The 56,607-nt window shown below is 67.1% G+C and carries 51 protein-coding genes (2 of these 51 only partly in view); 26 read left to right on the forward strand and 25 right to left on the reverse strand.

Features of this window, described 5'->3' with window-relative positions; genetic code table 11:
• From tcuB to AAHB16_RS05640, 7 genes are all read left to right on the forward strand, one after another.
• Nucleotides 1-294: the 3' end of a tricarballylate utilization 4Fe-4S protein TcuB gene (gene tcuB, locus AAHB16_RS05610; protein ID WP_150376800.1), read on the forward strand. Its footprint begins 891 nt before the window's first position; the window shows 294 of its 1,185 coding nt (coding positions 892-1,185); its start codon lies beyond the left edge, outside the window; it ends in the stop codon at nt 292-294.
• A gap of 28 nt (nt 295-322) precedes the next feature.
• Nucleotides 323-1,111 (forward strand): class II aldolase/adducin family protein, encoded by a 789-nt coding sequence (locus AAHB16_RS05615; protein WP_150376801.1) that lies wholly within the window; start codon nt 323-325, stop codon nt 1,109-1,111.
• A 58-nt stretch (nt 1,112-1,169) separates the two neighbouring features.
• Entirely contained in the window at nt 1,170-2,147 is a 978-nt protein-coding gene (locus AAHB16_RS05620) for a Bug family tripartite tricarboxylate transporter substrate binding protein (RefSeq protein ID WP_342050318.1), read from the forward strand.
• Between the two features lie 25 nt (nt 2,148-2,172).
• Nucleotides 2,173-3,078, forward strand: coding sequence for an amidohydrolase family protein (locus AAHB16_RS05625; protein ID WP_150376802.1), 906 nt, complete (start codon nt 2,173-2,175; stop codon nt 3,076-3,078).
• A 34-nt stretch (nt 3,079-3,112) separates the two neighbouring features.
• A complete protein-coding gene (locus tag AAHB16_RS05630; protein ID WP_150376803.1) occupies nt 3,113-4,096 on the forward strand; it encodes a Bug family tripartite tricarboxylate transporter substrate binding protein in 984 nt (327 codons plus the stop codon).
• A gap of 12 nt (nt 4,097-4,108) precedes the next feature.
• On the forward strand, nt 4,109-5,116 hold the full coding sequence (locus AAHB16_RS05635) for a D-2-hydroxyacid dehydrogenase (RefSeq protein ID WP_150376804.1): 1,008 nt from the start codon (nt 4,109-4,111) through the stop codon (nt 5,114-5,116).
• 131 nt (nt 5,117-5,247) lie between these two features.
• A complete protein-coding gene (locus AAHB16_RS05640) occupies nt 5,248-5,658 on the forward strand; it encodes a response regulator (RefSeq protein WP_150376805.1) in 411 nt (136 codons plus the stop codon).
• Nucleotides 5,659-5,663: 5 nt separating this feature from the next.
• Here the strand turns inward: AAHB16_RS05640 and AAHB16_RS05645 are convergent, their stop codons facing one another.
• Nucleotides 5,664-6,317: an HD domain-containing protein gene (locus tag AAHB16_RS05645; protein WP_150376806.1), complete on the reverse strand. Its 654-nt coding sequence runs from the start codon at nt 6,315-6,317 to the stop codon at nt 5,664-5,666.
• A 130-nt stretch (nt 6,318-6,447) separates the two neighbouring features.
• Here AAHB16_RS05645 and AAHB16_RS05650 point away from each other — a divergent pair, with 130 nt between their 5' ends.
• Entirely contained in the window at nt 6,448-7,431 is a 984-nt protein-coding gene (locus AAHB16_RS05650; RefSeq protein WP_150376807.1) for a GlxA family transcriptional regulator, read from the forward strand.
• Between the two features lie 19 nt (nt 7,432-7,450).
• Here the strand turns inward: AAHB16_RS05650 and AAHB16_RS05655 are convergent, their stop codons facing one another.
• From AAHB16_RS05655 to AAHB16_RS05670, 4 genes are all read right to left on the reverse strand, one after another.
• Nucleotides 7,451-8,122, reverse strand: a complete 672-nt coding sequence (locus AAHB16_RS05655; protein WP_150376808.1) for a CGNR zinc finger domain-containing protein — start codon at nt 8,120-8,122, stop codon at nt 7,451-7,453.
• A 90-nt stretch (nt 8,123-8,212) separates the two neighbouring features.
• Nucleotides 8,213-9,862, reverse strand: a complete 1,650-nt coding sequence (locus AAHB16_RS05660) for a TolC family protein (RefSeq protein WP_342050319.1) — start codon at nt 9,860-9,862, stop codon at nt 8,213-8,215.
• Between the two features lies 1 nt (nt 9,863).
• A complete protein-coding gene (locus AAHB16_RS05665) occupies nt 9,864-11,129 on the reverse strand; it encodes an efflux RND transporter periplasmic adaptor subunit (protein ID WP_150376809.1) in 1,266 nt (421 codons plus the stop codon).
• On the reverse strand, nt 11,126-14,299 hold the full coding sequence (locus AAHB16_RS05670; RefSeq protein WP_342050320.1) for an efflux RND transporter permease subunit: 3,174 nt from the start codon (nt 14,297-14,299) through the stop codon (nt 11,126-11,128). The genes AAHB16_RS05665 and AAHB16_RS05670 overlap by 4 nt, the downstream gene beginning before the upstream one ends.
• A 167-nt stretch (nt 14,300-14,466) precedes the next feature.
• Between AAHB16_RS05670 and AAHB16_RS05675 the strand changes: the two genes are divergently transcribed.
• Both AAHB16_RS05675 and AAHB16_RS05680 read left to right on the forward strand, forming a co-directional pair.
• On the forward strand, nt 14,467-15,141 hold the full coding sequence (locus AAHB16_RS05675) for a heavy metal response regulator transcription factor (protein ID WP_109583381.1): 675 nt from the start codon (nt 14,467-14,469) through the stop codon (nt 15,139-15,141).
• Nucleotides 15,138-16,526 (forward strand): heavy metal sensor histidine kinase, encoded by a 1,389-nt coding sequence (locus tag AAHB16_RS05680; RefSeq protein WP_150376811.1) that lies wholly within the window; start codon nt 15,138-15,140, stop codon nt 16,524-16,526. Before AAHB16_RS05675 ends, AAHB16_RS05680 begins: the two co-directional genes overlap by 4 nt.
• Nucleotides 16,527-16,563: 37 nt before the next feature.
• Here the strand turns inward: AAHB16_RS05680 and AAHB16_RS05685 are convergent, their stop codons facing one another.
• Nucleotides 16,564-17,292: an SDR family oxidoreductase gene (locus AAHB16_RS05685; protein WP_150376812.1), complete on the reverse strand. Its 729-nt coding sequence runs from the start codon at nt 17,290-17,292 to the stop codon at nt 16,564-16,566.
• Between the two features lie 167 nt (nt 17,293-17,459).
• Between AAHB16_RS05685 and AAHB16_RS05690 the strand changes: the two genes are divergently transcribed.
• Both AAHB16_RS05690 and AAHB16_RS05695 read left to right on the forward strand, forming a co-directional pair.
• On the forward strand, nt 17,460-19,022 hold the full coding sequence (locus tag AAHB16_RS05690) for a class I adenylate-forming enzyme family protein (RefSeq protein ID WP_342050321.1): 1,563 nt from the start codon (nt 17,460-17,462) through the stop codon (nt 19,020-19,022).
• Nucleotides 19,023-19,056: 34 nt separating this feature from the next.
• Nucleotides 19,057-19,932, forward strand: coding sequence for an IclR family transcriptional regulator (locus AAHB16_RS05695; protein ID WP_342050322.1), 876 nt, complete (start codon nt 19,057-19,059; stop codon nt 19,930-19,932).
• A gap of 36 nt (nt 19,933-19,968) precedes the next feature.
• Here the strand turns inward: AAHB16_RS05695 and AAHB16_RS05700 are convergent, their stop codons facing one another.
• The 4 genes from AAHB16_RS05700 to AAHB16_RS05715 form a co-directional block, all read right to left on the reverse strand.
• Nucleotides 19,969-20,772 (reverse strand): IclR family transcriptional regulator domain-containing protein, encoded by an 804-nt coding sequence (locus AAHB16_RS05700; RefSeq protein ID WP_342050323.1) that lies wholly within the window; start codon nt 20,770-20,772, stop codon nt 19,969-19,971.
• A 69-nt stretch (nt 20,773-20,841) separates the two neighbouring features.
• Nucleotides 20,842-21,819, reverse strand: coding sequence for a Bug family tripartite tricarboxylate transporter substrate binding protein (locus AAHB16_RS05705; protein WP_223851640.1), 978 nt, complete (start codon nt 21,817-21,819; stop codon nt 20,842-20,844).
• A gap of 42 nt (nt 21,820-21,861) precedes the next feature.
• A complete protein-coding gene (locus tag AAHB16_RS05710; protein ID WP_150376816.1) occupies nt 21,862-22,254 on the reverse strand; it encodes a nuclear transport factor 2 family protein in 393 nt (130 codons plus the stop codon).
• A gap of 2 nt (nt 22,255-22,256) precedes the next feature.
• Nucleotides 22,257-23,081 (reverse strand): alpha/beta fold hydrolase, encoded by an 825-nt coding sequence (locus AAHB16_RS05715; RefSeq protein ID WP_150376817.1) that lies wholly within the window; start codon nt 23,079-23,081, stop codon nt 22,257-22,259.
• Nucleotides 23,082-23,298: 217 nt separating this feature from the next.
• Between AAHB16_RS05715 and AAHB16_RS05720 the strand changes: the two genes are divergently transcribed.
• The 3 genes from AAHB16_RS05720 to AAHB16_RS05730 all read left to right on the forward strand — a co-directional run bounded on the left by AAHB16_RS05720 (nt 23,299) and on the right by AAHB16_RS05730 (nt 26,209).
• Entirely contained in the window at nt 23,299-24,165 is an 867-nt protein-coding gene (locus tag AAHB16_RS05720) for a metal-dependent hydrolase (RefSeq protein ID WP_150376818.1), read from the forward strand.
• Nucleotides 24,166-24,296: 131 nt separating this feature from the next.
• Nucleotides 24,297-24,977 (forward strand): ABC transporter substrate-binding protein, encoded by a 681-nt coding sequence (locus AAHB16_RS05725; protein ID WP_223851823.1) that lies wholly within the window; start codon nt 24,297-24,299, stop codon nt 24,975-24,977.
• Nucleotides 24,978-25,093: 116 nt separating this feature from the next.
• Nucleotides 25,094-26,209: an alkene reductase gene (locus AAHB16_RS05730; RefSeq protein ID WP_342050324.1), complete on the forward strand. Its 1,116-nt coding sequence runs from the start codon at nt 25,094-25,096 to the stop codon at nt 26,207-26,209.
• Here the strand turns inward: AAHB16_RS05730 and AAHB16_RS05735 are convergent.
• Together AAHB16_RS05735 and AAHB16_RS05740 are read right to left on the reverse strand one after the other, a co-directional pair.
• Nucleotides 26,198-27,700, reverse strand: coding sequence for a glycosyltransferase family 2 protein (locus tag AAHB16_RS05735; protein WP_342050325.1), 1,503 nt, complete (start codon nt 27,698-27,700; stop codon nt 26,198-26,200). The two genes, AAHB16_RS05730 and AAHB16_RS05735, sit on opposite strands and share 12 nt — an antisense overlap.
• A 14-nt stretch (nt 27,701-27,714) precedes the next feature.
• Nucleotides 27,715-28,344 carry a cytochrome b gene (locus tag AAHB16_RS05740; RefSeq protein ID WP_342050326.1) on the reverse strand — a complete coding sequence of 210 codons (630 nt, stop codon included), beginning with the start codon at nt 28,342-28,344 and terminating at the stop codon, nt 27,715-27,717.
• 279 nt (nt 28,345-28,623) lie between these two features.
• Between AAHB16_RS05740 and AAHB16_RS05745 the strand changes: the two genes are divergently transcribed.
• The 4 genes from AAHB16_RS05745 to AAHB16_RS05760 all read left to right on the forward strand — a co-directional run bounded on the left by AAHB16_RS05745 (nt 28,624) and on the right by AAHB16_RS05760 (nt 32,346).
• Nucleotides 28,624-29,175: an RNA polymerase sigma factor gene (locus AAHB16_RS05745; RefSeq protein WP_150376822.1), complete on the forward strand. Its 552-nt coding sequence runs from the start codon at nt 28,624-28,626 to the stop codon at nt 29,173-29,175.
• Entirely contained in the window at nt 29,172-30,080 is a 909-nt protein-coding gene (locus AAHB16_RS05750; protein ID WP_150376823.1) for a zf-HC2 domain-containing protein, read from the forward strand. Before AAHB16_RS05745 ends, AAHB16_RS05750 begins: the two co-directional genes overlap by 4 nt.
• A 194-nt stretch (nt 30,081-30,274) precedes the next feature.
• Entirely contained in the window at nt 30,275-30,796 is a 522-nt protein-coding gene (locus tag AAHB16_RS05755) for a tripartite tricarboxylate transporter TctB family protein (protein ID WP_342050327.1), read from the forward strand.
• 5 nt (nt 30,797-30,801) lie between these two features.
• Nucleotides 30,802-32,346, forward strand: a complete 1,545-nt coding sequence (locus AAHB16_RS05760; RefSeq protein WP_150376824.1) for a tripartite tricarboxylate transporter permease — start codon at nt 30,802-30,804, stop codon at nt 32,344-32,346.
• Between the two features lie 12 nt (nt 32,347-32,358).
• Here AAHB16_RS05760 and AAHB16_RS05765 read toward each other — a convergent pair whose 3' ends face one another.
• From AAHB16_RS05765 to AAHB16_RS05800, 8 genes are all read right to left on the reverse strand, one after another.
• Entirely contained in the window at nt 32,359-33,411 is a 1,053-nt protein-coding gene (locus AAHB16_RS05765; RefSeq protein WP_342050328.1) for a sensor domain-containing diguanylate cyclase, read from the reverse strand.
• Nucleotides 33,412-33,518: 107 nt separating this feature from the next.
• Nucleotides 33,519-36,182 (reverse strand): autotransporter family protein, encoded by a 2,664-nt coding sequence (locus tag AAHB16_RS05770; RefSeq protein WP_150376826.1) that lies wholly within the window; start codon nt 36,180-36,182, stop codon nt 33,519-33,521.
• A gap of 107 nt (nt 36,183-36,289) precedes the next feature.
• On the reverse strand, nt 36,290-37,933 hold the full coding sequence (locus AAHB16_RS05775; RefSeq protein WP_150376827.1) for a methyl-accepting chemotaxis protein: 1,644 nt from the start codon (nt 37,931-37,933) through the stop codon (nt 36,290-36,292).
• Nucleotides 37,934-38,130: 197 nt separating this feature from the next.
• A complete protein-coding gene (locus AAHB16_RS05780; protein WP_342050329.1) occupies nt 38,131-39,282 on the reverse strand; it encodes an ABC transporter substrate-binding protein in 1,152 nt (383 codons plus the stop codon).
• Nucleotides 39,283-39,318: 36 nt separating this feature from the next.
• Nucleotides 39,319-40,026 carry an ABC transporter ATP-binding protein gene (locus tag AAHB16_RS05785; protein ID WP_150376829.1) on the reverse strand — a complete coding sequence of 236 codons (708 nt, stop codon included), beginning with the start codon at nt 40,024-40,026 and terminating at the stop codon, nt 39,319-39,321.
• Complete coding sequence (locus tag AAHB16_RS05790) at nt 40,013-40,777, reverse strand: ABC transporter ATP-binding protein (protein WP_342050330.1); 765 nt, start codon at nt 40,775-40,777, stop codon at nt 40,013-40,015. Before AAHB16_RS05790 ends, AAHB16_RS05785 begins: the two co-directional genes overlap by 14 nt.
• Nucleotides 40,770-41,816: a branched-chain amino acid ABC transporter permease gene (locus AAHB16_RS05795; protein ID WP_342050331.1), complete on the reverse strand. Its 1,047-nt coding sequence runs from the start codon at nt 41,814-41,816 to the stop codon at nt 40,770-40,772. Before AAHB16_RS05795 ends, AAHB16_RS05790 begins: the two co-directional genes overlap by 8 nt.
• Before the next feature lie 10 nt (nt 41,817-41,826).
• Nucleotides 41,827-42,690, reverse strand: a complete 864-nt coding sequence (locus AAHB16_RS05800) for a branched-chain amino acid ABC transporter permease (protein ID WP_150376832.1) — start codon at nt 42,688-42,690, stop codon at nt 41,827-41,829.
• Nucleotides 42,691-43,023: 333 nt separating this feature from the next.
• On the opposite strand from AAHB16_RS05800, the gene AAHB16_RS05805 reads away from it, so the two are divergent.
• The 3 genes from AAHB16_RS05805 (at nt 43,024) to AAHB16_RS05815 (ending at nt 45,810) form a co-directional block, all read left to right on the forward strand.
• Nucleotides 43,024-43,869 (forward strand): IclR family transcriptional regulator, encoded by an 846-nt coding sequence (locus tag AAHB16_RS05805; RefSeq protein WP_150376833.1) that lies wholly within the window; start codon nt 43,024-43,026, stop codon nt 43,867-43,869.
• Nucleotides 43,870-43,915: 46 nt separating this feature from the next.
• Entirely contained in the window at nt 43,916-44,725 is an 810-nt protein-coding gene (locus tag AAHB16_RS05810) for an SDR family oxidoreductase (RefSeq protein ID WP_342050332.1), read from the forward strand.
• 77 nt (nt 44,726-44,802) lie between these two features.
• On the forward strand, nt 44,803-45,810 hold the full coding sequence (locus tag AAHB16_RS05815; RefSeq protein WP_150376835.1) for a Bug family tripartite tricarboxylate transporter substrate binding protein: 1,008 nt from the start codon (nt 44,803-44,805) through the stop codon (nt 45,808-45,810).
• A 57-nt stretch (nt 45,811-45,867) separates the two neighbouring features.
• Here AAHB16_RS05815 and AAHB16_RS05820 read toward each other — a convergent pair whose 3' ends face one another.
• Nucleotides 45,868-46,725 carry a LysR family transcriptional regulator gene (locus tag AAHB16_RS05820; protein ID WP_150376836.1) on the reverse strand — a complete coding sequence of 286 codons (858 nt, stop codon included), beginning with the start codon at nt 46,723-46,725 and terminating at the stop codon, nt 45,868-45,870.
• A gap of 143 nt (nt 46,726-46,868) precedes the next feature.
• On the opposite strand from AAHB16_RS05820, the gene AAHB16_RS05825 reads away from it, so the two are divergent.
• From AAHB16_RS05825 to AAHB16_RS05835, 3 genes are all read left to right on the forward strand, one after another.
• Complete coding sequence (locus AAHB16_RS05825) at nt 46,869-47,858, forward strand: Bug family tripartite tricarboxylate transporter substrate binding protein (protein WP_150376837.1); 990 nt, start codon at nt 46,869-46,871, stop codon at nt 47,856-47,858.
• A gap of 8 nt (nt 47,859-47,866) precedes the next feature.
• Nucleotides 47,867-49,432 (forward strand): UxaA family hydrolase, encoded by a 1,566-nt coding sequence (locus tag AAHB16_RS05830; RefSeq protein ID WP_342050333.1) that lies wholly within the window; start codon nt 47,867-47,869, stop codon nt 49,430-49,432.
• A gap of 231 nt (nt 49,433-49,663) precedes the next feature.
• A complete protein-coding gene (locus AAHB16_RS05835; protein WP_342050334.1) occupies nt 49,664-51,784 on the forward strand; it encodes a TonB-dependent receptor family protein in 2,121 nt (706 codons plus the stop codon).
• A gap of 3 nt (nt 51,785-51,787) precedes the next feature.
• Here the strand turns inward: AAHB16_RS05835 and AAHB16_RS05840 are convergent, their stop codons facing one another.
• The 4 genes from AAHB16_RS05840 to AAHB16_RS05855 form a co-directional block, all read right to left on the reverse strand.
• A complete protein-coding gene (locus AAHB16_RS05840) occupies nt 51,788-52,687 on the reverse strand; it encodes a LysR family transcriptional regulator (protein WP_150376840.1) in 900 nt (299 codons plus the stop codon).
• 117 nt (nt 52,688-52,804) lie between these two features.
• Entirely contained in the window at nt 52,805-53,872 is a 1,068-nt protein-coding gene (locus AAHB16_RS05845; protein ID WP_342050335.1) for a carbon-nitrogen hydrolase family protein, read from the reverse strand.
• Between the two features lie 27 nt (nt 53,873-53,899).
• Entirely contained in the window at nt 53,900-55,630 is a 1,731-nt protein-coding gene (locus AAHB16_RS05850; RefSeq protein WP_342050336.1) for a solute symporter family protein, read from the reverse strand.
• An 11-nt stretch (nt 55,631-55,641) separates the two neighbouring features.
• A complete protein-coding gene (locus AAHB16_RS05855) occupies nt 55,642-55,986 on the reverse strand; it encodes a DUF485 domain-containing protein (protein WP_150376843.1) in 345 nt (114 codons plus the stop codon).
• Between the two features lie 252 nt (nt 55,987-56,238).
• Between AAHB16_RS05855 and AAHB16_RS05860 the strand changes: the two genes are divergently transcribed.
• Nucleotides 56,239-56,607: the start of an MOSC domain-containing protein gene (locus AAHB16_RS05860; RefSeq protein ID WP_150376844.1), read on the forward strand. Its footprint extends 405 nt past the window's final position; the window shows 369 of its 774 coding nt (coding positions 1-369); it begins with the start codon at nt 56,239-56,241; the stop codon falls past the right edge of the window.

The following is a 56,607-nucleotide window of genomic DNA, read 5'->3' on the forward strand; positions in this document are numbered from 1 at the left end:
CTGTGGCTGAACCTGCGCCGCGACCCGCGTACGATGGATCTGGCGCAGCGTCCGATGGACCGTGGCTTTATCGCGCTGCTGCTGCTGACCAGCGCGAGCGGCCTGGCATTGCTCGCTTTCCGCGATACGTCGGCGATGGCCGCGCTGCTCGCGATCCACCTTGGCATCGTGATGGCGCTGTTCCTGACGTTGCCTTATGGCAAGTTCGCGCACGGAATCTTCCGCAGCGCGGCGCTGTTGAAGTGGAATATCGAGAAGCGCCGGCCCAGCGATCTGGCCCTCGGCGCCGATTGAACGAGATAGACACCAAAGGAGATGCACCATGACGAAACCCGGCGTACTGAACATCCCGTCGATGCGCGACCGCTGCAGCGAGGCGGAATGGAAGGCGCGCGTGGATCTGGCCGCGTGCTACCGGCTCGTTGAGCTATACGGCATGGCCGACATGATGGCCAACCATATCTCGGTGCGCGTGCCCGACGAAGAGGGCGCATTCCTGATCAACGCGTACGGCATGATGTACGAGGAGATCACGGCATCGAGCCTGATCAAGGTGGACCACGCGGGCAACATCCTGTCGAAGCCCGATTTCGGCGACCTGAACTACGGCATCAACAAGGCCGGGTACGTGATCCACAGCGCCGTGCACCATGCGCGTCCGGAGGTGGCCTGCGTGATCCACACGCATAGCTGGGCGTCGATGGCGATCTCCTCGCTCGCTTGCGGCCTGCAGCCGCTGACGCAGACGGCGATGCGCTTTCTCAAGATCGGCTACCACGACTATCAGGGCGTGGTGCTGGATACGGCCGAACAGGAATCGCTGATCGCCGACCTCGGTACCGGCGAGGCGCTGATCCTGCGCAACCACGGCGCGCTGACCGTCGGCAATACCGTGGGCGAGGCGTTCAACTGGATGCACCGTCTGGAGCTCGCCTGCCGCGCGCAGATCGGCGCGATGGCATGCAATACGCCGATGCAGCACGTGCCGCAGGACGTGCTGGAAGCCACGTGGAACAACTACCAGCCGGGCACGCGCCGTCCTTACGGCGTCATGGAATGGCCCGCGCTGCTGCGCAAGCTGGATCGGCTGGACCCGAGCTATCGGGACTGATCCCGGCTGGCGGGACCGCAGGAACGGGTAAAACTATTACTAGAGACGAGAGACGAGCATGAACAGAAGACGCATGCTGGCGCAGATGCTGGCTATCGGCGCGGCCCCCATGATGATGACCACGGCGCGTGCGCAGGCACTGCCGAACAAGCCCGTCACGCTGATCGTGCCGTTCGCGCCGGGCGGCAACCTCGATGTGGTGGCGCGCGCCGTCGCGCCCGCGCTCGAGCAGCAGCTGGGCCGCAACGTGATCGTCGATAACCGCCCCGGCGCGGGCGGCGTGATCGGCGCGAGCGCCGTGGCGCGCGCCGAGGCCGACGGCTCGATGCTGCTGGTGACCACACCCAACGCGATCGTCGTGCTGCCGCGCATGACGAAGACCAACTACAAGCTCGCGAGCTTCGCCCCGGTGGGCCTGGTATCGACGACCGCGCTCGTGGTGGTGGTCAAGGGCAACGACACGCGCTTCAAGGACGTGCGCGCGCTGCTCGACTTCGCAAAGAAGAATCCAGGCAAGGTCGCATCGGGCCACGCGGGTCCGGGTACGACCAACCATATGGCGACGCTGCAGCTCGAGGACGCGGCCGGCATCAAGCTGAACCAGGTGCCGTACAAGGGTTCGGCGCCCGCGCTCGTGGACCTGCTGGGCGGGCAGATCGACATGGTGGTGGACCAGCTGACGAGTTCGGCCCCGCATATCCAGTCGGGCGCGCTGCGCGCGATTGCCGTGATGTCGCGCGATCGCGACCCCGCGCTGCCGAACGTGCCGACGCTGCGCGAAGCGGGCCTGGCCAACTTCGACGCGACCACGGCGACCACGCTGCTCGCACCGGCCGGCACGCCCGCGGCCGTGGTGGAGACCATCAATACCGCGCTGCGCAAGGCGCTGGCCGAGGAGCAGGTGAAGACGCGCCTGCTGACGGTGGGCAGCCTGGCCAGGTCCTCCACCTCGAAGGAAGTGGCCGACCGGCTCGCGCAGGAAGATGCGCGCGCGCAGACGCTGGCCGCATCGGGCCGCCTGAAGGCGGCGGAATAACAGCAACGAACGCGGAGACAACGCCATGACACGCCCCTGCCTGCCCGCGCCGGACCAGATCGCCGCGCTTGCATTCCAGGCGCCCGCCGGCGCCTGCGACAGCCATGCGCACGTGTTCGGTCCCTACGACCGTTTTCCGCTTGCCGAAGATCGCAGCTACACGCCGACGGCGTATCCGGCCGATACATTCATCGCGCATCTGGACCAGCTCGGCCTCGAACGCGGCGTGCTGGTGACGGCGAGCGCCAGCGGCACCGGCGTCGGCAATGCGGTCGTGCTGGACGCGCTGCGCAAGTATCCGACGCGCCTGCGCGGCATTGCCGTGCCCGCACCGGACACCAGCGACGCGGATCTGGACGACTGGCACGCGGCCGGCGTACGGGGCGCGCGCTTCAACCTGTACCAGGTCGATGGCCACGCGGTGTATCGCAACGGCTCCGGCATCGAGGTGCTGGAAGCCATCGCGCCGCGTCTGCGCGAGCGCGGCTGGCATGCGCAGATCTGGATCCATGCGCCGGACCTCGTCGAGATGGGCCCGCGCCTCGGGAAACTCGGCATTCCGCTGGTCGTGGACCATATGGGCCGCATGGCCACCACGCGCGGCGTGAACGACCCGGGCTTCCAGGCGCTGTGCGCGCTGCTCGCCGAAGGGGTGGCCTGGACCAAGATCTCGGGTGCCGATCGCAACAACCCCGGCGGCGGTGTCGCGGCCACACCCTACGAATCCGTGGATCCGTTTGCGAAGGCCTTGCTCGCGGCCAATCCGGATCAGGTGGTGTGGGGCTCGGACTGGCCGCATATCAATTATTTCGATCCCGCGAACATGCCGGACGATGGCGTGCTGTTCAACCTGCTGGCGCGCTGGATGCCCGATGCGGCGATGCGCGAGCGCGTGCTCGTGACGAACCCGGCGCGGCTGTACGACTTCTGATCGTCGCGCCACATATCAATACAGGAGACACGCCATGCCCCGCTTCATGTTCCCGCCGCCGCGGCGCCTGCTGCAGGCGCTCGCCCTCGCCGTCGCGGCCACATCGGCCGTCGCGCACGCCGCGGATGAATATCCCACGAAGCCCGTGCGCGTGGTGGTGGCGTTCACCGCCGGTGGCACCACGGACATGCTGGCGCGCAGCGTGAGCCAGCATCTGTCGCAGAAGCTCAAGCAGTCGTTCGTGATCGACAATCGTCCCGGCGCCGGCGGCAATATCGGCACGGAGTTCGTCGTGCGCTCACCCGCCGACGGCTACACGCTGCTCGTCGACTCGGTGGGCCCGATCGCGATCAACCAGACGCTGTACAAGCGGCTGAACTACGATCCGCTCAAGGACCTCGTGCCCGTGGTGCAGATTGCCGACGTGCCAAACGTGCTGGTCGTGCATCCCTCGCTGCCGGTGAAGAACTTCGACGAGTTCGTGGCGTACGCGAAGGCCAATCCGGGCAAGCTCAACTACAGTTCCACGGGCGTCGGCACGTCGTCGCACCTGTCGGGCTTCATGCTGACCGAGCGCATCGGCGCGCCGGCCACGCATATCCCGTACAAGGGCGCGGACGCGCTCAACGACTTGCTGACGGGCCGCGTGCAATTCATGTTCGCGACGATTCCGTCGGTGATCTCGCATATCCAGGCGGGCAAGCTGCGCGCGATCGCGGTCAGCAGCGCCAAGCGGTCGCGTTCGCTGCCCGATCTGCCGACGGTGGCGGAAAAGGGCTTCCCGGGCTTCGAAGCGGGCTCGTGGTTTGGTATCTTTGCCCCCAGGGGCACGCCGCCCGCGGTGATCGCCAAGGTCAACCAGGCCGTCAACGAGGCGCTGCCGTCGCTGCAGGCGCAGATGATCCGCGAAGGTGCGGACCCCGTGGGCGGCACGCCCGAGCAGTTCGGCAAGTTCACGCAGAAGGAATACCTGAAGTGGAAGGAAGTGGTGCGCGCCTCGGGCGCGTCCGTCGATTGAAAGGGAGGGAGCATGTCTGACGCTGGTGCCGCGCCGCTGCGGATTCTGATGTCCGATGCCGCGCGCGAGCAGTACGCGGCTTCGATCGATACGGCATTGGCCGGCCGCCCCTGGGTGCCCGTGCAGGTGCCGTCGGTCGAGGATCGCACCATCGTCGATGCCGATATCGCGTTTGTCTCGCGCGACGTCACGGGGCTCTCCACCAAGCACGAGATCCAGCCCGTCACGGGCCGGTTCTATACCGCGATGCTGGAAGCACCGTCGCTGCGCTGGGCGCACGTGCATTCCGCGGGCGCCGATCGCGCGGTGTTCGTGCAGCTGCGCGAGCGCGGCGTGACGGTGACTACCTCGTCCGGCGCCAATGCGGGTGTGGTCGCGCAGACCGCGCTGGCGGGACTGCTGGCGCTGGCGCGGCATCTGCCGCTGCTCTACGACGCGCAGCGCGAACGCCGCTGGGCGCCGCTCATGCGCTCCGGCATGCCGCGCGACCTGCAGGGACAGACCGCGACGATCGTCGGCTGGGGGCCCATCGGTCAGCAGATCGGCGCGGTGCTCCGGCTGTTCGGCATGAAGCTGATCGTCGTGCGCCAGCGCGCCACGCCGGCCGGCCCCGATTGCGAGACCGTGACGTTCGCCGGTTTTCGTGCGGTGCTGCCGCGTACCGACTGGCTGATACTCGCGTGCCCACTCACGGGTGACACGCGTGGCCTCGTCGATGCGGCGGCGCTGGCCGGCCTCGCCGACGGGGCGCGGCTCGTCAACGTCTCGCGCGGCGAAGTCGTCGATGAGCCGGCGCTGATCGACGCGCTCGGTTCCGGCAAGCTGGCCGGCGCCTACCTCGACGTGTTCGCGCACGAGCCGCTGCCCGAGGCGTCGCCGCTGTGGACGCTGCCGAACGTCATCGCCACGCCCCATAGCGCGGGTTTCTCGGATGGCAACGCGGCGCGCGTGGTCGAGATCTTCCTGGACAACCTGCGCAGCTTCGGCCGCGGCGAGCCGATGCGCAACGTGGTGGGCTGAGCTGGAGTGTGAGACGAAATTTCGCCTCACACATGCAGAAAAGGCTTACAGCATTTGCGGAAGCCATCGTATTCCGCAAGCCTGGATGAGCGTGCATGATGAGGGCTCGATAACTCGCCTCTGGTCATGCCGTGTCATCGCAGCGAAATCTCCCGTCCTCCCCTCGCATCCTCGTCGCCGAGGACCATCCGGTCTGCGCGTTGGTGCTCAAGAACGACCTCGCCGAGCTCGGCGCCTTCGATATCGCCGTATGCGACTGCGGCGTCAGCGCGTGGCGCGCATGGCTGCGCGCGCCCGCCGCGCTGCTGATCACCGATCTCAATATGCCTCGCATGGACGGCATGACGCTTGCGCGGGCCATTCGCGCGGCCGAGGTGCGCACGAGCCACCGGACCGTGATTGCCGCGCTCACGGCCTCGTTCACGCCGACCCAGCGCATGCATTGCGCGCAGTCCGGTATCGACGAGCTGCTGCTCAAACCGCTGGAGCTCGGCGCGCTCGAGGCGCTGCTGAAGCGGCACCTCGTCGGCCAACGCGCGTAGCCGCCTCAGCCCTTCCACGCGGAGTTGCGGATCACGCTGCAGAAGTTGCCGCGATGGAAGTGCGGCTCCTTGTCCGCGATGACATCGGCCTTGACGTTGCCGAACGTGGTATCGGGCTTGTGCCGGATGCCGTCGTAGAACGCCTGCAGGATGTCTTCCTTGAAATGCTCGGTGCGCGGGTGCTGGTGCACAACGGCCTCGCGATGGTCGTCGCTGAACTGGTCGTAGCGAATGCCGAGCACATCCATCTCCACCCCCGTCGTCACGAGCGCGACGACCGGATGCATGAACTCCGGAATGCCGGGCGTCGTGTGCAGCGCGATGGCGGTCCACACCGTATCGATATCGCGCTGGTCGATGCCGCGGCTGCGCAGGAAGGCCGCGGCCGCATTGGCGCCATCTACCTCGAAGCGTTTGTCGGCACTGCCGTGCTGCGGCGTCAGGCCCATGTCGTGGAACATCGCACCCGCATAGAGGAGCTCGGCGTCGTAGTCCACGCCCTGGCGCAGGCCCATGCGCTGGCCCGTGAGCGCGGCCCAGTAATAGACGCGGCTGGAATGGTTGAACAGCAGCGCGGATTCGGTGTCGCGGACGACTTCGGTGATTTCGCGCGCGAGCTTGCTGTCGGGAATGGCGATGCCGCCGATCGAGAATTGCATGGCTGACTCCTTGGTTGCAGCGTGATGTGCTGGGGTTGAATCGAGTGTAGGAGCGCGGGTATGATGGCTGCAATCGTCGTGTAACGACGATTTAAGACATACGCGACAGACGCGGACCGGAGGATGCCCCATGCCATCGCGCACCATTGCCATCGTCGCCACGCAGGGCGTGCAGCTGCTCGACGTCTCGGGGCCGCTCGACGTGTTCGCGGAGGCCAACGCGCAGTCGGGCACGGAGGCCTACCGGTTGCAGGTGATCGGTGTCCGGCGCGGCCCCATCGAGTCGTCGTCGCGCGTGCGGCTGCTTCCGGACCTGGTCATCGAGAACGATCCGCACGGGCGCGGCCTGCCGCGCGTGCACACGATGCTCGTGGCCGGTGCGCCGCATATCGCGGACGCGGCGCCCGATGCCATGCTCGCGCACTGGCTCCGCAATGTGGTGCCGTACGTCAGGCGCTACGGTTCAGTGTGCAGCGGCGCGTTTATCCTTGCGGAAGCGGGACTGCTGTCCGGCAAGCGGCTCACCACCCACTGGGCGGTGGCCGACGAGCTCGCCCGGCGCCATCCCGACCTCACGATCGATGTCGATGCGATCCACGTGCGCGACGGCAAGCTGCGCACCGCGGCCGGCGTGACAGCGGGGCTGGATCTCGCGCTGGCGCTCGTGGAAGAGGACCTCGGCCGCGAGGTGGCGATGCGCGTGGCGAGCCAGCTCGTGATGTACTTCAAGCGGCCGGGTGGGCAGGCGCAGTTCAGTCGTCGCGCGGCACCTGCCGCGGAGAATCGCTCGGCATTGCAGGAATTACAACGCTGGGTCGCCGCGCATCCGGCGGCGCGGCACGATGTGCCCGCGCTGGCCGCGCGCATCGGCGTCAGCGCGCGTCATCTGACGCGGCTCTTTCGCGAGGAGATCGGCATTACGCCGGCTAGCTGGGTGGAGGCCGCGCGGGTATCGGCCGCGCGAGAGCTGCTGGAGCAGGGCCACCTTGCACCGAAGCAGGTCGCGGCCGAGTGTGGTTTCTCCAGCGTGGATACGTTGCGTCGCGCGTTTCTGCGCGTGGTCGGCGTGACGCCGGCCGACTATCGCAAGCGGCACGCGCTCGGCGCGCGTTGAAACGGGCCCGGACGTGAGGTCAGGCGGCGTCGCTCTTGTTGTTCGCGTTGGCCGCACCCGCCGCATTGGCGGCAGCGGTAGCAGTGGCTTCACGCTTGCGATACGCGGCCACCTTGTGGCGGTTGCCGCAGAGCGCCATGCTGCACCAGCGGCGGCGATGCGCGCGCGTGCGGTCGTAGAACCACATCGAGCACGTTTCGCTTTCGCATTTGCGGATCAGCGAGAAGTCGCCGTTCGCGAGCAGATCCGCGGCGGACAGTGCCAGCGGGACCAGGCACTGCATCGGCGTGTCGGTCGGATAGACACGCGCGAGGCGAATCCTGCCGCTCTCGGCGGGCGTGAGTAACGCGCGGCAGGCATCGGCTGCAAGATAATCATTGAGCAGCGTCACGTCGACGTCGCCATTGGCCTTGCGCTGGCTCACGGCCTTGCGCAGCGACTCGCGCAGCGCGGTGGCCGCGGCGAGCAGGCCCTGCGGACGATGCTCGGGCATTTCGCCGTTGGGCAGCAGCGACACGCGCTCGAGCCATTGCCATACATCCTCGTCGGTCTGCCAGCGGTCGACCGGTGCATCGAGCGCGCGCTCGAGCGTATTCAGCAGGTCCAGTGCGGGATGGTCGGCGAGTAGCCGGGGCGCATCGGAAGACGTGTTGTTGGACGAAGCCGTTGACGAAGTGGAGGCGGGCGACATCGATGGAGCTCCTGCAAGTTCGCGTGAACAGCGTTCGAATGTAATGCAAAACGCTTGCGCCGGCAGGTCCTTTCAACAAAATGCGTGCGGTTACTGAGCATGTGCCATCGCAGACGGCGATGAATTCGACGCGTGTGGCGATGGCTCTTCCCCATTTGATGCGCGCCAGCCGCCGCCGAGGGACTTCACGAGCAGGACATTCGCGGTCCATGCGCGCCGTCGCACGGACTCCAGCGCACGCGCGTCCGCGAGCGCGTTGGCCTGCAATACGCTGACGTCCAGATACGACACCGCACCCAGCCGATAGCGGTCGAGTCCCGCGCGCAACGCCACCGCGGAGGCATCGGCCGCGATGCGATCGTTGTCCGTTGCATCGCGCAAGGCTTGCACGGAGGCGTACCCATCTTCCACCTCCTGCATCGCGCGCAGCACGGTCTGGCGGTAGTCGGCCGCGCTGGCGTCGAAGCGCGCGTACGCGCTGTCTTCGCCGGCCTGCCGTCGTCCTCCATCGAACAGCGTGCCCGCGATGGCAGGCCCCACGGCCCAGAAACGGCTCGGCGCGGTGAGCCACCCGGCGAGCCCCGAGCTCTCGAAGCCGAGCCCGAGGTTCAGCATCAGGTCCGGGAAGAATGCCGCGCGCGCGACGCCGATATCCGCGTTGGCCGCGGCGACGCGACGTTCCGCGGCGGCGATATCGGGGCGGCGTTCGAGCAGTTGCGAGGGGACTGCGCGCGGGGCGGCCGGCATCTGGGCGATATCGGCATAGAGGTCATCGTTGTTGCAATTATTACCAGTGCAATCGAGCGTTGTGCCGAACGTCGGCATGTCATGCGCAATTTTTGCATCGGCGCGCGCGGGCAGCGAGAACGTGCTGGCGGACTCGCCGAGCAACGTGGCCAGCGCATGTTCGATCTGCGTGCGCGACAGCTGCACGTCGGCGAGCTGCGCGCGCGTGGACGCGAGTTGCGCGCGGGATTGCGCGACGTCGCCTTCGATCGCGATGCCGTTGCGGTAGCGGTTGGTGACGAGGTCCAGCACGGCCTGGTAGGTATCGATCGTGCGCGTGAGCAGCCCAGCCTCTCGGTCGAGCGAGCGAATGGCCAGGTAGTCGATGGCGATATCGGCCTGCACGCCGAGCCTTACCGCCGCCACGTCGTCGGCGCTGGCGTCCACGCGTGCCTGCGCGGCATCGACTTCGTTGCGGATGCGGCCAAACAGGTCGGGCTCCCACGAGGCCGTGATGCCGAGCGCGTGGTCGGGCGTCGTATGTCCCGCGAGCGAGTGGCCGCGCACGTTCGCCGACAGGTGGTTGCTCGTGACGCTCGCGCCCGCGCCGACGGTCGGATAGAACTGCGAGCGCGCGGCGCTGACCTGCGTGCGCGCGTCCTGCAGCAGGGCCACGGCCTTGATCACGGTCTGGCTCGTGATGTCGACGCGCGCTTCGAGCGCGTCGAGGTCCTTGTCGCCATAGGCGCGCCACCATTCGGGTGCGATATGCGAGGGGCCGCCCGGATGGGCGGGGGTGGCGCTGGCTTGCGCGTAGTCGCTGCGCGCGCCGGCATAGGTCTCCCGGTATGCGGTGGGCAGCGTCATCGTGGGCCGTTGATAGACGGGGGCGGTGGAGCACCCCGCAGTGAGTGCGGCAACGAACGCGGCAACGAACGCGGCAACCGACGCGGCAGATAGCGCGGGCATCGGGACGGGCATCGGGACGGGGATAGGGCCAATGCGGATAGGCATCTCAGGCTCCCTGCGTGCCGTCGGTGGCCACGCGCACCGTCGTGCCATCGACCACCGCATCGCCGGGGTTGAGCACCACGCGCTCGCCACCTTGCAGGCCGCTGCGGATCTCGACATGCGAGCCGAAGTCGCGCCCCAGCGATACCGGTACGAGCCGCAGCTTCGACGCGGAATCGACCACCGCGACGAACGTGCCGCGCGGGAGGAAGACGAGCGTGCTGGCCGGGAGGTCGAAGCCGGGCTGCGCCGCGTGCAGGGACAGATGGGCTTCGGCGTAGGCGCCAGGCAGGATGCTGCCGTTCTGGCCGTCGGCATCGAGCTCCACGCGCAGCGTGCGCGTGACGGGATCGATGGCCTCCGCGTTGCGGGCGACCGTTGCGGGAAACTTGCGGCCCGGCCATTGGGGCAGCGCGAGCCATGCCTCGGTCTTGCCGTCGAGCAGGGCGCTGTCGCTTTGCGGCAGCTGCACATAGACACGCAGGCGGTTGCCCTGCGACAGATGGAACAACTCGGCACCGCGGCCCTGGCCCTGCGTCAGGTTCTGGCTCGTGCCCGAGGTCGTGTTGCTGCTGCCGGCATCGATGAGCGCGCCGGTATCGACGTTGCGCGCGGTGATGACGCCATCGAACGGGGCGCGCACATGCGTGTAGTCGAGCAACTGCGCGAGCCGCGAGACGTTGGCGTTGGCGGCCGCGAGCAGGGCGCGCGTGGCTTCCATCTCGGCGGTCTTCTGGTCCGCGTCCTGTTGCGCGACCGAATGCGCGGCGAGCATGTCGCGCCAGCGGGCGGCGGTTTGCTGGGCGATCGCGAAGTTGGCCGTGGCGGTGGCCACGTCGGCGCGAGCCTGCCTCAGCTGGTCCGAGATTTCGGGGGCATCGATATCGGCGAGCAGCTGGCCGGCTTTCACGGGCGTGCCGATATCGACGTACCAGTGGCGCAGATAGCCGCTGATGCGCGCGCGCACGGCCGCATCTTCATAGGCCTGCACGTCGGCGGGCAGGGTCAGGTCCGTGGTCGCGGGCGCTTTGCGGGGCTGCGTGACTGCGACCACGGGCGCGGCATTGTCGGCGGTACGTGCGTCGAGCACGGCGGTGGCGTGCAGGCGCGGCAGGATGCCGGTGACCAGCGCGGCGGTCACGATCGCCGCGGCGGCGACGATACCGATCGCGAGGGCCTTGCGATGACCGCGCGTGGGCCGCGGGCCGGCCGAGTTTGCCGCGGGGCTGGATGGCGTCTGTACGGACGTGTCGGGAACGGGCGCGTTCATGCGAGGCCTTTCTGGGGAGCAGCGGGGAGTAGGGAAGACGTGCCCTTGCCGCGCACGCCATGCAGCAGCGCGAACAGCACGGGAACGAGTACGAGTGTGGCGACGGTGCCGCAGGCGAGTCCACCGATGACCGCGCGGCCGAGCGGCGCGTTCTGCGCGCCGGCGCCGCCGGAGCCGAGCGCCATCGGGATCATGCCGAACAGCATGGCCAGCGCGGTCATGACCACCGGGCGGAAGCGCGCGATACCGGCCTCCAGCGCGGCCTGCAGCGGCGCGGCGCCCTCCGCCAGCAGTTCGCGCGCGCGGCTCACCACGAGAATGCTGTTCGCGGTGGCGATGCCGATACACATGATCGCGCCCGTGAGCGCCGGCACGCTGATCGTCGTGCCGGTCACGAACAGCATCCACGCCATGCCCGACATCGCCACCGGCAGACCGCCGATGATCGCGACCGGATCGCGCCAGGACTGGAAGTTGACGACCATCAGCAGGTACACGAGCACGATGGCGCCGGCGAGCCCGGTGATCAGCCCGAAGAACGACTGCTGCATCGTGCTGACCTGCCCGCGCACGACGATGGTCGAGCCGGGCGGCAGCTCCTTGCGGATCTGCGCGACCATGCGGTCGATCTCGCGCGCCACGGCACCGAGGTCGCGGCCGCGCACGGCACCGAAGATATCGAGCACGGGCTGCACGTTGTAGTGCGAGACCACACCTTCCTCGTTGATACGAGAGATATGGCCGAACAGGCCGATCTCCGCCGCGCCGCCGTTGCGGCCCGTATTGAGTCCGAGATTGACCGGAATATTGGCAAGCGTCTGCAGCGAGCCCATCGCGTACTGCGGCACCGACACCACGAGCGGATAGCTGACGCCATTCGCCGGATTGAGCCAGAAGTTCGGCGTGGTCTGGCTGCTGCCCGAGAGCGCGATCAGCAGGTTCTGCGCGACCTCGCGCTGCGTCAGGCCGGCCTGCAACGCACGCGTGCGATCGACATCGACGGTCAGCGCGGGCTGGTCGGCCGGCTGCTGGATATGCACGTCGGCCAGGCCCGGCACCTGCGTCATCATCGTCGCGAGCTTCTGGGCGACCACGCGGTTGCCGGCAAGATTGTTGCCCACGATCTGTACGTCGATCGGTGACGGCAGGCCGAAGTTCAGGATCTGGCTGACGATATCGGCGGGCAGGAACGAGAAGCTCACGCCCGGAAACGCCTTGGGCAGGGCCGCGGCCAGCCGTTCGACATCGGGCGCGGTGGCCCCGCCGTTGGGCTTGAGCGTGACGAGGATTTCGGCATCGCCGGTGCCGATGGGCAGCGTCGAGTCGTAGGTCAGGTTTATACCGCTGACCGGCAGGCCGATGTTGTCGACGATATCGGCCACGCGATCCGCGCCCACGACGCTCCGGATCTTCGCTTCCACGAGGTCCGCGATGCGCGCGGTTTCCTCGATGCGAGTCCCGGTGCGCGCGCGCATGTGAATCCGAATCTCGCCGCTGTCCACGGCCGGGAAGAAGTCCTGGCCGAGCCACGGCACGAGCGTCAGCGACGCGGCGCAGGCGAGCGCGAAGCCGATGACCGCGCGCTTCGGTGCAGCCAGCACGGCCGTCAGCACGGCCGAGTACCGCGCGCGCACTGCCTCGAACCCGCGCTCGAAGCGCTGGTGCCAGGCGGACGGTGTGCCGTGCGACTCCCCGCGGAGGATGTAATGCGCGAGCGTCGGCAGCAGCGTGCGCGACAGGAAGTAGGACGCCATCATCGCGAAGACCACGGACTCCGCCAGCGGCACGAACAGATAGCGCGCCACGCCGGAGAGCAGGAACATCGGCAGGAACACGATGCAGATGCACAGCGTGGAGACCAGCGTCGGCAGCGCGATCTGCGCGGAGCCGTCGAGGATGGCCTGCTCGAGCGGCTTGCCCGCCTCGCGATGGTGCGTGATGTTCTCGATCGCCACGGTCGCGTCGTCCACGAGCACGCCCACCGCCAGCGCGAGGCCGCCCAGCGTCATGATGTTCAGTGTCTGGCCGAGCGCGGACAGCGCGATCAGCGCCGCGAGCACGGACAGCGGAATCGTGATGCCGATGATCAGCGTCGAGCGCCAGCTGCCGAGGAACAGCAGGATCATCGTTGCCGTGAGGCAGGCCGCGACCAGCGCTTCGTGCAGCACGCCATGGATGGCCGCCGTGACGAACACCGACTGGTCCGAAATCGGCTGGACCTCGAGCGCCTTGGGCAGCCCCGCCGTGATGCGCGGCAGCAGCGCCTTGATCTGGGCGATGATCGTCAGCGTGGAAGCATTGCCGCTCTTCTCGACCTCGAGCAGCGCCGCGCGCTTGCCGTCGCGGCGCACGATATTGGTCTGCGGCGCGTAGCCATCCCGCACATGGGCGACATCGCGCACGTAGATCATCGTGCCATCGGCGCCGGCCCGCACGGGCAGGTCGTTCAGCGCATCGACGGTGGCCGTGCTGCCGTTGAGGTCGACGCGGTACTCGAGCGCGCCGATTTTCGCGGTGCCGCCCGGCAGGATCAGGCTCTGCGCGTTGATCGCGTTGACCACGTCGAGCGGGGACAGCCCGCGCGCCTGCAGGGCATGGCTGTCGATATCGACCATGACCTGCCGCACCTTGCCGCCATAGGGCAGCGGGATGGCCGCGCCCTGCACGGTCGAAAGCTGCGTGCGGATGAAGTTGTTGCCCAGGTCGTACAGCGTCTGCTCGGGCAGCGTCTTGCTGCCGAGCGCCAGCCGCAGGATGGGGACGGTGGAGGCGCTGTAGCTGAGCACGAGCGGCGGCGTGGTGCCCGGCGGCAGCAGCCGCAGGATCGACTGCGCGCCCGAGGAAGCCTGGGCGATGGCGCGCGTCACGTCCGCGCCCGGGTGGAAGAACACCTTGATCACGGCCACGCCGGCCACGGTCTGCGACTCGATATGCTCGATATTGTCGACATCGCTGGTCAGCGATCGCTCGTAGACCGTCACGATGCGCCGCGACATGTCCTCGGCGGACAGCCCGTTGTAGTTCCAGACGATGCTGACCACGGGGATGTCGATCGCCGGCAGGATATCGGTCGGCGTGCGCAGCAGCGCCAGCGGTCCGGCAATCAGCAGGCAGATGGCGAGCACGACGAAGGTATAGGGCCGCGACAGGGCGAGCCGGACGATCCACATGCGGGGGCTCCGAGGGTGTGTTTTTACCGAAACGGAGTCTAAGGAGTGGTCGGCTCGCCGATTGGGGACAAAACCATTACAGTTCTGTCATGCACTTCGGGGTGCGCGGACCCTATCATCGAGTCAACCTGAACAACAGTGTCCCGGTACGGAAAGATGGAGCAGCAATGAGAATCCTGGTGGTGGAGGACGAGCCGAAAACGGCCGAATACCTGCGCAAGGGACTGACCGAGTCGGCCTTCGTGGTCGATCTGGCCGTGACCGGCCGGGACGGGCTGCACCAGGCGCTCGAGACCGACTACGACCTCGTCATCCTGGACGTGATGCTGCCCGGCATGAACGGCTGGGAAGTCCTCAAGCAGCTGCGCGAGCAGAAAGACACCCCCGTGCTGTTCCTGACCGCGCGGGACGACGTGGACGACCGCGTGCGGGGGCTCGAACTCGGCGGTGACGACTATCTGGCCAAGCCGTTCGCGTTCGTCGAGCTGCTGGCCCGCGTCCGTACGCTGCTGCGCCGCGGTCCCGTGCGCGAGTCCGAGCGCATCGAGATCGAGGATCTGGAGATCGATCTGATCCGCCACCGCGTGCTGCGCGCCGGCCAGCGCATCGACCTCACGCCGCGCGAGTTCGCGCTGCTCCATTTCCTGGCGCGCCGCCACGGCGAGGTCCTCAGCCGCACGCAGATCGCCTCCCATGTCTGGGACATGAACTTCGATAGCGATACCAATGTGGTCGACGTCGCCATCCGCCGCCTGCGCGCGAAGATGGACGACCAGTTCGCGCCCAAGCTGATCCACAGCGTGCGCGGCATCGGCTACGTGCTAGAGAACCGCAGATCGTGAGGCGCGGTCATTCGCTGACGCTGCGCCTGGCGCTGGCGTTCTCGCTCGTGGGCGGCATCGCGTTCGCATGCGTGGGCGCCTATCTCTATCGCGCGCTGGCCACGCAGATCATCGAGCGCGACGATGCCGAACTGATGCGCAAGGCCGTGCGCGTGCGCGCCGAGCTGGCCGTCCATCATGCGACGGCGGCCGATCGTTGGCGCGAGGTCAGCGCCGTGATGTCGGGCAACGACGAGTTCGGCCTCGATATCCGCGATGCCGGCGGCGTGCTCATGGTGGAGGCCAATCCCGACGGGAGCGCTTTCCCCGAGATGGCGGTGGTGCCCGTGTCGCAGCCCGTGACGCGCGATGCGGTCTATCTGTGGCGCAGCATGCACGATTACCCGGTGCGCGGGCTGGCGCTCGATGCGGCCGTGGCCGACAACGGCCCGACCGTGCGCGTGACGATCTATCAGGTGGCGCGGTCGCGCGTGCAGCTATTGCGCGCGTATCGCTGGAAGCTGCTGGCGGCGGCCGGTATCGGCGCGCTGACGGTCGGGCTGCTCGGCTTCGCGGCTCTGCGCGCGGGCATGGCGCCGCTGCGGCGCATGGCGGCCGGCACCGAATCGGTGACGTTCTCCAGCGTCGCGCTGCCGATCGATCCGTCGCAACTGCCGCGCGAACTCGAGGAACTGGCGCTCGCGCTGCAGCAGATGATCGTGCGGCTGCAGGAGGCCTACGACCGGCTGTCGCGCTTCTCCTCGGACCTCGCGCACGACTTCCGCACGCCCATCGGCAATCTGCTCGGCCAGACGCAGGTGGCGCTGTCGAGCGAGCGGACGGCCGAGGAATATCAGGCGCTGCTGGCTTCCAACGTGGAAGAGTACGAGCGGCTGTCGCGGATGATCGAGAACATGCTGTTCCTGGCGCGCGCCGACAACGCGCGGGTGGCCATCAACGTGGTGGAACTCGACCTGGCGTCCGAACTGAGCCGGCAGGCCGACTACTTCGAATTGCTGGCCGATGCCAAGCAGATCTCGTTCGGCGTGGATGCGAAGGGCACGGTCAGGGCGGACGCGATGCTGCTTCGGCGCGCGCTGAGCAACCTGATCTCGAACGCGGTCCGGCACACGCCGGAGGGGCAGCGTATCTTCCTGACCGCGACGCAGGACGCCACCACCACGCGGATCGAGGTCAGTAACCCGGGGCCCGGCATTCCGGCCGAGGATCTGCCGAAGATCTTCGACCGATTTTTCCGCGGCGATCCGGCCCGCACGAACTCGGGCGAGTCGTCGGGCATCGGGCTGGCCATCGTCAAGACCATCATGGACCTCCATCGCGGCAGCGTGGAGGTGGAGTCCGAGCCGGGCGGCATGACGCGCTTCCGGCTGGTCTTTCCGCGTTGATTGGGGCCAGGCGGGACCAGGCGGGGGTGGGGGGCGGTCAGAACGACTCCATCCACGGGCGGATATCGAGTTCGTGCGTCCACGCGTCGCGCGGCTGGTTGTGCAGCATCCAGTAGGTGTCCGCGATGTGCTCGGGGTTGACGATGCCTTCCTGCTCCTTGAGCTTGTACCGCTCGGGGAACGTCTCGCGGATGAACTCGGTGTCGATGGCCCCGTCCACGATCAGCTGGGCGACGTGAAGCCCCTTCGGCCCGAGTTCGCGCGCCATCGATTGCGCCAGCGCGCGTAGCCCGTGCTTGGCCCCCGCAAAGGCCGCATACCCCGCGCGGCCGCGCAGGCTCGCGGTGGCGCCGGTAAAGAAGATCGAGCCCCGTTCGCGGGGCAGCATCACGCGCGCGGCCTCGCGGCCCATCAGGAAGCCCGCGAAACAGGCCATTTCCCACACCTTGTAATAGACACGCGCGGTCGTCTCGACGATATCGAAGCGTACGTTCGCGCCGATATTGAACACGGCAACCTCGATGGGCGCGATATCGGTCTCGATCTTGCGGAACAGTTCGGCAACCTCGTCCTCCTTGCGCGCGTCGGAGCCGAACGCATGGGCCACGCCGCCCTCGGCCTCGATCTGGGCGACCAGCGGCGCGAGCTTTTCCGCATTGCGGCGCGTCACGCAGGCGATATAGCCCTCGCGCGCGAAGCGCCGCGCGATCGCACCGCCGGTGGCGTCTCCCGCGCCGATCACGAGCACCGCTTTCTTTTCAGCCATCGAAGTCTCCGTATTGTCTGAATTGCAGAATCATGGACTGCATATCGGTTCAGTATGGCGTTCGGACTTCCCATCGTCAACCTTTTGGCCGCCACAAATTGCTGTTTTAGACCGCATTGCGGTATATTGGATTGCACAGCGGTTTATAAAATCCATGGAGACATTCGATGACCCGTTCCCCCGCCGCGCGTATCCGCCGTATCCATGAAGCCATTCTGCCGTGGGTCGCGCGCGATCCTGCGGCGCCCGCGCTCGAGGACAGGCGGAGCCGCCTGAGTTATGGCGAGCTCGCGCTGGCCGTGTCGCGTGGCGCGGCGCAGTTGCGCGCGCTCGGTGTCCGGGGCGGCGATCGCGTGCTGCTGGTCGCGGAGAACTGCGTGGCGGTCGGCGCGCTCGTGCTGGCGGCCAGCACGATCGATGCGTGGGTCGCCGTCGTCAATGCGCGGCTGTCGCCGCGCGAGATCGACAACTTTGTCGCGCACTCGGGCGCGCGGCGGGTGCTGTATATGACCGAGGTCTCGGCCGAGGCGCGCGCGCATGCCGACCGGGCCGGGGCCGAGGATCAGGCATGGCACCTGCTCGGCCAGATCGGCGTCGGTCCGCTCAACGCGGACGCCATCGCGGAACCCGTGCACGACGATCCGCGCAGGCAGGTGGCCGCGCTGATCTATACGTCCGGCACATCGGGCGACCCCAAGGGGGTGATGCTCAGTCATGAGAGCCTGCTGCATGTGGCCGAGTTGTCGCGGCGCCTTCGCCGGCTCGGGCCATCCGACCGCTTCTATGGCGTATTGCCGATGGCCCATATCGTGGGCCTGTCGTCGCAATTGCTCGGCGCGCTGTCGAGCGGCGCGTCGATCGTGTTCGAAGAGCGCTTTCAGCCCGATCGCCTCGTCCATGCGCTGAAGGCGGACGGCGTGACGATCCTGCTCGGTGTGCCGGCCATCTACGCGAAGCTCGTGGACTGGTGCCGTCGCCACGCGGTGTCGCTCGCGGGAACGCCGCTGCGTTTCGCGGGCACCGCGGGCGCGCCGCTGACGCCCGAGCTCAAGGCCAATGCGGAAGCGTTGATGCATCAGCCGCTGCACAACGGCTATGGCCTGACCGAGATGGCACCGACGGTCGCGCAGACGCTGTTCGACGCGCCGCGTACGGACTGCGCGGTGGGGCAGCCCGTGCCCGGCGTCGAGGTGCGCATCGTGGACCCGGCCGATCCCGCGGGGCGGCCCGTGCCGCGCGGCGAGGTCGGCGAACTATGGGTGCGGGGCGCGGGGCTGATGCTTGGCTACTATCGCGCGCCGGAACTTACGCGCGCGGTCATCGACGGCGAAGGATGGTTCAATACGGGCGACCTGGCGCGGCAGGACGACGATGATGCGCTGTTCGTCGTGGGCCGCACCAAGGAGCTGATCATCCGGTCCGGCTTCAACGTTTATCCGGTGGAGGTGGAACAGGCGATCAACTGCCATCCGGCGGTCGTCCAGTCGGCCGTCGTGGGACGCGACGTGCGGGACAACGAGGAGGTGGTCGCGTTCGTGGAGCTGGCCGCCAACGCCGTGCTCGATGCCGATACGCTGGCCGCTTTCCTGCGCGAACGGCTATCGCCGTACAAGGTGCCGTCGGAGATTCGCTTCCTCGCGCAATTGCCGGCCGCCCCCACGGGTAAAATACGCAAGCACGAACTCAGGGCGCTGGCCGACGCGGCTCGGCCAGCGCCCGTTTCCTCCTGACCTCTTGAGCCACGCCGCCATGGACTTCGCCAGCATGAAACCACGCAATGACCGGTCGGACGCGCAGCCTTTGCAGGACGAGGCGGACGCGGGGGCCGACCTCGAGGACGCGCTTGCCGGCGACCTTGCGCAGGATCGCCATTTCGTCACGGCCCTCGCGCGCGGGCTCGAGGTGTTGAGCGCGTTTCGCAGCGGCGACAGCTTTCTGGCCAATCACGAACTGGCCGAACGCACGCGCCTGCCGAAGTCCACGGTCACGCGCCTGACCTACACGCTGACGAAGCTCGGCTATCTGCACGTGGTGCCGGAGTCCGGCAAGTACCGGCTCGGAACGGCCACGGGCGCACTCGGCAGCGCGATGCTCGCCAACCTCGACGTGCGCCAGGTGGCGCGGCCCCTGATGCAGGCGCTCGCGGCGGAGACCGGCGCCGTCATCGCGATGTCCGCGCGCGACCAGCTGTCGATGCTCTATCTGGAATGCTGCCGCAGCACCTCGATCGTCACGCTGAGCCTCGACGTCGGCTCGCGCATTCCGCTCGGCACATCGGCCGCGGGCCGCGCGCTGCTGGCGGCCGTGGCGCCGAGCGAGCGGACCGGGCTGATGGAGCGGCTGCGCGCGCTCGACGAAGGCAACTGGCCGCAGATCCAGCGCGGTATCGATGGCGCGATTGCGGACTTCCAGCAGAGCCAGTGCGCGTATTCGGTCGGAGACTGGGTGCGCGAGGTGCATGCGGTAGCGACGTCGCTGAACCCGGGCCGCGGCCTGCCGCTGATGGCGCTGAGCGCGGCCGGTGCGGCGCAGTATTTTCCCGAGGCGCGCCTGCGCGACGAAATTCGCCCACGCCTGCTCGAAACCGTGCGAGAGATCGAGCGCCGGCTGGGCCAGCGCTACGGCGAGGATCACGCCTGATGCGGAGGTAATGCGGCCACGCGTTACGGCCGCGCGTTACTGCCGCGCGCGCAGCGCGTCGTTGATATCGCGGGCCGTGGCCTCGAGGATCGGGAAGAACGCCTGCATCATGTGTTCCTCCGAGAGCCGTTGGGCGTGCCCCGCGAGGTTGATGGCCGCGATGACGTCGCCCGCGCGGTTGCGCAGGGGCATGGCCAGCGCGACGAGGCTCGACTCGAGCTCCTGGTTCACGAAGCAGTAACCCTGATCGCGCGTCCGCACGATCGCTTCCCGAAGCTTCTCCCGGTCCGTCGTGCTCTGCGGCGTGTAGGGCCGCACATCGCTGCGGCGCAGACGGTCGTCGAGCGTCGCGTCGTCGAGCGCCGCGAGCAGCAGGCGTCCGTGGGCAGTGGCCCATGCGGGCAGGCGCGTGCCGACCGACAGATTCAGCGACATCACGCGCCGCGTGGACGCGCGCGCGACGTACACCACGTCGAGGTCGTCGAGGACGCAGACCGAGCACGACTCGCCGGTCTTCTCGGCCACCGCCACGACGTAGGGTTCCACGATCTCCGCCACGGTCAGCCCCGACAGATACGAATAGCCGAGCCGCATGACCTTCGGCGTAAGCCGGAAGATGCGGCCCTGCTGCGTAGCGTAGCCGAGATGGCACAGCGTCAGCAGCAGGCGCCGCGCGGCCGCGCGGCTGACGTTGGCCGCCTCGGCCACTTCCGACAGCGTGAGTTCCGCGCGATCGTCGCCGAACGCCTCGATCACGGAGAGCCCCCTCGCGAACGAGTCCACAAAGTTGTTGGGGCCGATCGCGTTGGGGCCGATCGGGTTGTCGGAATCCGGAACCATGGACAAAGGGGGAGGGAGCACAAAGGACGCGGCTATTCTAGCGCACGCCTTCCGCGACGATGCCCCCGCTCATTCCGCCTGGATGCCCGCCGCGCGGATGGTGGTGCGATAGCGCACGAGCTGTTCGTCCACGAGCTTTGCAAGGCTCGCCGGCGTGGACGGCGTCGCCGTGAAGCCCTGCTTCTCCAGTACGGCCAGCACCTCCGGATCTTTCATCGCCGCGGTGAATGCTTCACGGACTTTCGTCAGCGCGGGCTCCGGTGTGCCGGCCGGGGCGAACAACCCTGCCCACGACGTGATGGTGAATCCCTTGACGCCGGCTTCCTTCATCGTCGGCACGTCGGGCAACAGCGGGCTGCGGGCCTCGGACGTGGTGGCCAGCACGCGCAGCTTGCCCGAGGCGAGGTGCGTCAGGCCCAGCGTGGGATTGCCGAACATCATCTGCACGCGGTTGTCGAGCAGATCGACGATCGCGGCCGGTTCGCCCTTGTAGGCCACGGAGACGAGGTCGATGTTCGAGATCGCATTGAACTGCAGCGAGGAGACGAGCGCCGTGGTGTTGCCGGTGGCGTAGTTGAGCTTGCCCGGATGCGCCTTCGCATAGGCGATGAATTCCGGCAGCGTCTTCGCGGGGCTGGCCGCGTTCACATAGAGGAAGAACGTATAGCGGCCGAGCTCCGTGATCGGCGCGAAGCTCTTTACCGGGTCGTACGGCAGCTTGAGCCGCAGCGCGGGCGATGCCGAGAACGCGCTGTTGGTGCCGAACAGCAGCGTCTGGCCGTCGGGTTTGGCCCGCGCGACTTCGGTCGCCGAAATCATCCCGTCGGCACCGGCCTTGTTGTCGACGATCATCGGCTGGCCGAGCTTTGCGGCGGCCGATCGTGCAAGTGCGCGTGCGATGACGTCGGATGCGGCGCCGGCCGGGAAGGGTACGACGAGGCGTACGGGGCCGTTGGGGAAGTCCGCGGCGTGCGCCGGGGCGGCCGCGATCCATGTGGCGGCCAGCGTCGAGGCCGCGAGCAGGGTGGTCTTGACGAGTGTTTTCACGATTTGTCTCCTCACTGGGTTGGCTTTGTCAGGGACCGGGTTTCAGGGACCGAAGCTCGAGCGCATCTGGATGCCCCAGCGGCCGTCGACACGCGTGAGGACGTAGAGCGATGCATAGACGCCGATCACCGAGCCGTCGCCGCGAAAGCGCGTGTAGCTGAGCGCGACATGCGCCTTGTTGCCGCCGAACTGCACGAGCTCGCGCTCGCGCCACGTGCTGTAGCGCCAGTCGTCCTCGTCGCGCAGTTTCTGGAAGAGGTCCATCGGGTTGCTGCCGGCGGCCTCGTACACCTTGATGTTGCCGCCCGCGAAACGCACGTGCGGAAAGTGCATGCACGCGTCCATCGCGTCGGCATCGTGTGCGTTGAGCGCTGCCATGAAGCGGTCCAGCACGTCGCGGCACGCCGCGTCGATCTCGGTTCTTTCGTCTGCCATGTTCAGAGTGGAAAGGTTGGGGAAAAAACGGTGGGGGAAGCAAGAAAGGCGCGCACGGCCGTGTGAAAGGCTTCGGGTGCGCCCAGCGGGGCGAGGTGGGCCACGGGGAGTTCGAGGTAGCGGCTGCCGGAGATTGCGCGATGCAGGGCCTGACCGAGCGCGGGTGGCGTGGCGAGGTCTTCGGTGCCTGCGATGACGAGCGTTGGCACATCGATCGCCGCGAGCGCCGCGGTCCGGTCGAAGCGCATCACGGCGCTTGCGCAGGCGGCATAGCCCGCCACCGTGGTCGCGCCGAACATCTCGACGAGCGACCGGTGCAGGGCCGGCTGGCGCCCGGCGTGCGCGGGCGTGAGCCAGCGCGCGACCGTGGCCTCGGCGATCGCGGCGGTCCCCGCGGCGCGGGCCTTGTCGATGCGTGCCTCCCAGAACTGGCGGGCCTCCGCATTGGGCGCGAACCGCGCGGCCGTGTTGGCGAGTACGAGCGCCTCCAGCCGGTGCGGCGCCGCGAGCGCGAGCTCGATGCCGATGGCCGCGCCCATCGATACCCCGCAGTAGCGGAACGTGCCGATGCCGGCCGCGTCGAGCGCGTCCAGCAGGGCGGTGCCGAGGTCGCCGAGCGTCGCGTCCTGGCCCATGTGAGTGAACTCCGCCTGCCCGCCGTGGCCTGGGGCGTCGAAGCAGACGATATGGAAGTCCGCGCCGAGTGCCGCAACGGTGGCGGCCCAGAGTCGGCGATCGGTACCCAGCGAATTGCCGAGGACGAGCACGGGGGCGCGCGTCGTGCCGGCGTGGTGCAGTGTCAGTCGCTGCCCGTCTGGCGCCGTCATCGTGAAATCTCCCTGTCCCTGTCGTTGTCGTCGTGCGCTGTGCGCACACATGTGCGTATAGCGAATGCAATGACGGAAGTATTGGTCGGGAGATTCGCGTCTGTCAAGCGAGCGGCCTTTGCATATTTCGAACCGTTACACGCGGTTGACAGGCCACTTGCCGATGCAAATACTCGCGGAGCGTTGCCCCTATCGAAACAAGAAACGAGGACGAACGATGATCAGACGCAGCCTGCTTTGCATTGCTTCCGCCGTAGCCCTGCTGTCCGGCTGCGCCACGACCGCGACGACCGGTGCGGTGCCGCAGCCGCAGCCACCGGGCAAGATCGCCGCGGGCAAGGCCGAGGTGCTCTGGCTCGGCCAGGCCGCCACGCGCATCACGACGCCGGGCGGCAAGGTCATCGTCATCGACCCGTGGCTCGTCACCAATCCGAAGACGCCGGCCGCGTACAAGGACCTGTCCGCGCTGGGCAAGGTCGATCTGATTCTCGTCACGCATGCGCACAACGACCATCTGGCCGATGCGCCCGCGCTGGCGAAGTTGAACAACGCGCCGATCTGGAACGGCGGCGGCATGGGTCAGGCGCTGGTGTCGCTGGAGATGGTGCCGCCCGCGCTCGCGCAACGGTTCGGCAAGAGCGGCACGATCATGCCGTTCGGGCCCAATGGGGTGAAGATCACCGCCGTGCATGCCGAGCATTCGTCGGAACTGGTCTGGAAGAACCCGGCCACGAACAAGGACGAGACCCACTACGGCGGCGAACCCGTGGGCTACATCATCGAACTCGAGAACGGTTTCAAGATCTGGCACATGGGCGATACCGGCCTGTTCGGCGACATGCGTCTGATCGGCGAGCGCTACAAGCCTGACCTCGTGATGATTCCGATCGGCGGGCACTTCACGATGGGGCCGCAGGAAGCGGCCAGCGCGGTGCGCGAGATGATCAAGCCGAAGTATGCGATTCCGATCCACTACCAGACGTTTCCGCTGCTGCGCGGCACGCCGGCCGAGTTCAATGCCGCGCTGGGCGTGACCGGTACCAGCGTGATCGTGCCGGAGCCGGGCCAGAAGGTGGACTTCTGATGGACCGCCAGCGACGACTGATCTGCGCATCGGGCATCGCCATCGGGCTGGCGGCGGGGCTCGGCGCCTGCGCGTCCGGCGCCGGCACGCGACAGCGTGACGCGGCGGCCGAGCTCGGCGGGACCGGCAAGATGCGCGCGGCCATCAACCTCGGCAATCCGATTCTGGCGGGGCGGGGTCCGGACGGGCAGGTCAAGGGCGTCTCCGTGGACCTCGCGCGCGAGGCCGCGCGGCGGCTCGGCTTGCCCATCGAGCTCGTGCCGTTCAACTCGGCGGGGAACGTGGTGGAGGCCGTGCGCACGGGGCAGGTGGACGTCGCGTTCGTCGCAATCGACCCGGTGCGCGGCAAGGACCTCGCCTATACCGCGCCGTACGTGATCATCGAGGGTGCCTACCTCGTGCGCAACGATTCGCCGCTGCAGCGCAACGAGGACGTCGATCGCGCGGGAACGCGGGTGGTGGTGGGCAAGGGCAGTGCCTACGATCTGTACCTCACGCGGGAGGTCCGGGCCGCGACGCTCGTGCGCGCGCCGACCTCGCCGGCCGTCACGGATATGTTCCTCGCGCAGCGGCTCGATGTGGCCGCCGGCGTGCGGCAGCAACTGGAGGCCGATGCGAAGCGCGTGGGCGGTGTGCGCGTGCTGCCGGGACGCTTCATGGTCATCGAGCAGGCCATGGGTGTGCCGAAGGCGCATGCCGCGGCGCAGGCGTGGCTTACCGCGTATATCGAGGAGATGAAGGCGTCGGGGTTCGTGGCCGACGCGTTGCGGCGGCATGGGATCGAGGGGGCCGGGGTGGCGCCGCCGCGCTGACGCTTCTTCGTTCATTCTTGCCGTCACCGCAAGAATCATTCGCGTGCGGGCGGGTTTTTGGGAAAGCACCGGGCATCGACAATGCACCCATCCGATTGCTTTCCCAAGACGACACCATGCACGCCGACAAGCTGTTCCAGCCCCTGCAACTGGGCGACCTGACACTCCCCAACCGAATCGTGATGCCGCCGATGACCCGCTCCCGCGCGAGTCAGCCCGGCGATGTACCCAACGCGCTGATGGCCGAGTACTACGCGCAACGCGCGCAGGCGGGCCTCATCGTCAGCGAAGGCACGTGGATCTCGCCGCTGGGCAAGGGCTATGCATGGACCCCGGGCATCCAGACGCCCGCGCAGATCGAAGGCTGGCGTCTCGTGACCGATGCCGTGCACGCCGCGGGCGGACGGATCTTCGCGCAGCTGTGGCACGTCGGCCGTCTGAGCCACGAGAGCCTGCTCGGCGGCGAGTCGCCCGTCTCGTCCTCGGCGATCCAGGCCGAGGGCGTCAAGGTGTATGTGGCGGAAGCCGACGGCCGTCCCGGCTTCGTGCAGGCCGCACGACCGCGCGCATTGCGCGTCGAAGAGATTGCCGGGGTGGTCGAACAGTATCGGCAGGCCGCGCGCAACGCGATGGAAGCGGGTTTCGACGGCGTGGAACTGCACGCCGCCAACGGCTACCTCGTCAACCAGTTCATCGACTCCAACGCCAACGATCGCACCGATGCGTACGGCGGCTCGCTGCCGAACCGCCTGCGCTTTCTCGACGAGGTGGCCCGTGCGCTGGTCGAGGGCACCGGCGATGCGCGCCGCGTCGGTATCCGCCTGGCGCCGCTGACCACGCTGAACGGTTGCGTCGATGCGGACCCGGTGACGACTTACACCGAAGCCGCGCGCCTGCTCGGCCAGATCGGCGTGGGCTATATCCATATCGCGGAGGCCGACTGGGACGACGCGCCCGACATGCCCATCGCCTTCAAGCGCCAGCTGCGCGAGGTGTATCCGGGCGTGCTGATCTACGCCGGCCGCTATACGGCCGACCGCGCGGAGGCCGCGCTGGCGGAAGGGTGGGCGGATCTGGTCGCGTTCGGCCGGCCGTTCGTGGCGAATCCCGATCTGCCCGCGCGGCTGCGCCATGGCGTGCCGCTGGCCGAGCACGATCGCGATACGCTGTTCGGCGGCAACGCGCGCGGCCTGACCGACTACCCTCGCGCCGATCCCGCGCTAGCGGCCTGATCCGTCCACGTTCCCCTGCACGATGCCGGTCCGCTGCTGCACGCCCCAGGTCTGGCGGCGGCCCAGCAGATGGCCGAAGAAGTGGAACCAGCCGATGGCGGCGCCGCCGTGCCGCATCAGCTGGAACGTGAATGGCTCCAGGATCGATGCCAGCAGCGCGCGCAGCACGCCCGTGCGATGGGTATCGCCGCTCCAGCGGCGGTACAGATGGATCGACCATGCATGAAACGCGAGGTCGATCGCGATCTTGCCGCCGATCACGCCCAGCGCGGACAGCGCGATCGTGAACTGGCCGTCGATCAGGAACGCGAGCAGCAGCCCGAACGCCGTGACGCCGTAGATCGGCTGCATCGTGTCGAACGCCTTGACCGGCAGCATCATCAGGCCGAGCTTCCCGTAGCGGCGATTGCCCGTCATCTCGCGATACCAGTACTGGGTTTGCAGAAAACCCGCGAACCACCGGCGCCGCTGGCGCAGGAACGCGCGCAGCGTGCCCGGCGCGTCCGTCGTCGCGCGCGCTTCCCCCACCACCTGCACGTCCCAGTCCCGTTCGCGCATGGCCGCATGGCGGCGCAGGCGATGGATCAGTTCGTAATCCTCGACGAGGCATTTGGGATCGAACCCACCCACCTCCACGACCGCGTCGCGGCGATAGCACGCGAACGCCCCCGATACCAGCAGCAGTCCATCGGCGCGCGCCCACGCAAAGCGCGAGACGAAGTTGCGGATGTACTCGTACCTCTGGAACCATTCGAAGAAGCGGCCGCCCGCCGTGCGCGCGCAGACCGGCGTCAGCAGTCCCGTTGCGGCGACGAGCCGCGACGAGCGTGCGAACGCGCGTGTCATGGCGTCGCAGGCATCGGCATCGAGCAGTGTATCGGCATCGACGGTCATGAACGTCTCGCTGCGCAGCTCGACCAGCGCGGCATTGAGCGCACATGCCTTGCCGCCATGCGGCAGCCGCAGCCAGCGCAGCGTGGGATAGCGCGGGGAGGGCGCGCTGATCTCGCCTTCCTCGGGCTGGACCAGCCCGTAGCGGGACATCAGCAGCGCGGCCGTGCCGTCGGTCGAGCCGTCGTCGGCGATCACGATCTCGTCCGGCGCGCGCGTCTGCCCGAATAGCGAATGCAGCGTGATGGGCAGCGCGGCCGCCTCGTTGTGCGCGGCGACGATCACCGCCAGCGAACGCGGCTTCAGCACGCTGTGCTCGACCTCGTGCCGCGCGGGCCAGCGCAGTGCGCGCGCTTGCCACGCGACGAAGGCCAGCAGCAGCGTGTCGTAGCCGACGTACGCCATGCCCACCGACCACGCGAGCATGCCTTCCAGATAGAACGCCCGCGCGAACAGCAGGCCCCACACCGCGAAGACGAGCCCATGAATCGCGATGCTCGTCCACGGCGTGCGCGGCGGCGCGATGCGCGAGGACGAATGCGCGAGGGCGAGATCCAGGGCGTACTTGCGGGAATAATCGTTGAGTTTGACGTGCAGCATGGGGTGGTACTCCTTCACGGCAACATCCGGGACAGCACCGGATGTCTGTCGATCCATTGGTGCTTGAGCGCGCCCAGCACGTGCAGGCCCAGCAGGACATACAGCGCGTAGCCGCACGCGGTGTGGAGCGTGCCGAACCACGTATGCAGCATCTCCTTGAGATCCGGGGCGAGCTGCATGATCGGGCCGATGCGCGGCCACGGCACCACGCAGAACAGGTACATCGGGTGCGAGGCTGCCGCGACCCACGCGGAGTCGTGCATCCAGCCGGAAAGCGGCAGCAGGAAGATCAGTGCGTAAAGGCCCGCGTGCACGGCATGCGCCATCAGGCGTTCCCACGCGCCCATCGCATTCGGCAGCGGTGGCGGGCGGTGGGTCGCGCGCCAGATCACGCGCACGATCGAGAGCGCGAGCACGGTGATGCCGATGGACTTGTGGGTGTCGATCAGCAGCCGGAGCATGTCTCCGGAGAGCGCGCCCTCGGGCAGCCGTGACGTGGTCAGACCGAGCACGACATTGGCGATCATCAGCAGCGCGACGGACCAGTGCAGCAGCATGGCGACACGCGTGTACTGGCCGGCCGCTTCGTGCGGCAGCGCGTGGGACGCGGCGAGGGAGGACGTGGAGGATGTGGAAGGCTTCATGATGCGGATCGAAATTAAGTACACATGTCCGCATAACGCGCGGTGCACGGTGCTTATTCCAATGACGGTTCATGAATTTCCGGTTCGGGTGCGCGCCGTGCGAACGTGAAAGAACGTCGCCATTTTTCTTGCACGGCGATGGAATAATTCGCGCTCGACGGCTGTTTTGGATATGGCCGTAGCGCACCCAGCGCGCCCCGGTCACCCGCGGCGCGCGGTGCTTTCACCGCGCGGCGTCGTGCTATGCTGCGCGCGATACAAGCGGGGGGAACGACGTCGATGACCGGTGCACAATTACCGGACATGCTGCCAGGGATGCTGCCGAGGCTATGGGCCTTCGCACTGCGGCTGACCGGGGACAAGCATGACGCGGAAGACCTGGTGCAGCGTGCCTGCGTCCGCGCGCTGGAACGCGCGGACCAGCTGCAGCCGGGAACGGCGGCGCTGAGCTGGATGTTTTCGATCGTCCATAGCGTATGGATCAACGAGTTGCGCGCGCGCACGGTACGGAGCCGCGCGAGCATGGAATGGGATGACCAGTTCGTCGAGAACGTGGCCGACCCGGCCGGCCAGACCCCGGAGGAACAGGTGATGCACGGGCAGATCATCGACGCGTTCAAGCGCCTGCCCGAAGCCCAGCGTGCAGTGATGCTGCTCGTCGCGGTGGAAGGACTCAGCTATCAGGAGACGGCGGAAGCCATCGGTGTGCCCATCGGCACGGTCATGAGCCGCCTGTCGCGCGCGCGGCAGGCGATTGGCGCGCATTTCGGCGGCAAGGCTTCGGCCCGCGCCACGAGCGGCGCGGACAACGGCAGGGGGTCGATCGCATGACTATCGACGAAACGTTGCTGATGGCCTATGCCGATGGCGAGCTGCCCCCCGCGCAGCGCGCCGAGGTGGAGGCGCTCGTGGCCCGCGACCCGGAAGCGGCCGCGATGCTGGCGCTGTTCGAGGCATCGAAGCTCGACTATGCCGGCGCGTTTGCCGCGCAGGCGGTCCCGCCGGTTCCCGAGTCGCTGACGCGCAATATCGAGGCGCTCGTCGCCGCGCACCGGGAGCAGGGCGCCCCCGCCGCCCAGGCCATCGAAGAGACCAACGTCCGCAGCCTCGACGCCGAACGCCAGAGGCGACGCGGCATGCCGGTATGGCTTGCGGCCGCCTGCATGGCCGGCGCCTTCGGCGCGGGTCTCGTCATTCGCGGCGGACTGCCCGGCAGCGCCGTGGGCCCCGCCCCAACGACCGTGGCCGGTGGCGCCAGCACGCCGACCGCGCCGATCACGGTGGCGAGCAACACGTTCGCCCCGTGGGTCAAGGCGGCGATGGACTACCAGCAGCTTTACACGCGCGACAGCGTGGCCTATATGCCCGACGTCGATGCGCGGCACCTGACGCAGTTCGTCGATGACGCGCGCGAGAAGGACAAGCTCGATATCGACGTGCCGGATCTCAGCAAGGCCGGGCTCGAGCTCAAGTCCGTGGCGCGGCTGCGGTTCCGCGGCAAGGCGCTCGTGCAGCTGGTCTATCTGCCGAAGGACGGTCCGCCGATTTCGCTGTGCGTGCTGGCCGAGCCGAAGGACGATCAGGCCGTCACCGCGAACCGTGTCGATGCAATGCATGTCGTGACATGGAGACAAGCAAAGCTCGGCTACGTGTTACTAGGCAATACCGAAGGTCTCGACCTCGAGAGCATCGGCAAGCAGATCGCCGCGAAGGACTATCCGAAGCTGTCGATATGAATCGGGGCAGGGGGTGAGCCTAGGGATTTCACCTAGCACCCCCTCCCCTGAATCGAATAGATCACAACGTGATACACGTTGAAAGCTGGCCGCAAGTTGCCAGAAAGGCGATTGGAAGAACGGACTTGTAGATTCCTGTGACCCCCGCATAACGCCATTGCAAGGTGCCGGGGTTTTGATACGCAGGAGACCCGATGAGCAGTCCCCACACTTCCGCTTCGTCCCCCCATACAACTTCCCCCCGTTTCAAAAAGGACTACTACGGCGGCGCCCTGATGGTGCTCGTCGGCCTCGCCGCGGTCTACGCCGGCCTGCAGTACCACACCGGCTCGCTGCGCCAGATGGGGCCCGGATTCTTCCCGGTCTCCGTGGGTGCGCTGCTGGCATTCGTCGGCGTGCTCATCGCGATGTCCGCGCGCAACGACAAGACGCCGGCCGATGCGCCGCAGTCCGGCGGCCACGGCCACGCGCATGGCGCCCCCGATCTGCGCGGCACGGTCTGCATCGTGCTCGGCACGCTCGCGTTCCTGCTGCTCGGCAAGTACGGCGGCATGATTCCCGCGACGTTCGCGATCGTCTTTATCTCGGCGCTCGGTGACCGCAGCAACTCCATCAAGCAGGCCTTCGTTCTCGCGGCAGCGATGTGCGTGGTGGCCGCGGTGGTGTTCTGGTGGGCACTGCAACTGCAGCTGCCGTTGTTCACCTGGGGAGGCTGACCGTCATGGTTTCCAGTGCATTGCATGATTTGTGGTTCGGGTTCGGTGTCGCCTTCCAGGGCACGAACCTGATGTGGTCGTTCTTCGGCGTGCTCGTCGGCAACCTGATCGGCGTGCTGCCCGGCATGGGCGCGCTATCGGCAATCTCCATCCTGTTGCCGCTGACGTATGTCATGCATCCGGTGCCCGCCATCCTGATGCTTGCCGGCATTTTCTACGGCTCGCAGTACGGCGGCGCGATCGGCGCCATCCTGCTGAACCTGCCTTCGCATCCGCCGCACGCGGTGACCTGTCTCGACGGGTATCCGATGACGCGCGCGGGCAAGGGCGGCACGGCGCTCGGCATCACGATGATCTGCTCGTTCTTTGCCGCATCGGTCGGCATTCTCGTGATGATCTTCGCATCGCCGCTGCTGACGACCATCGCGTTCAAGTTCGGTCCGGCCGAGATCTTCTCGATCATGCTGCTGGGCCTGCTCGCGGGTTCGACGATGTCGCGCGGTTCCCCGCTCAAGGGCGTGGCGATGACGCTGTTCGGCCTGCTGTGCGGGGTGGTCGGTACCGACGTGAACACGGGCACGTTCCGCTTCGCGCTCGATATTCCCGAGCTCAGCGATGGCCTCGAGCTTGTCGCCATCGCGATGGGCCTGTTCGGTGTGGCGGACTTCATCCTCAACGTCAATCGCATGAGCGCGGTCACGACGAAGACCAAGCTGCGCATTCGCGACATGCGTCCGTCGCTGGCCGAGCTGAAGCAGGCGTTCTGGCCGATGGTGCGCGGCACCGGCATCGGCACACTGTTCGGCGCGATGCCGGGCACGGGACCGACCATCACGACGTTCGTGGCCTACGCGCTGGAGCGCAAGATCTCCAAGACGCCGGAGAAGTTCGGCACGGGCATGATCGCGGGCGTGGCGTCGCCGGAGGCGTCGTCGCACTCGAAGACGCAGGTGGACTTTATCCCGACGATGAGCCTCGGCATTCCGGGCGACGCGGTGATGGCGCTGATTCTCGGCGCGCTGATGATCCAGGGCATCACGCCGGGACCGCAGCTCATCAGCGACCACCCCGATATCTTCTGGGGCCTGATCGCGAGCTTCTGGATCGGCAACGTGCTGCTGATGATCCTCAACGTGCCGATGATCGGCGTGTGGGTGAAGCTGCTGCAGGTGCCATATCGCTACCTGTTCCCGTCGGCGATGTTCTTTATCGCGGTGGGCGTGTTCAGCACGCAGAGCAGCCTGTTCCAGATCTGGGAGGTGCTCGCGTTCGGCCTGATCGGCGCGCTGCTGATCTACCTGGAGTTCTCGGTCGCGCCGATCCTGCTGGGCTTCGTGCTAGGTCCGATGGTCGAGGAAAACTTCCGCCGGTCGCTGCTGCTGTCGCGTGGCGACATGATGGTGTTCCTGCAGCGCCCCATCAGCTGCACGTTCGTCGTGGCATCGGCGTTGCTGCTGATCGGCGTGACGTGGTCCGCCTGGCGCGCCCACTCCGGCCGCAAGTCCGCGATGGACGTGGCGACGCCGGAGCTGGCGGTGAACGAGAAGTAGATCGGCGAGGGATCAGCGCGAGTACGACTTGAACGCCTCGCCCTGCATGCCGGCGCGATCGATGATGGCGATGCGGTTTCGGCCATTGTCCTTCGCGTGGTACAGCTGGGCATCGACGAGGTTGATGAACGCGGGCATGTCGTGGCGTTCGGTCGGCTGGATCGTGCCCACGCCGAAGCTTGCCGTCACGCACTGGTTGTACGGCGAGCGCACGTGCGGGATGCCTGCTTCCGCGAGCAGATCGCGGCAGCGTTCGGCCACGCGCACCGCGGCGTCGGCATCGGTGTTGCCGAGTACCAGGACGAACTCCTCGCCGCCGAAGCGGCCGAGGAAGTGGTCGGGGCCCGCCGCGCTGGCGAGTACCGCGGCAACCTGCTTCAGGCATTCGTCGCCCTGCAGGTGGCCGTAGTAGTCGTTATAGGACTTGAAGAAGTCGATATCGACGAGGATCACCGACATCGGGCCGCTGGCTTCGCGCGCCGCATTCCAGGCGCGGGACATCGCGCTGTCGAACATGCGGCGGTTGCCGATGCCGGTCAGGCCATCGGTAAAGGACAACCGCTCCAGTTCGCGCTGCGCCTGCGCCAGCTGCTCTTCCATGCGCTTGCGTGCGCTGATGTCGAACATGAAGCCGACCAGCGCTTCCACGCCTTGCGCGTTGCGTACCACGTGCACGACGTCGCGCATCCACAGATAGCTGCCATCGCTTTTCAGCGCGCGATAGTCGGCCTCGTGGTCGGCGCCGGCCTGCGACTGCGCCACGCAGAACTCCACTACCGCCGCGCGGTCGTCCGGATGGATGCGCTCGGCCCAGTCGTTGACGGTCTGCCAGCTGTCGGCCGCCCAGCCTAGCAATTGCCCGATCTGCGGACCGATATACGAGAACGTCATCGTTGCCCAGTCGATGCGCCACGGAATGGCCTTGGTGGACTCGAGCAGCGCGCGATAGACCGTGCCGTCGTCCTCGCCGGGCGCGCGCTCGGCAGGTGCCAGCGTGGAAGGGTGCTTCAGAAAGGCGGCCTGAAGTGGGCTCTGGGGTGCGCTCGTGGACGGATCTTGGCTCATGGCATGAGAGGGAGGGAACGGCGGGGTACGCGCCGCAATTTATAGCACGAAACGATGGGTATTCTGATGGGTCCCCCCGTCTCGTCCGCCTTGGTACGAACCCCGATTTACCAGTTCACACGGACACCGATCTTGCCGTCCCAGGCCTCGCGCGAACCGTCGAAGCCGCGCTGGTATCCCACGCTCACGAACACGAACGCATTGCGCGCGACCTCGCCGGTCACGCCCAGCTTGATCTCGCCCCACGAGCCCGCGGTGTCGGCGCGGAACGGAATGCTGCCGAGCGAGGACGAGAACCGCGTCTTCGGATCGCCGAGAAACTCGTGCCATGCACTCACGCGCGCCCATGCGGTGACTTCGCGCGGCGCGGCCGCGCTCCCGCGCGTCCACGTGCGCGCGAGGCGCACGCCGAGGCGGCCGGCCAGCGACTGCGCGTCGCTGAACGCGATGCGAGCCCCGGCATCGGTCGCATCGTGCAGGTTGACCCACTGGTACACCATCTGCGCCTGCGGTTCGACCACCCAGTCCGTGCCGATCCGCACGGGCAAGCCCCCCTCGGCGGCCGTGGCGATGGCAAAGCCGTTGGTCGAGAGCTCGGGCAGGCCGCGATTGCCGTTGGCCTGCACGTCGTACCACGTGTACTGCAGCACGCCATCCACATACCAGTCGCCGGGGCCATAGTGGGTCCAGTACCCCCCGAACGTGTAGCCGTCGAGCGTATCCTTGCCGGCGCCCTGGCCATCGAAGTTGGTCACATCGACGCTCGCGCGGCCGATGGCCGCATATGCACCGGCCGTATCGCGATGACCGGTCTCGCCCGCGCGGCGCCACAGGTCCATGCCGATCTGCGCGCCCGTGAAGCTGTAGTCGTAGCTGGGGCCGCTGCCGTAGATGCCATTGGCGGCGCCATCGCGCGAGCCGCGCATGCCGATGAGCCGGCCCCACGCGCCGCCCGGTCCCGCGCGCGATGCGAGGTCCGTGCGTCCGCGCAGCATTGCCTGGTCGCCGGCACGTTCGTGGAACGAGTCGATGAGCGTGCGGCCGAACTGCAGCGCGGCGGACGGGATGGCGGCGTAGAGCGAGACCTCGGGCCGATAGCGCGGCTGCGGGGGCGTGGGGGGCGCCGGGCAGGGCGGGGCGGGTACGTTGGGGTCGGTGCAGGACAGGAACGAGCGCAGGTACCAGTTGTCGGGCTGGGTGCCATCGAGGCTGCCGCGGTAGAGCGTGTATTCGTACGGACCGCCGACCGCGGGCGCGCCGAGCGCGAACGCGCCGGGCGCGGTGGTGCCGCCGTTGGCCGTGCCGACGACCAGAATGCCGTCGCCCGTGGTGACGCTGCCCGGGCCGCCTGCATTGGCGATGCGCAGCAGCGAATTGCCGGATGCCGTACCGCCATTGACGAGCAACCGGTCCGACGGCGATCCGTCCGCGCCCAGATAGGTGTTGAGCGCCAGCGTGCCATGGCTGCCGGCATAGTTCGCGACCTGCAGCGTCCGAAAGCCGCCGGCTGCCGGCGCGAACTGGATGGTGCTGCCCGCGTTGGTCAGGGTGGTCACGGCCGAGTCGCCGGTCAAGGTCCACTGGGCATTGCGCAGCGTGACATTGGACGTGGCGGGCACGTTGGCCGCGTCGGTGACCGCCGCGCCGCGGATCGTCGAGCCGTCCACAAGGATATTCGCCACCGCCGGCATCGTCGGGTCCAGCGCGCGAACGTCGAGCCACGTGCCGTTGTTCGTCGTGGCCACGCTGTTGTACAGCGAAACGTTGGTGGTGCCGCTGCCCGCCATGATCGTGCTGGCCTGTGTGCTGACGAGCGTCGTGTCGTGCAGCTCGACCGTACCGCCGCCGCGCAGGCGCAGCGCGGCGGCATCGATGCCGGTGGCGCGCAGCGTGCTGCGGACGATCGACAGGGTGCCGTTGCCCAGCGTCGCGGCGGCATCGGCGCCGATGCCCGAGGTGACGACCGTCGAGTCGGCGAGCGACAGCCGGCCGGTGGTCCCTGTGGCGGTGACGCCGTTGGCTTGCGTGCCGGTGGTCCGGATGCTGGCGCCGCTCAGGTCGATAGTGCCGCCGTACTCCGCGACCGCTCCCACCGCGCCGATCCCGCTCGTGACGATATTCGCGGTGCCCTCGATGCGGGTGTCCACGCCCGTGGCGAAGACCCCGTGGGCGCGTGCGCCGGACGTCGTGATCGTGCCGCCAATCAGCGTGATGCGCGCACCGTTGCCTGCCGTGTAGGCGCCGAACGCGCTCTCGCCGCTGGTGGTGATATCGGCGCCGCTGCGGATGGAGCCGAGATCGGCGGCAAGCAGGCCCGTGCCGCCCGATACGATGGTGCCCGTGACGGAGATATGGCCGCCTCGCTCGGCATCGGCGCCACTGCCATTCGCCGCCAGGGCCTGCACGTTGACGTCGGTGGCCTCGATGCGGCCCTGATGCGTGGCCTGCAACGCATTGGCGGTGGCGGCCTGCACGGCGGAAGTGGTCAGTCGGATCACGCCGCTGTTGTTGGCGATGACGGCGCTCGTGTTGGTACTGCTGGCGCTGACGCCATTGGCAACGAGCGTGCTGCCCCGGTTCGCGGCAAGCAGGGCGGGGTCTCTCAGCGTGCCGTCGTAGGTCCCGCCATCGACGGTCTGCGTCGATCCGTCGGTGACGGCAATCGCGGCGGCCTCGGCGATCGACGATGGCAGTGACAGTGCCAGCGAAGGTGCCAGCAAGATGCCGCGGCACAGCGCGGAGAGCGTGGTTTCTTTTCTTGTCGATGCCATGCCGTCTCCCGCGATGCCATGGGCAATGCACCCATGATATGGCGCGGAAGACGAAAACGCGGTCGCTTCTGACGGCGCCGATTGTGTCGGCGTCGATCAGTGCAACTTCAGTGAGCGAGCGCGTGCAGCCGCGGCGCGGCCAGTTGCGGATGCGCGCGCGACGTCTTCGCGCGGCTGGCCTCGTCGACGACGAAGGTGGAAAGCACGTCCTTGAGCATGCGCGCCTGTTCGTCGAGCGAGCGCGCGGCGGCGGCGGCTTCCTCGACCAGCGCGGCGTTCTGCTGCGTCACGCCATCCATCTGCGTGACGGCCGTGGCAACCTGGCCGATGCCACGGCTTTGCTCCGCGGACGCGGTGGAGATCTCGCGCATGATCTGCGTGACGTTATGCACGGCCTGCGTGACGTCGTTCATTGCCACGCCAGCCTGCTGCACGTAGCCGGAGCCGGCGTGCACGCGATCCACCGAGCGGTCGATCAGCTCCTTGATTTCCTTGGCCGCCGTGGACGAGCGCTGCGCGAGGCTGCGCACCTCGCCGGCCACGACCGCGAAACCGCGGCCCTGTTCGCCGGCACGCGCGGCTTCCACGGCGGCGTTGAGCGCGAGGATGTTGGTCTGGAAGGCAATGCCCTCGATGATCGCGATGATGTCCGCGATCTTGGCCGAACTCTGCGAGATCTCGTCCATGGTCGAGATGACGCGGCTCACGACCTCGCTGCCCTGCGTGGCCTTGTCCGATGCGTCGTTCGCCAGCGTGGCCGCGTGCAAGGCGTTGTCGGCGTTGAGCTTCACGGTACCGCTGATCTGCTCCATGCTCGCGGCGGTTTCCTCGAGCGAGGCCGCCTGCTGCTCGGTGCGCGCGGACAGGTCCATATTGCCGCTGGCGATCTCCGCGGCGGCGCCCGTGATCGTGTCGGCGGATTGGCGGATATGGCGCACGGTATCGGACAGCTCGTGCTGCATGCTGGCCAGCGCGCGCTGCAGCGTCCCGATCTCGTTGTCGCCGTAGGCGTCCTGGCCGTGCGTGGAGTGCGTCGAGGCACGCAGGTCGCCACCGGCGATGCGGGCCATGTCCTCCGCCATCGAGGCGATGGGCTTGACGACCAGGCGCGTCATCGCCGCGCGCAGCGCCAGGCTGATGACCAGCGCGGCCAGCGCGCAGAGGCCCAGCACGATATTGACGATGCGCGTGTCATGCTCGGCTGCCGCGTGGCGCTCCTGCGCGCGCAAGGCCGTATAGCGCTGCAGCGGCTTCGACAGCTCGTCCACCTGCTTGTAGAGCGGGCTGCTGAACTCGAGCTGGATACGCGTGTACCCATCGAAGTCCTTGGCCTCCAGTGCACCGAACTCGGGCATGATGCCCTTCTCCATCATCGCCTTGTGCTTGGCGTTGGCGTCGTCGAGCAGCGTCTTGCCTTCGCCGGTGGCCGGCACGGCCGCAAAGGCGTCCCATTCCTTCTGCGATTCGGCGCAGTACTCGCGCGCGGCGGCCAGCTGCTTGGCCGCGGCGGCATCCTGACCGTCGCCGGTCAGCGTCTGGTAGCGGTTCTTGGCGGAGCGGCAGCGCAGCAGCATCTCGGAGCTGCGGCCCAGCGCGGTCATGGCGACCATGTCCTGCTTGTACATCGCGTTGAGCGCGTTGCCCGAGCGTTGCAACGCCACGAATGCGCAGGCGCCCACGATGAGCACGAGCGCGAGGAAGAGGGCTGTCACCATCGACAGTCCGGTGCGGATCGAAAGGTTCTTCAGCATGACGGTTTCCCGCTGGTCATAGACATGGGGATGTTTACGGCAGCTAGTGGAAAACCCTTAGTAATATTTACCCGGGTACGAAAAAAAAAAGGACGCCACTCGCGTGGCGCCCGGTTCTTCTCTCTCTCTCTCTCTCTCTCTCTCTCTTTCTCTGCTGCTACCGCCAGCCGGCTGATGCCGGTCTTTCCCTCCATGTATTACTTTGCGAGCTCCGACAGCCGCACGGGCTGGATCTTGCCGTTCTGCACCCAGCCCACCACGGTATCGGCGACGGTGCCGCCCCTGGCGTCGAGGCCTTCCACCTCGTTCGGGTTCGCGTCCTTCGGCAGCGCCTTGAACGCGTCGGCCATCTTCGCGCGGATTGCCGTGGCGTCGCTGATGCTGTTGGCGAGCTTCATGGCGCCGACCAGCGCATACACCGCGGTGTAATTCAGCGACATCTCGGTGGTGGCGTCCTTGTTGTCGTGCGATTTGCGATAGCGCGTGTTGTACGCCTGCGTGACGGGACGCGCGTCGCTGACGAGCGGCATGACGCCGATCGAGCCTTCGAGCATCGCCAGGCCGTTGGTGACCTTGGCCATCTCGTCCATCTTGGCCTGATCCATGATGATGAAGCCACCCTTGAAGCCGAGCTCGCGCGCCTGCTTGACCACCAGCGCGGTCGGCTCCGACGGGCCGCCGATAAACATCACGTCGGGCTTGTCCGCGATGGCGCGCGAGACGCCCGTGTAGAAATCCGTGGCCTTGGTGTACGACATCGGGTTGTTGCCGACGACCTTCCCGCCCGCACCTTCCCATGCGGGCACGAAGGCCTGCACCCACGCCTTGGCGTAGTCGTGATCGGCCGGCACCAGCGCGACGTTCTTCCCGTATCGCTTCATCTGCGCCTTGACGAACGGATCGATATAGCCCGTGTACGCGGGCGGGATGCGGATGGTCAGCTTGTTGCCGGCATCGGTAATGCGCGGCACGCTCGAGTACGCCATGACCAGGAACTTCTCCTGTTCGTTGAATGCCTGCAGCGCGAAGATGCCGCCCGAGTGCGGCACGAACACGGCCGGCACCTTGTGCTGCTGGACCAGGCGACGCGCATTGATCGCGGCCTCGGCCGGCGCGTACTTGTCGTCGAGCGCGACGACTTCGAACTTCACTTTCTTCCCGCCGATCTCGGGGTTCGTGGCATTGATCTCGTCCACGGCCATCTGCACGCCGGAGAGCACGTTCTTGCCATACAGCGCGGCGCCGCCGGAGAGCGGGCCCGTATAGCCGAGCTTGACGACTTCCTGCGCGAATGCCGGCACGGTCGCCAGCAGGGCCGCCAGCGCGGCGGCAACGGTCTTGACCTTCATGTCTCTCTCCTTGTCTTGTGTATGCCGTGGTGCTTGCTAACCGCCGATGTACGCCTTGCGAATCCCCTCGTCCTTCAGCAGCGTGTCCCGGTCGCCCTCCATCACGATGCGGCCGCTCTCGATGACGTAGGCGCGGTGCGCGATACCGAGCGCCGCGTACGCGTTCTGTTCCGCGAGCAGTACCGTCGTGCCCGCGCGGTTGATGCGCTGGATGACCTCGAACATCTGCCTGACGACCAGCGGCGCGAGGCCGAGCGACGGTTCGTCGAGCAGCAGTGCGCGCGGCCGGCTCATCAAGGCGCGGCCCAGCGCGACCATCTGCTGCTGGCCGCCCGAAAGCGAGCCCGCCGCATCGTCGCGTTTCTGATGCAGGATCGGGAACAGCGCGTAGACCTCTTCGAGCGACCGGCGGATGCCGGCCCGATCGCGCCGGTGCACATAAGCGCCGAGCGTCAGGTTCTTCTCGACGGTCATCGCCGGAAACAGCTTGCGTCCCTCTGGGCAATGCACGAGGCCCGCCTGCACGATCCGCGAGGGCTTCATGCCGGACAGCTCGCGGCCGTCGAAGCGCATGCTGCCGCCGCTGGGGCGGTGAATGCCGCTCATCGCGAGGAAGATGGAGCTCTTGCCCGCGCCGTTGGCACCGAGCAGCACCACGAGCTCGCCCGCGCCCGCGTGGAGCGAGACGTCCTCCAGCGCGCGGAAGCTGCCGTAAGACAGCGATACGCGTTCAAGCTGCAGCATGGTCGGCTCCGAGGTAGGCTTCGATGACGACGGGGTCGCGCTGGATCTGCGCGGGCGTGCCCTCGGCGATCTTCTGGCCGTAGTTGAGCACCATGATCTTGTCGGCAATGCGCATGATCATGTCCATCTTGTGTTCGATTAGGCAGACCGTCTTGCCATGGCGCACCATCTTGCGGATAAGCTCGGACAGGCCGACGGTCTCCTCGGGGTTGACGCCGCCGGCCGGCTCGTCGAGCAGCAGCAGTTCCGGATCGGTGGTCCACGCGAGCGCGAACGCCACGCGCTTGCGCGCTTCCTGCGTGATGTCGCCAGCCAGTTCGTGCGCGAGGTGCGAGAGGCCGACGAAGTCGAGCGCGGACTCGGCCTTGTCGCGGCAGCGCGCTTCCTCCTCGCGCCAGCGCCGCGTGTGCAGCAGCACGTCGGCCAGTCCCGACTGCGTGCGCAGCCGGTGGCCGACGATCAGGTTGTCCAGCACGGTGGCGCGATCGAACAGCGCGGTGGCCTGAAACGTACGCGCCAGGCCCAGGCGGGCGATCCGGTCCGCGCGCTGCCCGGCGATGTCGGTGCCCTTGAACGCGATCTGGCCCGACGTCGGCGCATGCGTGCCCGCGATCAGGTTGAAGAACGTCGTCTTGCCGGCGCCGTTCGGGCCGATGATCGCGTTGATCTGCCCGGCTTCGAACGTCACCGAGACATCGCTGACCGCGGTCAGCCCGCCGAACGTTTTCGTCAGGTTGCGGATTTCAAGCATGGTCGGCTCCCGGGCGGGTCGTCATGGGGCGGCGCGCGGCGGCTGTGTGCCGGTCTCCCCCATCGCGGGCGTCGCGTGCCGATGCGCGCCGCAACGCGGCCGCGCGCCTGGCGCGGCGGGCCAGATACGCACCCACGATGCCTTCGGGGAAGAAGATGATCAGCAGCACCAGCACCGGCCCGAACACCAGCATGCGGTAGTCCTGCAGGAACTGCAGCGTTTGCGTGACCCACGGCACGAGCACGGAGCCGAGCAGCGGCCCGAGCAGCGTGCCGGTGCCGCCGACGAGCATCGCCATGACCATGTCGAACGTAAGGTCGGTGCGCGCGATATCGGGGCCGAGAAAACGCACCTGTCCCGCATAGAGCGCGCCCGCGAATCCCGCGTAGCCCACCGACAGCACGAACGACAGCATCTTGGTGCGCATCAGGTCGATGCCCAGCGCTTCGGCAAGCACGTCGCTGTTGCGTACGGCCATCAGGCTGCGGCCGAGCAGCGACGTGACGATGCGATGCATGAGGAAGGTGCCCACGACGAGGAAGGCCAGCACGAGGTAGTACTGCGCGGTGACGCTGTCGAAAGCGACCGGTCCGATGGACGCGGGCACCGGAATGCCGATCAGGCCGACCGTGCCGTGCGTGAGCGACTCCCATTTCTCGATCAGCAGGTAGATGATGTAGCCGATGCACATCGTGAAGATCGCGAAGTAATGGCCCTTGAGCCGCAGCGATACCGCGCCGATCACGCATCCCGCCGCCATGCAGACGCAGCCCGAGAGCGCGAACGCGGCCCAGAACGGCACGCCGTGATCGACGGTGAGGATGCCGAGCGTGTACGCGCCGATGGCCATGAAGCCGCCGTGCGCGAGGTTGAGCTGGCCGGTATAGCCGGTCAGCAGGTTCAGGCCCAGCGTGGCGATGGCATAGATGAACGCGAGCGTCGTCACGGTGATGAAGTAGCTGTTGGGCACGCACAGCGGAAACGCGATGGCGATGGCCAGCAGCAGGGCCCAGCCGGCCTTGCCTTGCAGTGATGTCATGGAGGACTCCTCAGGCCATGCGGCCGGCAAACAATCCCTGCGGGCGTACCGAGAGAATCAGCACGAGCAGCAGGAAGGCGATGATGTCCTTGTAGTCGGTGGACACGTAGAAGCCACCGAAGCTTTCGGCCATGCCGATGATCAGGCCGCCGACGATGGCGCCGGGAATGCTGCCCATGCCGCCGAGGATGATGATCACGAACGCCTTGGTGATCACTAGGTTGCCCATGCTCGGATAAACGAGGTTGATCGGCGCATAGAGCGTGGCGGCCACCGCGGCCAGCGCGCCCGAGATCGCGAACACCAGCAGCGTGACGCGCGTCGCGTCGATGCCGACCAGTGCGGCGCCTTCGCGGTTCTGCGCCATCGCCACGATGGTGGACCCGGTGACCGTGCGCGTCAGGAACAGATGCAGCAGCACCATGAGCCCGAACGCCGCGGCGATGATCAGCAGCCGCTGCATCGGCGCGGTCAAGCCGAATAGTTCCACCATTTGCCCGTAGGGCGTCGGCATGCGATGGAACTCCGCGCCCCATAGCGCCTGCGCGCCGGCTTCGAGAAAGAGCAGGATGCCGATGGCCGCGATCATGTCGTGCACTTCCGGCGCGTTGCGCAGCGGATGGAACACGAGCCGGTCCGCCAGCATCGAGAGGCATGCCACGGCGCCGGCTGCCGCGAGCATCGCCAGCCAGTAGTTGACGCCATACGACGTCATCAGGAAGTAGGACACATACGCGCCGGCCATGTAGAACGCACCATGCGCGAAGTTCGGCACGTGCAGGATGCCGTAGACCAGCGTGAGGCCCAGTGCCACCAGGCTATACACGCCGCCGAGTGTGAGCCCGTTGAGGAACTGCTGAAAGAACAAAGCCACGGTCGTCTCCTTGGGTAGGTCCCCGTGCCGCCGTGTTGTGCACGGTCGTTCGTTTTTTGTTCAGCGGACTTTTGCATGGCCGTTTGCCCACCGTCAAGCGATATGGCCGCGTATTCCGCAGATCGAAATAGCGGCCTGAATACGCGGACTTTTGTAGGAATTTTCCTCAGTGGAATCCCTGATTTGCGGCGCGGTCCGGGTGGCGGACAGTGCTTCGCGTGACGCCGTGCGCCCGATGTGCACGGGATATGTACGAGGTCAATATCGTCCATCGATGTGCCACATATCATCCGTGCGCATCTTCTGGTCCATCCTCCTCGACGCCAGCCTTGCATGAAGCGATCCACTTCGATTCCGCAGCCTGTAGACGCGGCCCTCGTGTCCGGCGAGACCGTATGTCCCATCGACGATGGCGACCGCAATTTCGTCGGCGCGCTCGCGCGCGGGCTCGAACTGCTGCGCGCCTTCGGGCCCGGCGACGACTACCTCGGCAATGCCGAGCTGTCGCGCCGCACGGGCATTCCGCGGCCCACTGTCTCGCGCCTGACCTATACGCTCGCGAGCCTCGGCTACCTCGTCTACGTGGAGAGCCACGAGAAATACCGCGTGGGGCAGGGCGCGCTGCTGCCCGCGCATCGCTATCTGTCGGGCGCGGGCATTCGCGATGTCGCGCAGCCGCTGATGCAGTCGCTCGCATTCGCCACGGGATGCACGGTCGCGCTGGCCGCGCCCGACCGCCACGACATGCTCTACCTCGAGGCCTGCCAGCCGCGCGGCGGCCTCGTCATGCGACTCACGCCGGGCTCGCGGCTGCCGATGGCGAGCTCGGCCATCGGCCGCGCCTGGCTTGCCGGACTCGACCCCGCGCGGCGCGCGGCGGTACTCGCCGAACTGGAACGGTTCTACGGCGCGCGCTGGCCCGCGCTGCGTACGAAACTCGACCGCACGCTGCGCGAGTACGCGCGGCGCGGGTTCTGCGTGGCGCATGCGGAGTGGGACCGTTCGGTCAGCGGTGTGGCGGCGCCCGTGCGGCTGGAAGATGGCACCGAGGTGCTGTCCATCAATATCGGCGGCGCATCGACGCGGCTATCGCCCGAGATTCTCGAGACCAATCTCGGCCCGCGCATCCGCGAGCTCGCGCATACGCTGGAGCAACGGCTCTGGCACCACGCGGCCTGACGGCCGCGCCTGCAAACATTCGTTCAACTCGACAGGGGGCAGTTCCATGGAGATTCGTCGCAAACGCGTGGTCGTGACCGGGGGTGGCTCCGGGATTGGCGAGGCGCTGGCCGCGCAGTTCGTGGCCAAGGGCGCGTGCGCCGTCGCGGTGGCCGATATCGACCTGTCCCGCGCGGCGGCGGTCGCCGGTGTCCTGAGGACCAAGTATCCGCATTGCGACGTGAGCGCCCATCGCGTCGACGTCGGCAGTCAGGAGGCCGTGCAGTCGATGGTCGATGCGGTGACGAAGCGCTTTGGCGGCATCGACATATTCTGCTCGAATGCCGGCGTCATGGTGCGAAAGGGGCTGGAAACCACCGACGTCGAGTGGCGGCAGACCTGGGGCGTCAACGTGATGGGGCACGTGCATGCGGCGAATTCGGTCATGCCGCAGATGCTCGAGCGCGGCAGCGGTTATTTCGTCAACACGGTGTCGGCGGCGGGACTGCTGTCGCAGATCGGTTCCGCGTCGTACTCGATGACCAAGCATGCGGCGATCGGCTTTGCCGAGTGGCTGTCGATCGCATACCATGATCGCGGTATCCGCGTCAGCTGTCTTTGTCCGCAAGGCGTGCGCACGCCCATGCTGCTCGGCAAGGACGGCACGCGCAAGGGCTTCCTGCAGGCGGGCGCGCTCGATCCGGAGAGGGTGGCGGAGCTGACGATCGACGGCATTCGCGCCGAACGCTTTCTGATCCTGCCGCACGAGGAAGTCCTCGAATACTACCGCCGCAAGGGACAGGACTACGATCGCTGGCTGAGCGGCATGCGCCGGCTGAAGGACAGGGTGGAAGAGGAGTTCGGCCACGGCATCTGAGGTTTCGTGTCACCGTATCGAGGCATCACCGCAGTACCGCATCAACGATATCCATAACAAGATTGGAGACAGCCCCCATGCGTATTGGTATTGCATCGCTCCCCGCCCGGCGCGCGTTCGCGCTCGCCGTGCTCGCGGGTGTCACCGCCGTTGCCACCCTGGGCACGCCCGCCGCGCGCGCCCAGGCCTATCCCAGCAAGCCGATCCGCGTGGTCGTCGGGTTCCCCAGTGGCGGCGCGCCCGATATCCTCGCGCGCACGTTCTCGGAGAAGATCTCGCCGTCGTGGGGCCAGTCGGTCGTGGTGGACAACAAGCCCGGCGCGGGCGGCAATATCGGCGCGGAGGCCGTCGCGCACGCGCCCCCCGACGGCTATACGCTCGCGCTCGGCACGGTTGGCACGCACTCGATCAACGGCGCGCTGTACACGAAGATGCCGTACGACATGGTCAAGGACTTCGTGCCGGTGATCCTGCTCGCCTCCACGCCGAACGTGCTCGTCGTGCATCCGTCCGTGCCGGCGAAGAATGTGCAGGAACTCATCGCGCTGGCCAAGAGCAAGCCGGGGCAACTGACCTTCGGCACGCCGGGCGTCGGCACGTCGCTGCATGTTTCGGGCGAGCTGTTCAATACGATGGCCGGAACCCGGATCACGCACGTGCCTTACAAGGGCCGCGCGATGGCGATTCCCGATCTGCTCGGCGGCCATATCACGATGATGTTCGACAACCTGCCGTCGGCGCTGCCGGTGGTCAAGGAGGGCAAGCTGCGCGCACTGGGCGTGACGAGCGCGAAGCGTTCGCCTTCGGCGCCGGATATTCCGACCATCGCGGAGCAGGGACTGCCAGGGTATGAAGCGGAATCGTGGTTCGCGGTGTTCGCGCCGGCGGGCACGCCGAAGGAGATCGTCGACAAGCTCAACGCGGAATTGAACCGCATCTTCGAATTGCCGGACGTCAAGCAGAAGCTGGCGACGCTGGGACTCGATCCGGTCCTCGGCACGCCGGACAAGCTTGCCGCCTATCAGAAGAGCGAGATTGCCAAGTGGGCAAAGGTGGTGAAGGAATCCGGCGCGAAGGCGGAGTAATCATCGACGCGTACCTTCGAGGACTTCTCGATGGTCGGGCACCGGGGTGCGGCCGCTTCAGCCCACTGACGCCAGAAAGGCTTCCGCAATCGCGGCGTGCGGTCCTTTCGGCGACCATAGCAATCCGATGCGGCGCACGGGCGCGGGCTTCGGCAGCGCGATGCGCGCCACGTCGAGCCCCTCGGGCCACGGCCGTGCCCAGTCCGGGACCAGCGACACGCCGAGCCCCGCGTCCACCATCGACGCGATGGCATTAAGCGCATCGATCTCGAGCCGTTCGTGCGGGGCGATATTGTGCGACTGCAGGTACCGGTCCGCGACCATGCCGCCCCACATCGCGCGGTCGTAGCGGATAAACGGCTCGCTGCGCAGCAGGTCGTGCGGCTCGCGATGCGCGAGTGCGCCGGGCGCGAGCACGATGAACGGCTCCTCCACGAGCACCTTCCACGCGAAGGCCTTGGGCATCGCGAACTGCGGCATCACGATGAGGCCGGCGTCGAGGTCGCCCGAGACCACCGAGCGATACAGGTGCGACGACGTGCCGGGCTCGACGAAGATCTTCAGCCGCGGATGCCGCGCGTAGAGGCGCTTGAGAATGCGGGGCAACAGTCCCGTGAGCGCCGAGCTGGAGACGCCCAGCCGCAGCTCGCCGCCCATGGAATCGTCATGGGCCATCGCGCCGAGGTCGCGCACGTCGCGTACCACCGCGCGGGACCTCGCCAGAATGCGCAACCCGCCCTGCGTCGGCATGACGGTGCGGCCCGCGCGCTGCACGAGCGGAATGTCGAGCGCGTCCTCGAGCGCCTTGACGCGCGCGGCAATCGCGTTGGGCGTCAGCCCCAGCCGCCGCGCGGCCTCGGCAAACGATCCGTACTCGACGACGGCGACGAAGCTCTGCAGAAAACGGATATCCATAAAACGCAAAATCCTTGCGGTTTGAATGCGTCAGACAACACTGTTTTGAGATTCTGCCTTCTTCTACCATCCGGCTCAAGACAGCGGGCCTCGATGTCGCGAGACACCGCTGCGGGACATTCGATCACCACAGGAGACGGAACATGGATCATCCAATCTCGCGATGCCTGCATCGCGCGCTGACGGGCATGGCGCTGGCGGCGGGCATCCTCGCCGTGCCGGCCTACGCCTCGGACGCTTATCCCAGCAAGCCCATCCGCATCGTGGTCGGCTTCGCGCCCGGCGGCGGCGCCGATATCGTCGCGCGCCAGATCGGCACGCAGCTGTCGAAGCAGATGGGCCAGTCGGTGGTGGTCGAGAACCGGCCCGGCGCCACGGGCACGCTGGCGGCGACCAATGTCGCGCAGGCCGCGGGCGACGGCTATTCGATGATGCTGGCGTCGCAATCGACGATGGTCATCGCGCCGAGCATGTACGGCAAGCTGCAATACGACCCGATCCGCGACTTCCTCCCCGTGACGCAGCTGGTCTCGATGCCGCTCGTGATGGTGGTCACGCCATCGGTGCCGGCCACCACGCTCAGGGAAGTGATGGACCTCGCGCGCGCGGGCAAGCTCGCCAACTTCGCGTCGTCGGGCGCGGGCGGGCCCCAGCATATCGCGGGCGAGCTGTTCAACAAGATGGCCGGCATCAGGCTCACGCACGTGCCCTACAAGGGCGAGTCCGCCGCGCTGACCGACGTCATGGCCGGCAACGTGCAGGTCGCGTTCGCCAACGTGCCCGTGGCCGCGCCGTTCATCAGGTCCGGCAAGCTGCGCGCGATCGCGGTATCGAGCCTGGCGCGCGCGCAGACGCTGCCGCAGGTGCCGACGGTATCGGAATCCGGACTCAGGGACTTCGAGGTGCTCACGTGGTACGGCCTGTTCCTGCCCGCCAGCGCGCCGAAGCCGATCGCGCGCCGGATCAGCGACGAAGTGAGCGCCGCGCTCAACACGCCCGACGTGCGCGGCAAGTTCCAGGAGCAGGGGCTCACGATCGTCGGCACCAATCCCGATCAGTTCGGCCAGTTCATGACCGCGGAGGTGCCCAGGTGGGCCGCGATCGTGAAGTCGGCCAATATTCAGCCGGAGTAAGGACGCGTATGGAAAGCATCGCAGAGATTGGCCATATCGGCAGCAAGGTGGTGGCGGGCCCGTGCATCCGCCTGCATCCCTCGGACAACGTCTATGTGGCGCGCATCAACGTCGCCATCGGCGACACCGTGCCGGGCGAGGACTGGAGTATTCGCGGGCAGGTGCCGGCCGGGCACAAGATTGCCGCGCGCGCGATACGCGCGGGCGAGCCGATCGTGAAGTACAACACGTGCATCGGCTTTGCCGCGACCGATATCGCGCCGGGCAGCTACGTGCATTCGCACAACATCAGCTTTCAGGAGTACGAGCGCGACTATGCGCATGCGCGCGACTACGTGCCCGTGGTGTCGGTGCCGCAGGCGCAGCAGGCCACGTTCGAAGGCATCGTCCGGGCCGACGGCCGCGTGGGCACGCGCAACTATCTGGCGATCCTCTCCACGGTCAACTGCTCGGCCACGGTGGTGAAAAAGATCGCCGAGTGGTTCACGCCCGAGCGGCTTGCGGACTATCCGAACGTCGACGGTGTGGTGGCGTTCAGCCATTCGCTGGGCTGCGGCATGGAGATGACCGGCGAGCCGATGGACCTGCTGCGCCGGACCATGGCCGGCTACGCGCGGCATGCCAATGTCGGTGGCGCGCTCGTCGTGGGCCTGGGCTGCGAGCGCAACCAGCTGAAAGGGCTGCTCGATACGCAGTCGCTCGCGGCGGGACCGCTGCTGCGCACGTTCGTGATGCAGGAAACCGGCGGCACGCGTCAGACCATTGAGGCGGGCATCGCCGCCGTGCGCGAGATGCTGCCCGAGGTCAACCGCGTCTCGCGCACCACGGTGCCGGCGAGCCATCTGACGGTGGGCCTGCAATGCGGCGGCTCGGACGGCTTCTCGTCGATCACGGCCAATCCGGCGCTCGGCGCGGCCGTCGATCTGCTGGCGCGCCACGGCGGTACGGCGATCCTGTCCGAGACGCCCGAGATCTACGGCGTCGAGCATACGCTGACGCGCCGCGCACGCAGCCGCGCGGTGGGCGAGAAGCTGATCGAACGCGTGCGCTGGTGGAAGGACGAGTACTCGGTGGGGCGCGACGTGCAGATCAATGGCGCGGTCAGCCCCGGCAATCAGATGGGCGGGCTCGCGAACATCTTCGAAAAGTCGCTGGGGTCGTCGATGAAGGGTGGCACGGGCCCGCTGATGGCCGTCTACCGTTACGCGGAGCCGGTAACCGAACACGGGCTGGTGTTTATGGACACGCCCGGGTACGATCCGGTCTCCGCGACGGGGCAGATCGCCGGCGGCGCGAATCTCATCGCGTTCACCACGGGCCGCGGCTCGATGTTCGGCGCCAAGCCCGTGCCCAGCGTGAAGCTCGCGACCAACTCGCCGATGTACCGGCGCCTCGAAGAGGACATGGACATCAATTGCGGCACGATCCTCGACGGCGAGAAGACCATCGAGCAGGTGGGCGAGGAGATTTTCCGGCTGATGCTGCGGACCGCTTCGGGCGCGCCGAGCAAGAGCGAGCTGCTCGGGCTCGGCGACCATGAGTTCGTGCCCTGGCATATCGGGATCATGAGCTAGGCCTGGCACCAGGGCGGGAACCGGTTGGTAAAAGTGTTTTTTGTGTTGCAATGTGGCATTTCCCGATGTTTTGGGCGTTCCCATTGCGACACGCGGTTACCCGTGTCGCGCGGCTGCAACGGCTTGCGGGCTGTATGTCTTTCTTTCACGGCAGCACAAAATCCGATAACGATTATCATTTACAATCGCCGGAATTTTGTGATCTTAATAAACACGCTGGAGAAGAAAGAGATGGTTTCGAGCCGTCGCGGCCTGCCTGCCGCTCCCCTTGCCGGTCAACGCCTGGCGCTTTGCGCGACAGCCGGTGCCGTCATGCTGCTGTGTTCGATGTCCGGTCCCGCCGCAGCCCAGCAGGCACCCGCCGATGCACAGAAAGAAGTCACGCTGGACACGATTCAGGTGACCGGCAACTGGCTCGGCTCGGGCCTGCAGAACAGCGTCAAGGGTTTCGCGGGCGCGCGCACGGTCGTCAACCAGACCCAGATCGACCAGAGCGGCGCGTCCAATATCGGCGACGTGCTGCGCCGCGTGCCTGGCGTGCAGTCGAGCGACAACTCCGGTACGGCGGGCAGCGCCATTTCGCTCAACGTCGGGGTGCGCGGCCTGACCGGCCGCTATACGCCGCGTTCCACGGTGCTGCTGGACGGCATCCCGCTCGCGGTGGCGCCTTACGGTCAGCCGCAGCTGTCGTTCGCGCCGGTGAGCCTCGGCAATATCGATTCGATCGACGTCGTGCGCAGCGGCGGTTCGGTGCGCTACGGCCCGCAGAACGTCGGCGGCATCATCAACTTCACGACCAAGCCGATTCCGGCGGGCCCCGGCATTACGGGCGACGCCGCGATTCGCGAGAACATCTTCACCACGGGTGGCTCCAACACGCAGTACAACGCGTTCGTCGGCACCACGCTCGACAGCGGCCTCGGCCTTGCGTTCCTGTATTCGGGCCAGACGGGCCGCGAATGGCGCAAGGGCAGCGACGACGACGTGAACGACGTGGCCGTCAAGTTTTCGTACGACCTGACGCCCTCGCAGCAGTTCTACGGCAAGGTTTCGTACTACGACGTGAAGTCGCGCACGCCCGGTGGCCTCACGGTGGCGCAATTCAATGCCGACCCGTTCCAGAACACGCGTCCGAACGACTACTGGAGCGGCAATCGCTACGGCTTCGATCTCGGCTACGTGAACGCGATCTCCGACAACCAGGAGTTCGAGATCCGCACGTTCTATAACGACAGCTACCGCCAGAGCACGCTGACCAGCGGCGCGAACCTCGTGCACCAGCCGCGCAACTACTCGACGTTCGGCATCGAGCCGCGCTATACGCATCGCCTGGCGCTCGGGCCCACCCTGCATGACATTACCGTGGGCTATCGCTACGTGCGCGAGCGTGGCGACGACAATTCGTACAACGTCAACGCCACGACCGGCGTCACGGGGCCGACCACCACGTTCGACAATGCGACCGACGCGCATGCGGTCTATATCGACGACCGGATCGCGATCGGCAACTGGCGTGTGACGCCGGGCCTGCGCTTCGAGCATATCGACACGAGCCGCCAGCAGCGCGGCACGGCCTCGCAATTCGAGAGCGTGAACAACAAGCCGCTGCCGGCGATCAATGTCTCGTATCTGGTCAACAATGCATGGACCGTGTTCGCGGACTACAGCACGTCGTTCGGCCCGGTGCAGAACATCCAGCTGAACTCGCAGACGCCGAACAATCCGCTGTCGCCTGAAGTGGCGCGCACGTTCGAAGTGGGGACGCGCTGGACGGACAACCAGATCAAGGCCGAGCTGAGCGCGTTCAAGATCAAGTTCGACAACCAGATTCTGCAGGTGCCGGGGCTGGTGCCGGCCACGTTCCAGAACATCGGCGCGACGGACCACGACGGCGTGGAAGCGGCCATCGACTACTCGTTCGACCAGAAGAGCCTGCTGGCGGGCCTGAACGTGTATGCCAACTACACGTACACGCGCGCGATCCAGAAGTCCGGCACGACGGCGGGCCTCGACGTGCCGTTCTATTCGCGGAACACGGACACGGTGGGCGCGCGCTACAACTGGCGCGAGTGGACGTTCAATATCGCGACCACGCACCAGAGCTCGCAGTTCTCGGATCTCGCGAATACGGTGCAGGAGTCGGCGGACGGCAGCAACGGCAAGATCCCGGGTTACCGTGTCTGGAACATCCAGGGCATGTTCAAGGTGCCGCGGATGAAGCGTACGGATATCGCGATCGGTATCAACAACCTGTTCGACAAGCGCTACTACACGCGTACCGCCGACGGCAACGCCGGCCGCCTCGTCGGTGCGCCGCGGACGGTGTACGTGCAGGCACGTATCGGGTTCTGAGGGTTATCGCGCGGGATAATCCCGCGCAATGATCTCCTGCAGGTAGCCACACACCGCCTTCACCCGGGGCGTATGCTGCAACTCCTTGTGCACGGCAAGGTACAGCATGCGCTCCACCTCCACCCGCCGTCCCAGCACCCGCACGAGCCCGAATCGCTCGGCCCGGGCAAACGTCGGAAGCATCACGATTCCGCCCCCGCCCGCCGCAGAGAACATCTGCGCGAGCATGCTCGACGAGTGGAAGACCACGCGCGGATTCGGTACGCCTTCGCGTAGCCATCGCACCGTATCGAGCTGAATCAGATCGTCGACATAGGACACGAAGTCGTGACCGGCGAGGTCATCGACCGATCGCGGCGTGCCCGCGCGTTCGAGGTATTCCGGCGCGGCGTAGAGATGGAGCTGAAACGCCCCGATCGCCGATACCGCGAGCCCGCGCCCCGCCGACGGAAAGAAGCTGATAAAGATATCGGCCTCGCGACGGTTCACCTGCACCTGGTTGGACGAGGTCACGAGCTCGACCTCGAGCAACGGAAACCGTTCGCGTAGCGCCACGAACTCCGCGGCAAGGTAGAGCGAGGCAATTCCCTCCATCGTCGCCACCCGCACGTGCCCGCACGGCGTCCGGTCGCTGGCGATCGCTGGCTCGGTAATGGCCAGCGCCCCGCGCTCCATGTCCTGCACGCAGGTCAGCAGCTCCAGGCCCCGCGGCGTGGGATGCAGCCCCGCACTGTCCCGAATGAAAAGCGTCTCGTTGAGCGACGCCTCGAGCGCCGCAATCCGGCGGCTGACGGTGGAGTCGTCGATGCGAAGCTGCCGCGCCGCGGCAGTCAGGGTCTTGCTGCGATTGACCTCGAGGAAAATGCGAAGGTCATCCCAGTTGAGTCGGGTCGGTAATGGCATGGCGGCGGGCACGGGCAGGGCGGGGCGTTGCAGCGATTATGCCGGTGCTTGGCCCCGTCCCGCCATGGGACCAAGGGACCAAGGGACCAAGGGACCAAGGGACCATATGGCGGTGCGTCAGCGCACCGCATCCTCGAACGCGAAGGCCCCCTCGCTGGCCACCGTTCCGGCGCCCTCGCGCGCGGCGGGCCGCGTGGCCCCGACGTTGTCGGACGTGAACGTGGCGGGCGTCAGTCGCCGCCGGTCGATCCGCACATCGAACACGTCGAAGCGGTTGTAGTACCCCACGATATCGTGGAACTGCTTCGGCTCGATGCAGGCATCGAGGTCGAACGTCGCATAGGCCAGGCCCTCGTCGTGCTGGAGCGTATCGCCGATCACGGCCCCGGTGGGGTCGAGGAACTGCGTCGCGGCCCGCGGCGTGCGCTCGATGACCTCGCGCGCCTGCGGGTCGCCACCTTCGCACAAGGCCTCGATCATCGCGTTGTCCATGAAGCCCGCATTGAGAATGCCGAATGCCTTGGCTTCGAACGAATGTCCGCCCGCGCGGATGCGATTGGCCGCGAGGTTGTCGAAGTTCTGGCCGGAGCCCGGCAGGCGCGTCGGCCAGATCGCGGGCCATGCCGAGATATGGATCTGCTCGCCCTGCGCGGCCAGCGCATAGCGCGCGAGCGGGTTGGTGTTCTCGCCGCAGATCAGCGCGCCGATCTTGCCGATGCGGGTGTCGCTCACGCGCAGGCCGTGGCCATCGCCGGGCGCCCACACCATCTTCTCGTAGAACGTCGGCACGAGCTTGCGATGGTGGTTCAGCAACGCGCCATCGTCGCCGATCATCGCGTTGGAGTTCCAGATGCAGCCGACGCTGACCTCGCTGCTCTCGCTGAAGCCGATCGACACGAACACGCCGTTGCGGCGGGCCGCGGCGCGGATTTGCGCCATCTCGGGCCCGTCGATGCGGATGCTGTTGTTCACCATGCGGTGGAACCATTCGTGGTTGTAGATCGGCGCCCACAGCGCGGCCCAGACCGGAAAGCCCGGGATGAACGATTCGGGAAACACCACGAGCTCGGCGCCATTGCGCGCGGCTTCATCGATCAGCGAGACAGCCTTGGCGGCGGTGGCCGCCGCATTCATGTACACCGGCGCGGCATGCGCGGCGGCGACCTTGACGATAGGAAGAGTCATATCAGTGTGTGCGGACAAAACAATGAATCAATGCGAAACCGCGTCGGCGATGCCCATGCCGGTCTCGCGGCGGACGGCCATTTCGGGCCAGCGAGACTCGGACAGCCGGCTGCGCGTCAGCAGCGAGAACACGATCACGAGCAGAAAGCCGATGGGAATCGAGACAATGCCGGGATTGCGCAGCGAGATCAGCGGATGATCGAGCCCGATGATGCTCGGATAGGTCATGTTGGGCGACACCAGTACCATGCCGATGGACACCAGCGTGCCGCCGACGACGCCGGCCACCACCCCCGCCGTATTGCAGCGGCGCCAGTAGAGCGTGCAGACGAGCGCGGGCAGGTTGGCCGAGGCCGCCACGGCGTAGCCGAGCCCCACCAGATGCGCGACGTTCTGGCCCTTGGCCGCGATACCCGCGGCCACGCAGACCACGGCGGTCAGCAACGTGGCGATGCGCGCGGCCACCACCTGTTCGCGGTCCGTCGCATGGCCGTTGCGGATCGCGCCGACATAGACGTCGTGGGCGAGCGACGAGGCCGCGGCCAGCGTCAGGCCGGCGACCACCGCGACGATCGTCGCGAAGGCCACCGCGGCCACCACCGCGAGCATGAAGTTGCCCAGCAGGCTGTCGGGCCCGCCGCCGAGGAACTGCGCGAGCATCGGCGCCGCGAGGTTGCCGCCCTTGTCGAGCGAAAGGATGGCCTTCGGGCCGACGTTCAGCGCCGCCGAGAAGCCGATGACGACGATCAGCAGATGGCACAGGCCGATCGCGAACATCGCATACAGCGCCGACGTGCGGGCGTCCTTCGCGCTCTTGACGGTGAAGAAGCGCATGAGGATGTGCGGCATCGCGGCGGTCCCGAGCACGAGCGCCATGCCCAGCGAGATCTGCTCGACGGGGCTCTTCAGATACAGCGCGGGTTCGAGGAAGCGGCGGCCGGCCTCTTCCACGGAGAGCGTCGATTGCCCCTTCAGCAGCGTGTCCAGCACGTGGCGCTGGATGGCATCGTTGTGGATGACGCTGCGGAAGAACGCTTCGATGTCGAAGCCGTACGGAATCCAGGACAGCACGACGAGCACGATGCAGAACGAGATCAGCAGGAACGCCTTGAGCACCTGCACCGACGTGGTGGCGCGCATGCCGCCGAACAGCACGTAGGTCAGCATCAGCGCACCCACCGCGCAGACGGAGATCTCGTATGGGATACCGATCAGCGCGCGCACGATCACGGCGCCGCCGACGATCTGCGGGACCATGTAGAACAGCGCGACCAGCACGCTGGATACCGCGACCACGAGCTTGGTCGCGCGGAAGCTGTTGCGATACGCGAGCACATCGCCCAGCGTGTAGCGGCCCAGGTTGCGGCAGGGCTCGGCAATCAGCAGCAGCACCGGCACGAACGAGATAAAGAAACCGGCGACGTAGCTGATGCCGTCGAGGCCGTACAGCGCGATCAGTCCCGACACGCCGAGGAAGGCCGCGGCCGACAGGTAGTCGCCGGCAATCGCCATGCCGTTCATGCGCGCGCTGATGCCGCCGCCGGCCGTGTAGAAGTCGCTCGCGGTGGCATTGCGGCGCGCCGCGAACCACGTGATGGCCAGCGTCAGCGAGAACAGCACCGCGAACACGATGACGGTCATCGCGCGATTGCCCTCGGTGACGAGCGTGGCTTCCGCGGCGTGGGCGGTGCCGAGCGTCAGCGGCGATGCGGCAATGGCGGCGATGGCGGCAAGAAGGTGGGGAATACGCGCTTTCATGGCCGGGCTCCTCACGCTGCCACCGCGTGGGCGGCCTCAGGCTCCGGGGACGGGGCCTGCGAGATCAGTGCATCGGCCATCGCATCGAGCCGGCGCAGCTTTGCCGCATAGGCCCAGGCGATGACGCCGCCGACGAAATACTGGCCGCACAGGTACCAGAGCCCGAAGTTGGTCGAGGCCGTGACTCGAATCTCGAACAGGCTGGAACCGATGCCGGCGAGCACGGGCACGGCGAAGAACATCGTCATGCTGATCGCGAACAGGGTCAGCACGACGCGCCTGCGGGTGCGCACCAGCCGCTGGAATTCTGGGTTCTGGTACAGCGCCTCGTAGGCGCGTGGTGATGGTTTGATCATGCTGCTCTCTCCCGATGACGATCAATCTGGCTGCATTCTTGTTCGATTCGTGCAACGGCGAAAAGGAGAGAGTTCGCAGATGCCTCTGCAAAAATGCAGAGTGGCGCGCAATGGTGCATGGCTTTTTTGCAGAGCACCAATTCGGGTGGGTGTGCACCGTTTTCGCGCCGGAATTCGTGTGGCAAAAGCACTTGGCTAACGGTTTGTGGCGCGGCAACATAGGGACCTCGCTTACGCCATCTGCCTACCGCCATGAACATCCAGTCGTTATACCGCTATCCGGTCAAGGGCCTGTCGCCCGAAACGCTCGCCAGCGTGGACCTGCATGCCGCGCAGGGGTTTCCGCTCGACCGCGCCTACGCGGTCACGGACGGTTCGCTCGATTTCGATCCGGCGCACCCGGTGCCCGCGCCGAAGACGCAGTTCCTGATGCTGGCCAAGTACGAAAAGCTTGCGCGCCTGAAGACGCGCTTCGTCGAGTCATCGGCGCAACTGGAACTGGCCGAGGACGGCAGGGTGTCGCGGTTCGATCTTGCCGACGACGCGGACCGCAAGGGGCTCGCGGATTATCTGCAGCGGTATCTCGACGTGCCGCTGCCGGGCACGCCGCGCGTGGTCAAC

The sequence above is a fragment of the Cupriavidus sp. OTU4054 genome, assembly GCF_038440175.1.
Classification (GTDB): domain Bacteria; phylum Pseudomonadota; class Gammaproteobacteria; order Burkholderiales; family Burkholderiaceae; genus Cupriavidus; species Cupriavidus pauculus_D.

Coding starts and splice junctions, on each gene's coding strand:
- AAHB16_RS05615 (WP_150376801.1), top strand. CDS start 323: ATGACGAAACCCGGCGTACTGAACATCCCGTCGATGCGCGACCGCTGC.
- AAHB16_RS05620 (WP_342050318.1), top strand. CDS start 1,170: ATGAACAGAAGACGCATGCTGGCGCAGATGCTGGCTATCGGCGCGGCC.
- AAHB16_RS05625 (WP_150376802.1), top strand. CDS start 2,173: ATGACACGCCCCTGCCTGCCCGCGCCGGACCAGATCGCCGCGCTTGCA.
- AAHB16_RS05630 (WP_150376803.1), top strand. CDS start 3,113: ATGCCCCGCTTCATGTTCCCGCCGCCGCGGCGCCTGCTGCAGGCGCTC.
- AAHB16_RS05635 (WP_150376804.1), top strand. CDS start 4,109: ATGTCTGACGCTGGTGCCGCGCCGCTGCGGATTCTGATGTCCGATGCC.
- AAHB16_RS05645 (WP_150376806.1), bottom strand. CDS start 6,317: ATGCAATTCTCGATCGGCGGCATCGCCATTCCCGACAGCAAGCTCGCG.
- AAHB16_RS05650 (WP_150376807.1), top strand. CDS start 6,448: ATGCCATCGCGCACCATTGCCATCGTCGCCACGCAGGGCGTGCAGCTG.
- AAHB16_RS05655 (WP_150376808.1), bottom strand. CDS start 8,122: ATGTCGCCCGCCTCCACTTCGTCAACGGCTTCGTCCAACAACACGTCT.
- AAHB16_RS05660 (WP_342050319.1), bottom strand. CDS start 9,862: ATGCCTATCCGCATTGGCCCTATCCCCGTCCCGATGCCCGTCCCGATG.
- AAHB16_RS05665 (WP_150376809.1), bottom strand. CDS start 11,129: ATGAACGCGCCCGTTCCCGACACGTCCGTACAGACGCCATCCAGCCCC.
- AAHB16_RS05670 (WP_342050320.1), bottom strand. CDS start 14,299: ATGTGGATCGTCCGGCTCGCCCTGTCGCGGCCCTATACCTTCGTCGTG.
- AAHB16_RS05675 (WP_109583381.1), top strand. CDS start 14,467: ATGAGAATCCTGGTGGTGGAGGACGAGCCGAAAACGGCCGAATACCTG.
- AAHB16_RS05685 (WP_150376812.1), bottom strand. CDS start 17,292: ATGGCTGAAAAGAAAGCGGTGCTCGTGATCGGCGCGGGAGACGCCACC.
- AAHB16_RS05690 (WP_342050321.1), top strand. CDS start 17,460: ATGACCCGTTCCCCCGCCGCGCGTATCCGCCGTATCCATGAAGCCATT.
- AAHB16_RS05695 (WP_342050322.1), top strand. CDS start 19,057: ATGAAACCACGCAATGACCGGTCGGACGCGCAGCCTTTGCAGGACGAG.
- AAHB16_RS05700 (WP_342050323.1), bottom strand. CDS start 20,772: ATGGTTCCGGATTCCGACAACCCGATCGGCCCCAACGCGATCGGCCCC.
- AAHB16_RS05710 (WP_150376816.1), bottom strand. CDS start 22,254: ATGGCAGACGAAAGAACCGAGATCGACGCGGCGTGCCGCGACGTGCTG.
- AAHB16_RS05715 (WP_150376817.1), bottom strand. CDS start 23,081: ATGACGGCGCCAGACGGGCAGCGACTGACACTGCACCACGCCGGCACG.
- AAHB16_RS05720 (WP_150376818.1), top strand. CDS start 23,299: ATGATCAGACGCAGCCTGCTTTGCATTGCTTCCGCCGTAGCCCTGCTG.
- AAHB16_RS05725 (WP_223851823.1), top strand. CDS start 24,297: ATGCGCGCGGCCATCAACCTCGGCAATCCGATTCTGGCGGGGCGGGGT.
- AAHB16_RS05730 (WP_342050324.1), top strand. CDS start 25,094: ATGCACGCCGACAAGCTGTTCCAGCCCCTGCAACTGGGCGACCTGACA.
- AAHB16_RS05735 (WP_342050325.1), bottom strand. CDS start 27,700: ATGCTGCACGTCAAACTCAACGATTATTCCCGCAAGTACGCCCTGGAT.
- AAHB16_RS05740 (WP_342050326.1), bottom strand. CDS start 28,344: ATGAAGCCTTCCACATCCTCCACGTCCTCCCTCGCCGCGTCCCACGCG.
- AAHB16_RS05745 (WP_150376822.1), top strand. CDS start 28,624: ATGACCGGTGCACAATTACCGGACATGCTGCCAGGGATGCTGCCGAGG.
- AAHB16_RS05750 (WP_150376823.1), top strand. CDS start 29,172: ATGACTATCGACGAAACGTTGCTGATGGCCTATGCCGATGGCGAGCTG.
- AAHB16_RS05755 (WP_342050327.1), top strand. CDS start 30,275: ATGAGCAGTCCCCACACTTCCGCTTCGTCCCCCCATACAACTTCCCCC.
- AAHB16_RS05760 (WP_150376824.1), top strand. CDS start 30,802: ATGGTTTCCAGTGCATTGCATGATTTGTGGTTCGGGTTCGGTGTCGCC.
- AAHB16_RS05765 (WP_342050328.1), bottom strand. CDS start 33,411: ATGAGCCAAGATCCGTCCACGAGCGCACCCCAGAGCCCACTTCAGGCC.
- AAHB16_RS05770 (WP_150376826.1), bottom strand. CDS start 36,182: ATGGCATCGACAAGAAAAGAAACCACGCTCTCCGCGCTGTGCCGCGGC.
- AAHB16_RS05775 (WP_150376827.1), bottom strand. CDS start 37,933: ATGCTGAAGAACCTTTCGATCCGCACCGGACTGTCGATGGTGACAGCC.
- AAHB16_RS05780 (WP_342050329.1), bottom strand. CDS start 39,282: ATGAAGGTCAAGACCGTTGCCGCCGCGCTGGCGGCCCTGCTGGCGACC.
- AAHB16_RS05785 (WP_150376829.1), bottom strand. CDS start 40,026: ATGCTGCAGCTTGAACGCGTATCGCTGTCTTACGGCAGCTTCCGCGCG.
- AAHB16_RS05790 (WP_342050330.1), bottom strand. CDS start 40,777: ATGCTTGAAATCCGCAACCTGACGAAAACGTTCGGCGGGCTGACCGCG.
- AAHB16_RS05795 (WP_342050331.1), bottom strand. CDS start 41,816: ATGACATCACTGCAAGGCAAGGCCGGCTGGGCCCTGCTGCTGGCCATC.
- AAHB16_RS05805 (WP_150376833.1), top strand. CDS start 43,024: ATGAAGCGATCCACTTCGATTCCGCAGCCTGTAGACGCGGCCCTCGTG.
- AAHB16_RS05810 (WP_342050332.1), top strand. CDS start 43,916: ATGGAGATTCGTCGCAAACGCGTGGTCGTGACCGGGGGTGGCTCCGGG.
- AAHB16_RS05815 (WP_150376835.1), top strand. CDS start 44,803: ATGCGTATTGGTATTGCATCGCTCCCCGCCCGGCGCGCGTTCGCGCTC.
- AAHB16_RS05820 (WP_150376836.1), bottom strand. CDS start 46,725: ATGGATATCCGTTTTCTGCAGAGCTTCGTCGCCGTCGTCGAGTACGGA.
- AAHB16_RS05825 (WP_150376837.1), top strand. CDS start 46,869: ATGGATCATCCAATCTCGCGATGCCTGCATCGCGCGCTGACGGGCATG.
- AAHB16_RS05830 (WP_342050333.1), top strand. CDS start 47,867: ATGGAAAGCATCGCAGAGATTGGCCATATCGGCAGCAAGGTGGTGGCG.
- AAHB16_RS05835 (WP_342050334.1), top strand. CDS start 49,664: ATGGTTTCGAGCCGTCGCGGCCTGCCTGCCGCTCCCCTTGCCGGTCAA.
- AAHB16_RS05840 (WP_150376840.1), bottom strand. CDS start 52,687: ATGCCATTACCGACCCGACTCAACTGGGATGACCTTCGCATTTTCCTC.
- AAHB16_RS05845 (WP_342050335.1), bottom strand. CDS start 53,872: ATGACTCTTCCTATCGTCAAGGTCGCCGCCGCGCATGCCGCGCCGGTG.
- AAHB16_RS05850 (WP_342050336.1), bottom strand. CDS start 55,630: ATGAAAGCGCGTATTCCCCACCTTCTTGCCGCCATCGCCGCCATTGCC.
- AAHB16_RS05855 (WP_150376843.1), bottom strand. CDS start 55,986: ATGATCAAACCATCACCACGCGCCTACGAGGCGCTGTACCAGAACCCA.